Raw genomic sequence first — 53,576 nt, 5'->3', positions numbered from 1 at the left:
CGAACAGCCTCCCCAGCCCCCCAGCAGCAGCGGGCATCGAAAGCATGGCATGAAGGCTTGCTTGCTTTCGATTCCTAGACGTCAGGTCGCAGCGAAGCCTTAGAACCTTCGGCAGCCCTGCTGCTGGGACCCGTGCGCCTGCCGGTGCGGCCCGGGCCCCGACCCGCCCGAGGAACCCGGACAGGGCCCGGCCCCCGCCGTCTTCCCTAGCGAGCCGTGGCAGCGGCCCCGCCCCCGAAGCCGACGACGTCGTGCTGAGGATGCGCTCACGCCCGAGGACGATCTGCAGAAGTTGTTCACCGAGGCGTGTCTGCATGGGCTGAAGGCCAGGCTCTGCGACGACGTCGACGCTCTGGACACCTACTTCCCGCCCCACATGGCGGCGATGGCCCGGAAGGTGGCCGACGCCCTCGACGTGCCGCAGCCGGCTCCCGCGTGACGCAGCGGCCGCGGTTTCGCTGAGGACGGCGCCTACGGCATGCGGGCCCTGGTGGATGTGGTGGGCGCATCCCCAGGGCCCCGGCCGTGTGCGGGTCGGTTCAGGTCGGTGGTGCCGACGGCGGCGCGCGGCCGGTTACGGGCCCATCGCTTGAGGTCGCCCACCTTGTAGAGGAGCTCGGCGCCGCGCTTGCCCGCCGGACGCGGGAAGGTCGGGTCGTTCGCGCGGGTGTAGCGCAGGGCGGCGAGGGTGATCTCCGGCAGGTGGTGGTCGTGGGCCTCGCGCAACCCCACCACCTGGTCGTCGCACCAACCACGGCCGGCACTTGAGGGCAGGCGCGAGAGCTGGTGGCCGGCCGTCTCGGCCGGCCACCAGCGGTCCGGATGTGGGGACTCAGCAGTAGATTTCCACGTAGGTGGCGATGCTGAGTCCGTCCAACCGACGACCCTGCCGAGCTTCTACGTGGTCCCATTTGTCTGGCGAGCCGTAGAAGATCGTGAATGGGTTGCCGTGGGCCTGAGCGAACTTGAACTTGTCGTTGACGGGGTGGTATCCGCAGCCTTCGAAGACCCACACTTTATTGGCGTAGACGCCCTGCGCGAACGTAATGCAGGCTCTGCCGTAGGGGCAGTAGTCAGACATTATGTCTGCTGTGGCGGGGGTGGCACTGGCGAGTATCCCGGTGACAGTGAGAGTGACGGCGGCGGCAGTGCTTGCGATTGCCTTCTTGCTGATCCGTAGCATCCGGAATCCCTCCGTTGTGCACGGAACATGTCGACGGGCAGCCTAGGGGCGGACGTCGAGAGATTCCAGGGAATACAGGGAGTGTGGCCGAATCGTGGATCCCTTTCTCGCCAGATCGCTCCTGGCAACCCACCCGAACCCCCAGAGGTCACCTGGCTGACTTGAGAGCGGTGTGAGAGGTCCTTTACGACGCGAGGCGAACGATGGGGCTGGCTCATACCTGCAAGGCCAGGGCGGATTCATCTCCCCGGCCGACGCGACGTCTGTGTTCGGTGCCGGCGGTGGGGTGTCCCTCCTAGCCTGAATGTGCGGGGAGCGTCCGGTACACGGGCCGCGACATGCAGCGAGGGCCTCCCCGTCCCTTGACCAGTTCGTCGCCGGCCACCTCGATGACGGTGACGCCGACCTGCCGCAGGTCGCGCAGTACGGGTGTGGCCATGTTGTACCCGATCACGGTGCGCTCTCCCACGCACAGGTAGTTGCACGTCTGCTGGAGCCACGAGGCATCCTGGCTGGTCTCCACGATGGTCATCCCGAGTTCGCGCAGCGCCGCGAAGAGATCGACGCGGCGTTCTCCTCGTGCGTCGAGGTGGAGGGTGGACAGGACGCTGGGTGCATGTGTGACCACGACATCGTCGGCGACAGGCAGCAAGCCGCCGTCCAGGTTCATGCGCCAGGGAGCCAGCTCGATGGCGAAGATCTCATCGGCCAGGTCCGGGATCAGGGCCTTGCGCAGCTGGCGCACGGCGTCGAGGGTGGTGCGGCGGCCATAGCCCACGAGCAGGCAGCGGTTGCCCTCCCGGGAGAAGGGAACGACGTCTCCGCCCTCCAGATACGCGTCCTCTTGCCCTCCCCACTCCACGCGGCTCAGGCCCAGGGCCTCCAGGGCTGCCGAGAGGATAGGGACTTCGGCGCGACGCAGGGGCTTGGCCATGCGCGAGGGGAGATAGACGTCGGGAGACCAGGGAAGAGTGATCGCGGCGTCACGGGCGAACATCAGGTTCGGGTCGGTGTACGCCGCGGAGAAGCATTCCGCTTCCTCCACCAGGTCAGCGAGGTAGCGGTAGGCCACCCCCGCATCGGCGATGGCTTTGGTGAAAGCCCGGTGCTGAACGGCGAAGCGTTCGGTATCCGGCTGCTCCCGGAAGAGCATGCGCTCTTCCATTTCGGCAGCAGGGGTCTCCTGCAGGGCCTCCAGGGCGCCGAAGGGAACGGGGTCGTGTACGAGGATGACTTCCGGACGTCGCGAGTGCTCGGCGCTGCATTCCATCAGGTGGCTCCCGCCTACGCTTTCGCCTCAGCTTTCGGACCCGTCACCGGGATACGACACACCATGCACAGGCTGTCACCTCCTCATTCCGCCACCCGCGAGCCGGCCACGCCAGGCATACGCCTCCACACGGTTTCGGCCTACCAGATCACCGTACGCAGTCCCGGTACGGTCAGGCGGCCCGGCCCTCGACGAACGGGCCGTGCGACGCCACCTCCCAGCCGTGCCGGTCAGAACGTCGCCCGAAACGGCCTTCGAAAGAGCCGCTGACAGGCGAGGCCGTCCAACACGCTGGACCTGACAGAAAAGATGACGAGCGCGGGCAAGGACGCGGCAAGCCGCGGCACATCACGGCGGCCGGCGACCGCCCGACGCTGCAGCGCCTCGAAAGAGGGCGCCCCCGGACTCCCCCACCACCAGACCCCCCGTCCGCGACCAGGGCCCGAGGCAGCTGCTGCGTCACGGCGATCCGGTCGGTGGGGATCAGGGTGCCGTCAACGATGACGAAACCGCCCTCACCCAGGCCGGCCAGAGCCTCACGGAGACCCGGGGCCCACCAGGCCAGGACCTCGAGGGTCTCGTCGACGTAGCGCCAAGCCTTTGACGACCCGCGCGCCGCAGATCAGCGGGTATGGCACAGTCCTCCGGCTATCGCAGCTTCGAGCGGCCGGCCCCGGGGCGCGCCGGTCGCGTCGTTCGCCGTGCCCGGTCGGGGAGCGGGGCCGGCTCTCGGTCCATCCACTGCTCAGCCCGTGACCATGCGGCCCTGCTCAGCAGTGCACGTACCGCCTCCGGAAGCTCCTTGCACTGCTGTCGGCACCTGGGCTCACCGCAGTGCAGGGGCGAGGCCTGCAGACCCAGATCCGGGTAGTCCATGGATTTCGGTGGCAGATAGACGCACCCGCAACTCACGCAGGTGAACACCGGACGCATTCGCTCGGGTTGCTCCATAACCAAAGCCCCCTTCTTACGGCTCGTCACGTCTTCCCCGTGCCTCCGCAGTCAGTGCAGGCAGATATGAAACGGCGCGTGACGGCCACCTGCTCGCCATTCTCGTCGAGCTCAACCGAGTGCTGCTCCTTCCCGGTTAAGCCATCGCCCTGGCAAGCGTTGCACTGCTGTTCCTCCCCGCTGGACATCTCACCTCCTTGCCGGTACCTCCCGGAGAGCCGGAGCACCCATCCGAGCGTACGCGCCCACGCGCCCTACCGGGGCCCCTTCCCGGGGAGGCACAGCATCGATGGCTGAGCACGGCACGTCCAGACCGTTTCTCTGCTGATGAGTGCAGCCTGAGGAGCGGATCATCGCCCCGCCCGGCACCAGCACCCACCCCCCGGGCGGAGCGCCCCGCCCGGGGGGGCCTCCCCACCCCGACACACGGAGTGCAGCCAGCACAAAGTACGTGCCCGGGCCGGAGCGGCCCGGACACGGATTCGTTCTCAGAAGCCCATATCCATGCAGTCAATGCCGGTAATGGCTACGTCTGAGAGTCCCATGGCGCGGGATCCGCCATCCTGGAAACAGACCTCCTTGAATCCTTCGGCGATGACTTCCCGCATGTGCTGATCGCTTGCGCCGGAATCGCGTACGGCAACGAGGCAGTGGACGCAGGCCGGAGGTAGGGGGCAGGGGTCAGGTGCACGGTCAGCCTTGCGGAAGCAACCGTCATCGACGGCGCCAATTGACACTGCGCAACCCAACCGGGCACAGGTCTCGAACAGTGGCCAGCAGGGACCCTCCCCACGGGCGCGGGGAGCACACCAGGAAGCCGGCCCCAGCGTAGGCCGCCGCGGGACCATCCCCGCGGGCGCAGGGAGCACCGCGGCACGACGCGCTCTACGCGCTGGAGGTAGGGACCATCCCCGCAAGCGCGGGGAACACTTCAGCTCTCCGATCCGAAGGTCCACGGTCTCGGGACCATCCCACAGGGGCGGGGAGCAGGCGCTGCAGTACACGACCGTGGACGGCGCGACGGGACCATCCCCTGCAGAGAAACCCCGCCTCTACATCCGCCGGACCATCCCCGCATGCGCGGGGAGCACAACAAAGCCAGCAGCAAGACGGAGGGGGAGAAGGGATCATCCCCGCATGCGCGGGGAGCACGTGAGATCGGCGAACTCCGCCGTGCCATCCTGGGGATCATCCCCGCATGCGCGGGGAGCACGTGGCGGCGGGCGAACTCGGCGCAGATGGTGGGGGATCATCCCCGCATGCGCGGGGAGCACACTCGACGACCAGGGCTTTCACCAGAGCCCAGACCGGTTTTCACCCACTCGCAAAGACTCGGGCAAACCATATCCATCAGACCCTCGAAACAACTCAACCACAACCCCAACACCCCAGTCACACCAGCACATTGACCACACCCGCCGCCTAGAGCCTCGACACCAAGACTCGCATCCTGACAGAGCAGAAAAGGCCAAAGCCATGCGCCCACCCTTCGCAAAGCCGCCCCCGGCCACGGGAGCCAGCGAGGCGGTAGCCGTCTGAAAGACGCGTTCCTCCCTCGACGCACGGGCCCCAGCACGAGCTCCAGGCCAGCGCTGAGGCCCACGTCGTGGAATGCGACATGCAGCGTCGCACGCGGCTACGTGTAATGCGGGGCCCTGGTCAACGTGACGCCTCCGCCCTCCAGGCGCAGCACACCGTGGTCAGGCCTTGCGGCTCGTACGTGGCGCCAGGGATTCGCGCTTCCGTACGCAGCAGGAAGTCGGCGACTTCCTGCGCGCCGGGCCCGGCGTTCCAGACAAGGCGGTACGGGATCCGCGGTGTCGGTTCTTCCCATGCCGGCCGGATGCGGAGCGAGCTCCACAGGACCATGGCACGGACCATGAGGGCGCTGGGCAGCGGGGTGCACGGGGTGTGCGCCCAGCGGTGGGCGTGGGCGGCTTCCGCCTCGGTCAGGGACGGCTGTCTCCACAAGGGCTCGACATCGAGGTTGTTGTGCCATCGCGTCTCCGAGGCCAGGACGCGGCCGAAGTCGCGGCCGGCGCCCTTGACTCCGGGAGTCGACGAGGTCGATCCGGGCGCCGGTGGGCAGGTGCCGCAGCCGCAGCCGCCGGTTCCCCATTCCGGTCAGGCGCAGGCCGGGGATACCGGAGACGCGGCTGCCCTGGTGGAGCAGGGGCATCATGCGGGAGGCGACCCGGCAGGCGGTATTGGTGTGAACATCGAGACGGTCGGGCCGCGCGACGATCCAGTTCAGGTAGAGGCAGATACTGGCCATCGCGGAACAGCGCGTGGGGTTTTCGAAGGGGTGCGGCTGCTGCCCGTGGCCGTTCATCAGGCAGGTGGCGAGCAGGGCCTGGAACCGCTGCTGGCCGGCCGAGGTGTCGGGGTCCAGGGCGGGCAGCCCCTTGGGGCTGCGTGGCAAGTCGCCGGTGGGGATCCCCAGCAGCTCTTCGCAGGTACGACGGCGCGCTGCGTCGCGGGTGTGTGGCATCGCGGGTCCGTTCGGCACGCTGCCCGGGCAGCGGCCGGCTGAAGACGGGCCGCTCGGCACGAGAAAGGTCGTGGAAGAGGACCGGGCATCACACCCTCGAGGCACCGTGCACATCCGCCCGGGCGAACCGCAAGCCCCAGGACCGTCCCCGGCCCGCGCTCCGCACAATAGCCCTGATCAACCCGAAACAGACACATAACACGCGCCATTTTCATTGCCGATCACGAACCTGAGCCGTTCCCAGCCGGCCCCGGTGCGGTGACCCGTCGGCCAGGTGCGGTCGCCGGGGCGCTTTGTCGTTCGCCCATGGGCGGCGTGCCCGCCAGACGGCGTGGGGCGCTCGCGGAGGCGCGGCCCAGGTGGATCAGACGGCCCACATCACCGTGTTCGCTGCGGCGGCCTTTGCCCTCGCAGCCTTCTGACCGGCCGCCCACCGGCCGGCGTGTTGGCCGGTGGCCCTGCGTTGGTGATGTCTACCACTATTCAAACTGAATAGTGGTTACTTCGCCTATGGGTTCGAATTCCAAGAGCGGATGCGTCCCCCCTGATTTGGGCATAGGTGGCCCTGGCCATTTTTCCCCGAAGTCGCACGGGTGAAACGTCGACAGGTCAGCGCCCTCCGTGCCTCATTTCAGTCATCGACGGGTGTCTCATTTATCCCGAATTTCGATGTCGCCCTCCGTACCGCCGGCGACGGAGAACGCCACCAAACCCGCAGGTCAGAGGCCATTTCCCCCGTGACGTGAGGCCTCTTCGCCCCTAAGCTCTCGTGCTGGAGTCAAGCCCGGTCCCGCTGGAGGACCGGCCTCGCGAACCGAGTAAGTTCGAATTTCGTCATGGAGTGCTGATGGAGGATCAGAATGAGCGGCCGCATCTGCCTCGGCTGAGGAGAACCCAGTTCATCCGGCGGTGGGCCCCCACGGTGGCCGCAGCCGTTTCGGTGGTCGCAAACTTCATAACGATCTACGACAAGTGGCCCCGGTAGCAGCTGCCCGCCGAGGGCCAGGATCGAGGGAGCTGGACAACTTCCTCGGTCCTGGCCCTGAGAGTCGCAGGATTGAAGATCTCTACCCGCTGCCCTTAGGCTCTTCAGAAGCCGAGATCCAGGTAGTCGATACCGGTAATGGCTACCTCTGAGATTCCCATTGCGCGGGCTCCACCGTCCTGGAAATAGATCTCTTTGAACCCCTCAGCGATGATTTCCCTCATTTGCTGGTCGCTTGCGCCGGTATTGCGTGCATCGAAGAGGCGTTGGGCGTACGCCGGGGGGAGGTTCACGGTCAGGCGGCGGAAACGGCCGTCGTCGGTGCTGCCGATTGACGCTGTGCAGCCGAAGCGGGCGCGGGTCTCGACGGTGATGCCGGTGCGGGCGGCGGCCTGCTTGCGCCGGCGTCTGCGGACCTGGGGTTGCCAGCGGGAGCGTACGGCAGTGTCGATCTTCACGGCGACGTCCTCCGGCGGGTTCTTCCGGCTGCCGCGCCGGTAGCGGTTGACGGAGTCGGCGGTGACGCCGATCTCCTGGCCGATCTCCTTTGGGGTGAGGTACTTGAGCAGAAAGTTGACGCGGGCCTGGACGGTCTTGGCTGGCTCCCGGGTGAATGCTTCCTGGCCGGCCCGCTCGATGGCGTCCTCGATCTCCCCCACAGCTCTACTCCCCTTCGTCCATGACGGCGTCGCCGCCCTTAATGCGGCGGGCCGGGTTCAGGCCCTTCTCCATCAGGACCACCGCCCAGGCCATCTCCTGGACGCCTTCGAGCTCGGCCAGGCCCGGGGCGGGTCCGAGGCGGAAGCCGCCGGGCTGCGGCTTGTCGGAGGCGCTGGACGGCAGGAAGTCCAGCGGGCTCTTGCCGGGGCTGGGTAGACCACGCAGTCGGACAGCACGGCGAGCGGGTACAGGCCCGTCATCCGGGCCATGTCGGACAGCTTGCGGTGCATGCTGACCCGCGCCTTGGAGATGACGGCGGCGCAGATGTCCGGGCGCCAGGTCGGACGCTCCAGCGCCGGCCACCGCTCACCGTCCTTGTAGCGCCGTCCCTGCAGGCGCTCGCGCAGCTTGCCCACGCCGCCCTTAACGGTGGCCTTGACGGCCGCGCGGACGGCTGCCATGCCGGGGACGGTCTGCTCATGCTGCTCCACGGCCGCAAGGAACGCGCGGTCGCCCAGTTCCTTGCTGACGCCCAGGTCCGCGAGGGTGGCGACGTAGGCGTCCTTGAGCCGGTCGTGCCACGGGGTGAAGTATGCGCCGGTCTCGAAGCGTACGTACGCCTCGATGGGGTCGACGTTGCAGCCCAGCTCCTGGACGTAGGCGACGGTATACGTCCGGTACCAGGCCAGGCCCTGCGGACGCCGGCCGGACGGGGTGAACAGCGACGGCAGACGCGGGTCCATCTCGATGTGGGAGAGATCCACCAGCCAGGAGCCGGGGAGGGCCTTGTCGAACACCGGGTGCTGCAGATGCCCGGGTCCGGACAGGCCCACCTTCAGGCGGGCTGCAGCGGCCAGGAAACGCGGTGTTCAGGCCGAGGCCGACCGCGTACAGCAGCGCGCATTCCTCACCGCTGAGCAGGCCGACGTCACGCACCCACTGGTACGCCTCCTCATCGAGGAAGCCGCGCGTCCAGCCGCTGCCCACGACCACGGGGTGTTCGGGGGTGGCCTCCGGCGGCGCCGGGTCCACCGGCTCCGTCCCGAGGCTGCCGGGGTTGTGGCCGGAGATCCACTGACCTGTCGCGCGGCCCTGCACGGCCCGGGTCGGCGGGCGCAGCGCGGTCATGAGCTCCAGGCCCGAGACGGCCGTCGAGCCGCGGGGGGTGATGACGCGCCGGGCGTAGGTGCCCAGGACGCGGGCGATCTCGGCCGGCTCCATGTCCGCGACGCCCGGCCATGAGCGCTCGTCCAGGGCGTCCCAGGACAGCAGGGCGAACTGCACACACTGGCGCTGACCGGCCCGGGCGGGGCGGTGGATGCGCGCCCACGGGCCGAACCCGCGCTGAGTGAGCTTCCACTGCGCGCGGGTGATCTGCTCGACCACGGGGTGCTCGTCGTCCAGGCGCAGGGAGCGGCGCTGCTCGTGGCCCTCCAGGCGCTCCGGCAGGCCGGGCTTCACCGCGGCGGCCGCGGCGGTGAGCACGATCAGCGGGTCGGCGTCGCGGCCGTTGCGGTGCAGGCGCGGCGCGCCCAGCCCGGACTCCATCAGGGCCCACTCCACCAGCTCGGGGAGGGTGGAGGCCGGGCAGTCCAGGACGATGCCGTCGACGCCGTAGGCGGCACCGTCGCCGGAGGCGGCACCGTCGCCGTCCAGGACCGCAAGCGGGCCGTGCGGGGAGGGCGCGGCGCCCGGGTTCGCCACGGCGGGCTTACGAGCCGGGCGGCGTGACGCCGTCGCGGGCCGGGCCGCGGGGCGCTCCGCCTCCGCCGTGTCCGGCGCGGCGGACGCCTCCGGGGCGGCCTGCTCGGGCGCGGCCGGTTCTGTCACGGCCTCCGGGGTCGGCTGCGGAGCCGGCGGGACGGAAACGGCCTCGGGCGCGCGGGTGCGGGGGTGGTGCCGTGGGGCGGGTACTTCGCCGCCCAGCCGGCCAGCAGCCGCTGGTACGCCCCAGCCACGGCGGCTTCGGCTCCGAGCGGCCGCTCTCCCCGTTCTTGACCGTCTGCGTGGCCGACTTCAGCGCCTTAGCCAGACGGGCCTGCGTGCTGCCCGCAGCCTCGCGCAGCCGGGCCCGCTCCGCCGGGAAGGAAGCTGGGGTTCCTCCTCGAGCAGGGCATCAACAGACACGAACCGCTCTTCCTGAGTTGCCACACCCCCGCACAGCAGCACTCACCCCTACTTTTAACCCCCACATTTAACCTGGCAGGAGTTCTTGGCGGGTGGCGGCCCGGCGACTCCGGGGCTACGCCAGGCGCTCGCCCTGTCGGACGACGTCAGTACGTCGTGGGCGGCGACATGAGGTGTGTCAGCAGGCGGTGACGGCTCGGAAAGCATCCGTAGGCTGTACGCGACGTGGCCGGGCAGGACGTCGAGCAGTGCGTGGCTGTGGCGTCTGTTCGGGTTGGTTCCCAGGGGCCGCGCGGTTGTCTCCGTGGCGGGCGGGTCATAGGTAGACGAGAGCGTCCCCGCTCTTCCCGTCCGCACTGGATCACGGAGCAACCAACCATGCAGAATCCCATCTTCCGGAACAGACTCCCGCTCCACTACTTCACGACCACCGGCATCGGGCAATCCGATGACGGAGAGCAGGTACTGAACGTGGAGAACGCCTCCGGAGACGACGTCACCATCCCGGCCGGCGCGTCGTTCCAGGTCCGACTGCCCGCCGGGCTGCTGAAAAAGTGACCCGTCGCGCCCGACCGGTCCTGTCGCCAGCGGACGACAACGGCCTCCACCACTGACACTCTCGTATCGTCCGGCATGCCCGGTGCCGGGGTGCGCGGTTTCCTCCGCGGCTGCAGGCTGGTCGTATGCCGCGAGCCATGGGGAAAGGTGCCACCGGGTTCGGGGCCGGTGTCCGTGCCGGTGGATCTTGTGACCGCTGTCGAGGAGCACGACGTGCGGCTGCACCAGGTCCCACGCCCAGGACGGCGGGAGAATCCGTCAGGAGCGGACCTGCAAGGCCTGCGAGGCCTGCGGCGAGACCGTTCCGTGGGAGCACCTCGCCAAGGGCCTCGAACGGGACGGCACACAGGCAGTCATCACGGACGCCGAGCCGGAGCAGCTCCCGGTGCCCTCGAAGCGGCTCATCGACGTCCTCGCGTTCGCCGGCGCCGGCGAGACCGACCCACCGCAGCTCGACCGGCCCTACCTGCTCGCTCCCAGCAGGGCCGCGGCGACCAAGCCCTACGTGCTCCTGCGCGAGACCCTGAAGCAGACGGACCAGGTCGCGGTCACGAAGGTCGCGATCCGCTCGCGCGAGTTGCTGGCCCTGCTGCGCGTCCACGGCGATCTGCTGAGCCTGCATACGATGTACCGGCACGACGGGGCCCGGGCCCCCGAGGGGCTCGCTCCGCCCGCGTCGGTGTCCGTACGGCCGCAGGAGATCTGCAGGGCAGCCAGCCTGACGGAGCGCAGCCGAGGGGTGGTCAGTAAAGGATCGAGGGCAGGTACGCCCCGTCGGGTTCGTTGTAGAGGCCGGTGGTCATCAGGCTCATCAGCTGCACCACCCGGAGGCCGTTTGCAAGGCACCACTGCAACAGCAGGCTGTTGCTCGCGGGCACGAGGATTCCGGGGCCGCCGAAGGCGGGGGCCGAGGCGATCAGGGCCTGGAGGTCCGGGGTGGTCTCGGCCACGGCGTGCGCGAAGAACGCCAGATCCGTGGCATAACCGGTGACTCGCCCCTCGCGCTCCACGACCCGGGCCGTGCCTTGTTTGAGCGCGTCGGCGACCTCGCCGCCGCGGTCGGCTCCGTGGACCCGCCGGCACAACTCGTTGCAGGCGACGAGGTCCGCGTCCGTGGCCTCCCGGACGGGGTGCCCGGGCACCGCTCGCGACATCGCCGGCCCTTGCATGCAGGCCACCGTCTCCCGGAACGCGAATCCCAGGCTCGCGTACAGCGAGAACGACCTGGTGTGGTAACCGCTTTGCAGCAGCCGGATCCCCGGCGCGCCGCGTTCGGCGGCCCTGTCCATCACGTCCCGCATCAACCGGCGGCCCACGCCCCGGTTCTGTACGGCAGGATCGATGGTGATAGGCCCGATACCGACGACGGACGAGCGCTCGTCCAGGAAATTGCTCCCCACGATCCGTCCGTCGAGCTCGGCGACCACGCTGTAGAACCCTGGGTGGGTCAGCCCCGCCTCTATCAGCGCGATACCCACCTCGGGACTGGGTATGTCAGGCGGGAACGCGTGCTCCCGGGCGATCCTGGAGAACGCCTCGTAACAGATCCTGCCGCACTCCACGGCATCGTCCGCGGTCCCCGGACGCAGTACGAGATCCATGATCGCCATCCCCTTCCCGGCAGCACCCCCGCCCTTCCTGCTCCTTCCATCCTCCCTCCCCGGGCGGCCTGCCTCACGTTCACGGCTCGTCATCGAACAGATCCCTTGCGTGACAAGTAAAGTCATCGGGCGATCACACCGGAGCCTGCTCCCCGAGCCACGCCGTGCCGGCCCCGTCGACGACTTGGTGGCGGGGGGCCTGGGCTGTTCGGCGAGCTGGTGCTCGCATGCGGTGATCTGGTCGTGGCAGTGCCGCAGCAGCAGCCGGTCGGTGCTCTCGTGGCTGCCGGGCAGCCGGAGGCGGTGCTGCAGGTATGCGCAATCAAGGGTTCACTTGCGTTCGCCCGTCCAGCCTTCCCCTCGCCTGTTGCACCCCGATGGCCGGGACGCTCTTGGGCTTGAACGCTCCGCTTCACACCCCGCCGTTACCAGCGACGCATGGGAGCGCGGGGACGGGCCCTGGACACTGGCCCGAAGTTCAGCCGATCGATACCTCCTTCACGTGGCTGTCCTTACTTACATGGAGCGACTTCGTGTCGCACACCGAGATCTTTACTTGGCGGACGAGCGCCGTACTCGGCGGATCTTGCTTCGGTAACGCTGCGTTGTTGAGACTTAGCGCTCTCGTTGGCCCTTGAGCGTTGCTAGCCCGTGCCTACCTGTGACTGAGCTCGGTAGGTAGCCCTTGAGCATTCCGGTTGGTCCCTGTGCATGATGGGTGGCCCCGTACGAGCCGCTGGATCACCGCCGAGAGGCTTCCGGTGGGCCGCCGGGCCAGCCATGATCAAGTTCCGGGGATTCGACGGTTAGGGTGTGACGTGAAGGACTGGCGGACCGATCCGACGTTCGCGATGTGCCGGAAAGTGACGGACGGGGCGGACCTGGCCTCGTTCTCGGAGGGTCCGTTCGACGTGCGGACGGCGGTGGCCGGCATCTTGTCCAAGCCCCGACAGGGCTTGGACTTCGATGCCGTCCCGTGGGGTAACTTCCCCCATGGGCACGATGTCCGGGAGGCGGTTTCCCTCCTGCGCGCTGGCGGCGAACCGGTCATGGACGCGACGGGTGTGCTGTGGGGCCTGTGCGCCGACGACAGCCGGGCCGCCGTCGCCCTCGCCGTGCCGTTCCTCATTCCCCTCGCCACCAACGCCCACCACCCACACCGCACCGCCGCCCTCGCCGTCCTCTCCGGCCCCGCCCGTGCCAGGCACCACGGAGTCGCCTCTTGCGAGGAATTCCTCCTCCACCGCAACGATCCCCGGCGCCACGCCCCCGATACCCACGACGACTACGGCTACGAGGTGACCGGCTACCCGGCCGGTTGGTCGGTGGCCGCCGCCCGAGCCGCGATCACCACCGCCACCACCGCACTCCTGCCCCTTCTTGGAGACTCCGACCCCACCGTCCGCGTCGACGCCGCCTACGTCCTGGCGACCGCCGCCGACCCCGCCCACACCATCCGGGCTGCCTTGGCTAACGGATTCGCCACCGAAGGCGACGCCATGGTCCGCGCCGCCCTGCTCCTGGCCACCGCCGAGATCACTCGGGCCCACCCGCACCCGCCGACTGTCACGTGGCTGCGCGAACGGTGGCACGACCGGGCGGAGGCCCCCGAAGCCCGTCTGTCGGCGGCGGTCGGCTGGCTCTGCCTCACCGACCAATCCGCACCGGAGGAGCTCCGCCGGACCGTCGGCACCCTCGCCGACAACGAGCGCGCACACGCCATGGAGGCTCTGCCGTGGATGAGAGCCGCCTCGGGCACCAACGAACCAGGACTCCTGCGCTGCAGACGCTGCATGCTCCACCCAGAAGAACCTGACCCGGAAGAGGTCTTCTGGGACTCCTTGTTCTGAGCAACCGGTCTGTGGTTGTGCATCGGAGTTATCCAGTGGGGCCAACTGCGGTGCTGGGTCACACCACCCAACTCGGGCCCACACCGCCCCGGCCCATGAGGTTCCCGAGCCGGGCGTTAGCCTCAGCGGATGATTCCTGAGTCGCCACCGAAGGTCATCACGCGTCTCCGTGACGGGCGGATCCACGCCTACGTCGTGGGCGCCGGCGTCTACGGGACGCTGGAGCCAGCAGCGATTTTCCAGCCGAGGGATGGCGAGGAGGTCGTAGCGTCGGTGGTCCGGCAGGATCTGGAGCGGGTCGTGTACACGACGCTGAACGGAGTCGTCTGCTTCACGCGCGCCGGCGACCTCATGTGGGCCTCGGACTTCGAACCGCACTCCGACGTACGCCATGGCCACCGGCCTGGCTGTGCGCTGTCTCTGGACGGCCGTACGGTGTGGGTCTACCGGCCGGACGCGATGGCGGGACGCGGGGGCGGGGACCAGTGGGTCGTGCACGACGCCGACAGCGGTGTGGTTGTCGCCCGCCGGGAACTGGAGACGGTCGGGCACGGCGCCTTCCACCACCTGCATCCCGTGGACGGCAGCATCTACATCGATATCGGTGAGGGCCAGGACGGCTCCGTCATTCTCAGGGGCACGGGCGGGGCGGACAGCGAGCCGGAGTTCGTAACCTACCCGTGGCAGGACCGCTGCCTGATCGACCTGGCTCCGTCCGGGCGCCAGTTCATGACCGTGGACCACGGGCAGGCGGACGTCGCCTTCCATGCCCACCCCAACGGGGACGTGCTCTTCACCTTCCCTGTCGAAGCCTTCGGGTACGACCCGGAGGAGTCCTTCGTGGAATGGAGCGGCGGCTACCTGAGCGAGGACACGGCAATCGTCACCCTGGGCGGTGAGAGTCAGGACGAGGAGGAGTGGTTCCGTCACCACCTGGTCGACGTACGCACGGGCACCCTCAGCGGCGAGTTCACCGTTGAGGCGAGCAACCCGTACGAGGTGGTTCCCTTGGGCGACGGTTCCTGGCTCACCGGCGGCCCTGGTGGCGACCCCGTCCGTTGGTCCAGCGCTCCGCAGCTGTCGGCACCGCCGCATCCGGCCGCACCAACCTCTCCATATGAGAGGCAGCAACCGTGACGGCAGACCCCCGAGTGCCGCTGATTCCTCAGGCGCCTGAAGGCGTGAGCCGGCGAGCTCGCTACTTCGTCGCGGGACACGGGCTGCGTGTTCCACACCGCGACCTCAAGCTTTTCCGGGAGGCATGGCTCAAGCAAGGGATTCCGGATGCCGAGATCGACCGGGCTGTCGCCTCCCAAGAGCGCTGGGGCGGTCTCGCCCTGCCCCCGGCCCCCGAATACGAGGGCGGCCCGCGCGTTCTGGAAGCCGGTGCCCCCGAGGGCTCGGCCGCGAACGGGTGGCGGTTCCCGGCCGGCAGCTGTCGCGTCTCCATGGCCCACGGGTTCATGATCGGGCCAGGAGGGGAGTTCGGGATCGATGCTGACCACTGGACGCCCCTGCACGCCAGCACAGAGGGATGGGTGGAAGCTCTGGCACTGGCCAGCCCCCGATTCCCCCGCCGCCGCCCTACACGCCCACGGTGCCGACCGCCCCGGCCGAACCGGCGCCGCGTGGCAGGCTGCGCGGTGTCCTGCGACGCTGCCTGAGAGCCGGGCAGCGCAGAGCTGCCGCCTCATGGGAGGGGCGACGGCATCCAGGATGCCTGCCTCGTCCCTCCTGCCATCCCCGAGTGGACGCAAAGGGGGCGGTGCACAGGGGCAGCCACCTGCTGCCCCACCGGGACACGCCTTTCTCACCTCCTCAGCGGGCCTTGGGAAGCCCGTTCAGAGGCCAGTGCCTCGCATCGCGACCGGCCACCCACCCGCCACACCGGCCGGTCGGGATCATGCTCGGTGAGCCGCTGAAGGGCCGTGGTCGCCACGATCAGCTGCCCGTGCCGCACGCTCAGAACGACGGCCGCACGGTCGTGGAAGGCGGCCTCGCGGGTCCCCGGCGCAGCCCGGCGCGGCGCAGGGGCGAAGACGACCAGCACGGGCGGGAAATACCGGTCCTCGAAGTAGACGCCGTTGCGGGCGTCGTAGTGCTCCTCCCAGCGCCGGCGAGGGGGGCGTCGGCGTTGCCGCGGCCGGTCGGCGGGGCGATGCCGTAGGCGTCGCAGCGCTCCAGCCTGGCGAGCAGACGGGCACAGGACATGGTGCAGTGGAGCTCGACGAACGCGGTGCCGCCGTCAGCAAACAAGACCACAGCGTCGAATCAAGGCACCACCAGGGGCGGGGTGAACAACTTCAAGCTGCCAATCGCCCGCATCCGCCACACCGGAGCAGTAGAAGACGATGGTGGTCTCGACCAACGCGAGGACATGCTCGCGCAACCCGGCCCCGGCCGCCGCACAACGGCCGGTGCCGCGACCACCCGCTGGGAACAGTTCACCCAAGGCAGCAGCCTCAACCAGACCGGCCGGGGTGCAGTACCAACAGCTCTGCTGCACCCAGTGCCTCCGGCCCACCAGAGCAGGAGCCTCGGCCTGCAGGTTGCAGGGGCCTCAGCCTGGAGGTTACGCAGGGCACGCCGGAAATACTCGGCGCCCTCCTGGTGCAGGAGCAGGAGCAGGCGGAGCCGACGCGGGGTGACCCGACACAGCCTGCCAGAGCCAGCAAGACCCCGCCCCGGACCTCCGCCCCAGCCCTCACCACCACAGCCTTACGAGACCGGAACGCATCTCCAGGCACATCAGCACTAGAAGAACAGGACGACCATCCCCACAAGCGCAGGCAGCACCGGCGGCGTGGCGATGAGGCCGGAGCACAGAAGAGACCATCCCCGCGAGCACGGGGAACATGACCGGCCAGGCCCCCACGGGAGCCTGATCGCGGGACCATCCCCGCGGACACGGGGAGCATTCGGGGCCCGTCTCCGGGGTCACGTTCTTGTAGGGACCATCCCCGCGGGCGCGGGGGGTGCCCTTATGGGTTTGGTCAAGCCGGGACGGCTGGTCGTGACTCGTAGAAGGTGCCGTCTCTGAGCATCGCGAAGAGGACGTCGACGTGTCGTCTGGCGAGGCAGAGGATGGCTTGGACGTGGTGTTTTCCCTGGGCGATTTTCTTGTCGTAGTAGGTCCTGGAGGCGGGGTCGGCCAGGGAGGCGAACGCGGCGAGGAAGAACGCTCTCTTGAGCTGTTTGTTGCCTCGCCGGGCTGGATGCTCACCCCGGATCGAGGAGCCGGAACTCCTGGTCACGGGGGCGAGTCCGGCGTATGCGGCGAGGTGGGCGGCGGTGGGGAAGGTGGTGCCGCCGCCGACGTCGATCAGGATGCGGGCTCCGGTCCTGACCCCGATGCCGGGCATCGAGATCAGGACCTTGGAAAGAGGGTGGGCCTCCAGCAGGTCCTCGATCCGCTTCTCGATGAGTTTGCGCTGGTCGAGGACGGCCCGCAGGGAGCCGGCCAGGCTCGGGACGATCAGCGCGGCCGCGTCGGTGCCGGGGACGACGACGGTCTGTTCGTCGAGTGCGGTGAAGATGTCGGTGATCAGGCGTTCGGCCATGCGCGGGGCTTTCGGCCGGGCGAGGCTGATCAGTCGGCGGCGTCCGGCCTTCCTCAATTCGGCCGGGGATCCGAAGCGTTCGAGCATGGTCAGGACTGCCGGGTGGTCCAGTCGCGGGCCCAGGACCCGCTCCAGGGACGGGTGGATCTGGGTCAGCAGGCCACGGAGCCGGTTGCTGATGCGGGTGGCCTCGCCTGCGAGGTCGTCGTCGAAGCCGACGACCATCTCCAGCTCGGCGACGGTCTCGTCGGTCGGCGCGAGGTCGCGCAGGGTGTGGGGCATGGTGCGGGCGGCGTCCGCGATGATCGCCGCGTCGCGGGCGTCGGTCTTGGCCTCGCCGGGGTAGAGGTCGGCGATCCGCCGCATCGTCAGGCCGGGCAGGTAGGCGACCCGGCAGCCCGCGTCGCGGGCGACGGCCAGAGGCAGGGCCCCGATGGAAGCGGGCTGGTCGACTACGACGAGAACGGTGCCGTGTTTGGCCTGGAGCTTGGTGAACAGCTCGCGGAGCTTGGGTTCGCTGTTGGGCAGTCGTTTGTCGAACGCTTTCTTCCCGGCCGGAGTCAGGGCCGTGGCTTGGTGTTCACCCTTGCCGACGTCCAGGCCCACGAAGACGTTCACCTGGTCGAGCTCGGTCACGTGCATTCCTCCAGCGAGAGGTCCTGCCCACCCGGCCTCACCTGCGGCACCGATCTCCGGCATCCACGTTATGAAGAGCCTGCCGAAACTATGGCGGTCCTGCCCTTATCAGCGGTCTACCGATGCCCCGGGACCGGTGACACCCCCCGGATCATGTCGTCCAACAGGGGGGGAGAAGTCATGCCGGGCCCGGAGGCCGGGAGCCTCATTGCGGGGCCATGGAGAAGATAATGGGGGGCGGCGTGGTGGTCGGCTGGGTGGTGAGACCATCCCCGCGGGCGCGGGAGCACAGCGGCGGCTCGGTGTTGCTCCACCAGGTGGGGGAACCATCCCCGCGTGCGCGGGGAGCAGTGGTGGAGGGTGCGGTCTGGGTCGCGGGCCAGGGGACCATCCCCGCGTTCGCGGGGAGCAGGACCTTGCGATCTTAGATCCGGCATCTGTAAGGGGACCATCCCTGCGTGCGCGGGGAGCAGCCGGTACAGGGGCCGTCAGCCAAGCCGGCCGGGGGACCATCCCCGCGTGCGCGGGGAGCAGTCCAGGACGGACCGCACCTGCTGAGCCAAGGCGGGACCATCCCCGCCTGCGCGGGGAGCAGACTCGATGACCAGGGCTTTCAGCAGAGCCCAGACCGATTTTCACCCACTTGCAAAGACTCAGACAAACCGCACCGATCAGACTCTCGAAACGAGTCGCCTCAACCCGAACAACCCAGTCACACCAGCACGTTGACCACACCAGCCGCCTAGAGCCTCGACACCAAGGCTCGCATCCTGACACAGCCAGAACGGGCAAAGCCATGCGTCCGCCCTTCGCAAAGCCGTCTCCGGCCATGGGAGCCAGCGAGGCCGACCGGCCCTGGTGGACCTGCCGCGGGCACCAGGCGGATCGGAAAGCAGACATGGCCGCGGGCGCCAGGGGGACGAGAACCAGACCGATGCCATCGGCGAAGGCCTAGCGGCCGTCGCCTACGCGCTGCTGAAGGTCGCCACAGCGATCCGGGAAACCACCGAGGCCCGGCAGTAGTCAGCGCGTGCCCCCTCGGCGACAACCCGGGTTCCGACCTCGCGCGCGACGTCGTCGGCACCCTGGTCCACGGCGAAGCGTGGGCACCAATTCGACCGGGCCACGCGCCACGTCGGCCCAGCGCTGGGGAGGGCAGGATCTCACCCTGCTGGCATCGTCACGTCGTCTGACCGGGTGCTGTCAGCCGCCGCCCGGTCGTGCAGCTGGCGGGCCTCGGCGCGGGCGGCCTCCTCTGCGGTGACAGGGGCGCAGAAGGCTTGCGGAGATTTTTTGCCGCTCCGGTCTGCCTCCCAGGCCTAGGAGTGGGGGAACCTGCCCCCAAGGACCGGAGGAGCGACCTTGACCGTCACAACAGCCCCGCGGGAGGAGTTCTCGACGATGACCATCACAGCCGCGTGCGGTCTCCCGCCCATCGCCATTGAACTGGATGCCAGTCGGATGTTCCCGAGCATGGCCCAGCGATGCTGGGAGGGTTCGGAGCAGATGCCGGTGAACCCCTACCTGCAGGCGCTGTTCCGGATCCTTCTCCTCGGGGACTATCCGGAGGGACACGAGGACGGGGTGCACGCCCTTGTCTGCCGTGGCAGGCGATGGCTGGAGCTGGACACGAACGAGGTGGATGGCTCGATCACGTGGGCAGCCGGCGAGTACCGATGCGTCGATCTGCCAAAGCGGGAGGTTCTGCTCCTGGCCCTCGGCGCTCGGAACGCCGCGATTGAGGGCCGGGACACCGTCGTCGACGATTTCGCACGCAACGTACTTGGCATCGCACAGCCTGAGCAGAGCCGCGACGGGGTAATCGACGCTCTGCTCGGCGACTGGGTCCACCAACTGGGGCGCTACCTGACCGACCCCGAGCTGCTGAGGATCCTCAACGAGTACACCGCGGTCGAACGCCGACGATGGCAACCGCTGTGGGAACGGAAGGTGAAGGGCAAGCGGATCGGGCTGACCGGTGCCACCATTGGCGACGGCCTCACCGCAGAAGGCGTCCTCCCCGACCGCCGCACACCCGAGGGCCTGGCTCTCCACTATCAATTCGGTGACGAGCGGGTCCGCAGGGTGCTCCGCTGGCTCCACCCCGATGAGGCAGCGGTCGCCGCCCGCTGGGCACAGGATGCCGGAACCTGGGCCGAGTCTGCCCGCGGCGTCGGTCTGCCCGCGTCCTACGGCGAGCGGGTGCGCAAGAAGCTCCACCGCCTGGCTGCCGAGCAGAAACGCCGTTCCATCCAGCGCTCTGCCGCCCCCGCGGGCACGCTGCTGCAGCAGACAGAGCAGGAAGGACGCGCGTCATGAGCGCGACCTCTCTGCTCCTGATCCTGCTGCTGGTCGTCGTCACGCTGCTCGTCGGCGGCAGCGTCCTGTTCCTGCTCCATCACCACCCCAGTTGGTCAGCTCCGGTCGCCGGGGCACTCGCTGCGATGATGCTCATGATCACCGCCGTCACCGTGCTGGTGAACGTGACCCGAAGCTGACCGCACCGGGTGGCACACCGTCGTGTGCGCCACCCGGCTCACCAACCCCACCGCCCCGGACCACAGCATGCCTTACGCCAGCCCGGGCGCCGCGCACGTCGAGCCGGAGGGGGGGTCCTTGCCCTGGCGAGAGTTCCGACCGACGCCTCCGTGGACACTGGTTCTCACTCTCAACGCGTGGGGTCGTCAGCCCGGAGTGGGTGAGGTGCCTCGAAACGGCCCCATGGGGGTCTTCGTGCCTCTAGTCTGCGGGGGTGGTCGAGCATGCAGTATGCGCCGGGTGGGTCTTGACGGAAGCGGACCTGCGGCAGGCGCAAGAGGCGTACAGGCTGGGCGAAGTCCGCGCGGTGCAGTACCTGGCTGACGGGCTGATGAACCGGAATTGGCGTCTGCGCACGGATCGCGGCGAGTTTGTACTGAAGTGCGTCGTCGACGTCACGCCGTCGCTCGCTCGCCGGAACCTGGGTGTGGTGTCCAAGCTCGGGGCGCGGGGGGTTCGGGTCTGCCCTGCTGTGCGGACGGCGGAGGGCGACGTGCTCGCCGAGATCGCCGGGCACAGCTACGCGTTGTTCCCGTGGGTGGACGGTGCCCATATTCGGGGTGTCGATCTGACCACCGAGCAGGCCCGTGCTCTGGGGTGCGAGCTCGGTCGCATCCACGTGGCGTTGGCCGGACTGGTCCCGGCCGTGTTGCCGTACGTACCGGATACGATCACCGTCTCCGTCCCGCGGGCTGAGCAGGCCGTGGTGGAGGCCGACCGCTTCCTGACGCTCGCCTCGGAGGATTCATCGGCCTTTGCGGGGCATGTGACGGAGTTCCTGGAGCAGCGGAAGACCCTGCTGGGTAAGTACGCCGGGCAGCGGCCGACCAGCGATGTCCCGGCCGGCCGCCACGGCTGGACCCACGGGGACTTCCAGCACCTCAACGTCCTGTGGCGCGATGGCGCGGTGCGAGCGGTGTTGGACTGGGACCGGATCCGTGTGCGGCCGTTGGGTGAAGAGGTGACCCGGTCGGCCACCCTCCTGTTCGGCCGGGAGGAGGGTGACCTGGACCTGGGTCTGCTGTCGTCCTTCGTGCGCGGGTACCGGTCGGTGGTGGAGGTCGGTGACGGCGAGCTCGCCGATGCGGCGCACCGGTTGTGGTGGAAGCGGATGTGCGACTACTGGCACCTGGAGTTCCACTACGACCGCGGTGATCACTCCTGCGACCACTTGTTCCTCTCGGCCTCCAGGTTCCTCGACTGGTGGACGGATCACCTGGACGAGGTGCAGGAGGCTTTCGCCGCCTAGAAGGAGACCAGCGTGCGGGCGCCGTGGCGGGCCTGAGCCCGCTGCAGGGCCTCGTCGATCTGCTTCAGGGGAAGCACCGAGGTGACCAAGGGCTCGGCGCGCAGGTGCTGGGTCTGCAACAGCCTGGTGTAGCGGGGAATGTCGGCGAGGGTGCGCACGGACCCCATGACGGTGCCCGCCAGCGTCCGGCCGTGGCGGAGCAGGCGGCCGGGAACGGGGATGTCGGCGCCGGGCGGCATCATGCCGACGATGGTGGCGTGGCCTTGGGGGGCGAGGGCGCGGAAGGCCGTGCTTGCGGTGTGGGGCAGGCCGACTGCTTCGATGCTGCGGTCGACGCCGCCGCCGGACAGCTCGGTGATCTTCTCCGCCAGGTCGTCGCCCGCGTCGGCGCGGAGGGTATTGGTGGCACCGAGTTCGGTGGCGAGGGCCAGGCGGTGGTCTTCGAGGTCGGCGGCGATGATCTGGGTGGCTCCGGCGATGCGGGCGGCCTGGACGGCGCTGAGGCCGACTCCGCCGGTGCCGATGATGGCGACGCGGGAGCCGGGCTCGGGCCGGCTGACGTTGAAGACGGCGGCCAGGCCGGTGGTGAGGCAGCAGGACAGGAGCGCGCCGGCTTCGAAGGAGACGTCGTCGGGCAGGGGGATCAGGGCGCGGGCGTCGAGGAGCATGAGCTCGGCGAACGCGGAGACGCCCAGGTACTGGCGGAAGGGCGCGCCGTCGAGGGTAAGGCGATGGTGCTGGTACTGCTTTGTGGTGGTGTCGGTGCAGTAGACCATGGCGCCGCTGAGGCAGGCCGGGCAGTGGCCGCAGAAGGTCTGGTCGCAGACGATGACGCGGTCGCCGGGGGCGATGCCGGTGACGTTCTCGCCGATGGCTTCGACGATGCCGCTGGCTTCGTGGCCGAGCACGGTGGGGAGCGGGTAGGGGACGGTGCCGGTGACGAAGTGCCGGTCCGTGCCGCAGATTCCGGCGGCCATGGTGCGGACGAGGACTTCCCCGGGACGGGGGTCGGCGAGTTCGATCTCTTGCAGGCGCAGGGGCTGGCCGGGGTGGTGGAGGACGGCGGCCTGGCAGCGATAGCTCACGAGGGTGTCTTCCCTTCCGGGCGCTAGCGGGTGTGGTGGGCGAGGAGGTCGCTGAGCACGGTGGCGACCTGGTGCATGTAGTCGGCGGCTCGGCGTGTGGGGATCTTGATGATGAGCATCTGGCGCCGGGCGGCGGTGTAGTGGGGGAACGCCTCGGCGTCCGGCGGCCGGTAGTCGGTGGCCGCGATGTGGGGCCAGAGGCGTTCGAGGTGCTGGCGGTCCTGGAGCAGCGGGCTGTGCAGCCAGTCCTCGTACAGGGGCCGCAGCGGTACTCCGGCGGTGGTGGCGGCGTGGGCGAGGGCCTGAGGGGCGCGCACGCGGTGGGTGATGGTCACAGGGGTGCCGTACCAGCCCCGGCGGCTTCCGTCGGCCAGGGTCGGCCAGGTGACGGGGGCCTGGAGCTCGTGGAGTGCCTCCCGCAGGACGGTGAGGTTGTCCTCGGCGGCCTGGGACCGGGCGGCGAGAGTGCGCAGCTGCTCGCGGGCGATGACGGCGGACAGCGGTGGCATGCGGAACTTGTACGCCCCGCCCGTGCCGACGAGGGGCCGGAGGTGATCGAGGGTGAGTTCGACCTGGAGGCGGTGAGGGTGGTGGCCCAGGACGAGGGCGTGTTCGTAGACGGCGCGGTCGGAGGTGGTCAGGATGCCGCCTTCGCCGCCGGAGACGGTCTTGGAGTCCTGGAGGCTGAAGCAGCCGGCCGCGCCCCAGGAGCCGACGGGGCGGTGGCGGTAGAGGGCGCCATGGGCATGAGAGCAGTCCTCGACCAGCGGCAGGGGCGCGGCCGTGGTGAGGGCGTCCATGCGGGCCGGGACGCCGAAGGCGTGGGCGACCAGCGCGGCCGAGCAGGCGGGCGCGAGCGCGGCCAGGGCGTGGGGGTCGAGGTTGGGGGTGTCGGGCTCGATGTCGCAGAAGACGGGGAAGCTGCCGGCGTGGAAGGTGGCGGTGATGGCGGAGATCCACGTCATCGGCGTGGTGGCGATGCCGGCGGCCGGGGAGGCTCCGATGGCGTGGAGGGCTGCGTGCAGGGCTGCAGTCCCGGAGTTGAAAGACAGGGCGTAGCGGGTACCGGCCAGGGCCGCGAAGGCGTCTTCGAGTTCGGTGACTGCGGGGCCGCGGCCGGTGTCGGAGAGGCGGCCGGTGCGCAGCTGCTCGATGACCGGCTGTTCAGCGGTGCGGTAGCGGCCGGACTCTTTGGGGAACGGCAGGGTGACCGTGCGGGCGGGGTCAGTCATGGCGGCCCGCCCGGCTGACGGGGACGGGGTGCTTCGCGGCGTCCTGGGGGTTGCGGTGCAGGTGGCCGGGGCGGGCGCCGGGCGGCAGGTCGGCGGAGAGGTAGAAGACGCGCATCTCTTCGGTGACGGTGAGGATGTCGTGGTCCTGGCCGGGGGCGGTGTAGAGGATGTCCCCGGCGGTGACCTGGTGCTCGGTCTCGCCGACGAGGACGGTGCCGGATCCGGCGGCGATGAACCAGAATTCGCCGATGTCGTGGTGGTGGCGGTCGAAGGTGGCGGTGCCGTCGTCGCGGATGACGAACATCCCGGCGGCCGAGGCCGGGCAGCCCGTGGGCCGGTTGTCGGGGGTGAGCTTGTGCCGGGCGCCTGCGCGGATCAGGGTCATGGCGTCCTCCCTGGTTGTGGAGTCGTGCGGGGCGTGATGCGTGGGACGAGCCGTGGTCGACCGGCGGCGAGATCGGAGAGGTCGGCGTCGATCTGACGGGCCCGCAGGTGCGCGGCCGTGTGGTCGGCGCGGCGCGCGTGGTAGGCGAGGAGGAACAGGGCGATCCTCAGCCGGTAGACGGTGATGGCGAGGAGGGTGCCGGGTCCGGGTAGCGTGGGGAAGTAGCCGTCGGCGAGGGCCTCGGTCAGGGCCGGGGGCTCGGTGAGGGACCATCCGGCGATGTCGGCCAGCGGATCACCGCCGCGCACGCTCTCCAGGTCCACGATGCCGGTGACGGTCACCCCGTCGCTCAGCACATGGCGTGCGGCCCAGTCCCCGTGCAGCAATCGCGGCCCCACCCCATCCAGTTCCGGGAGGTGAGCACGCAGGGCCCCGGTCATGTGGGTGGCCAGTTCAGCGGCCGGGCCGGGAGGGTCGGCGGGGGTGCGCAGCAGCCAGTCGGCGAGCGTGCGGTGGGTCGCGGTGCCGACCGGAGTGAGACGGCCGAAGCCGTCGACGGGCACCGCATGAACCTTGCGCAGCAGTTGCCCGGCCCGCTGTGCGAGGGCGGCCGCCGCCGGCTCCGGCATCTGGGAGAGGGGTACGCCGGGGCAGCGGGTCTCGACGGCCATGTCCGGGCCGTGCCACACCATCGTCGGGACGGGGAGGCCGTGGTGGTGGAGCTGGCGGGCTGCCCAGGCGGCGACCTGGTAGCGCGGGTGCCGTCCTGTTACGGGCACCTTGACGATGAGCGGCTGGCCGTCGGAGCCCGGGGCGGTGAAGACGTGGTTGTCCGCGCCGCCTTCCATGGCGCGCGGCAGACACTTCGGTGCGGTGATCCCGGCGGCGGCCAGCCGCCGGGCGAGGGCCGGGGGGTCCGGCGAGCTGGAGCTCGGCGACGGCGGGGTGATCACGGCCGGGCTCCGGTTGCGAGCACCGTGATGGCTGTTCGCGGCGGAGGCGAGAGCGGCGTCCAGCAGGGCGATCGAGCCCAGATTGTGCGCGGCGTCGACGTCGGGGTGGGCCTGCCCGTCGTGCAGCGCGTCGATCATCTTGGCGATGACCACCTGGTAGCCGGGCGGTGCCGCGCCGAGCTCCCGGACGACCGCGTCCGAGGCCGAGGCGGTCAGGGAGGCGGTGGTCAGGTGGTGCTCGCCGTCCCACCAGGTGGCGCCGTCAGCTCCCGTGGCTGTCCAGCGTCCGCCGGCCGGGGTGCGCAGGGCCGGGCCCGTGGTGTAGCCGCCGCGGTAGGAGAAGACACTGCCGTCGTCGAAGGTGACGGTGCAGTGGGCCAGGGAGCAATGCGCTCCCAGAGCCGCAAGGGGCATCTCGGTGCAGTGCACGCCGGCGGGAGGGGCGGTGATCAGCTGCCGTATCTGGTCGAAGGTGTGGACGGCCAGATCGCTGGTGACCGGCCACGGCTGGCGGGCGCGGAAACCCGGCTGGTGCAGGGCCACCCACGTCTCGGCCGTGACCACCCACGGCCCCTTGCTGCTGTGCACGGCGTCGCGGAAGGCGAGGAAGCGTGGATCCAGTGCCCGGTTCTGCATCACCATCAGCCGCCGGTCGGTGCGCTCGGCCAGGGCCACGAGGGTGACCGCGTCCGCGTAGGACAGGGCGAGGGGTTTCTCTATCAGGACGTGCAGGCCAGCCATCAACGCCTCGCGTGCGAGTGCGGCGTGCTGGCCGGGCGGCGTCAGGATGGCGACCGCGTCCGCGCCGAGCTCCGGGAGACGGGCGGTATCGGCGTGGATCAGATGTGGGCCCGCGAGCCCGTAGCGGTCGGCGAGTTGCCCGGCGGCCCGGGTGTCGGGGTCGATCAAGGCCGTGATGGTGATACGCGTATCAGCGGCAAGGACACGGACCCAGCGGGAGGCGATGGCCCCGCAGCCCACGATGGCGATCTTCACCTTGTCCTCCTCGGTTATCGCGCGGCGCCGTCGCCGCGCGCCTGGGTGATGTGGCGCAGCGCCGCTGAGGCCAGCTCCCGGGTGGTCGTGCGGGAGGAGTCCAGGTGGATGCAGCGCGGGGTGAGCGCCTGGTGGCGGAAGTACGCCTCGAAGTGCGCGGTGAATTCGGGCGCGTAGAAGACCGGCGGCATGCCGGGGCGCCGCGCGGCCCGCCCGGCGAGGATCCCGGGGTCGGCGTGCAGCACGATGGTGAGGTCCGGCAGCAGCGGCGCCGAGTCGCGTACGAGCTGCCGGGCCTGGTCCATGACCGTGCGGCCGTGGAGTTGGGCGATGGCGTAGGTGTGGGCCAGCAACGTGTCGACGGTGCGGTCCAGCAGCACGTCCCGGCCCGCTGCGTCGGCGTCCTCGGCGGCCTTGCGCCGCCGGTCTTCCACCCCGAGCAGCACGGCCAGGCCCTCCAGCTGCTCGCGCGCGGTCGCGGCCACCGGGTCCGGCAGCAGGGCGGGATCGGGCGCGGCGTGGTAGTAGCAGGGCACCACCAGCGGGTTGGTGCCTGCGGCCGCGACCTCGGCGATCACGGAGGTCTTGCCGGTACAGCTGACCCCTTCATAGCCGGTGATCACAGCGCCTCCCGGGTCATCGGGGCCGGGCGGCGGTCGGCTTTCGGGGACAGCTCTTCGGCGCGGGGACGAAGGCGGTCGAGGACGGCCAGGGCCGGGCCGATGCTGCTGAGCCCGTAGGCGGCCAGCAACAGCAGCGCCTCGCGGACCTGCTCGCCCGCCGTCGGCCGCCGTCCGTCGGCGGCGGCCAGCTGGCGCACGGGGGTGACCACGCCCAGCCACAGCGCCACACCGGCCGCCGCGCGTACCGGGCCGGCGGTGCGGCGGTGGACGGCCAGCAACAGGCACACCACGGTCGCGGGGGTCCGGGTGAGCCAGGCAGCGCCCCGGTACCAGCCGACGAGCAGCGCGCTTGCCCGCATGGGGGCGGTGCCGCGGCCGCTGGATCGGGCCGCGGCGTGGCAGGCTGCGTAGTCGAGGTAGTTGGCGAACCAGCGCTGGCCCTGCGCGACGAGGGCCGCGATGTCCTCCGGCCCCGGCGCCACGGCCAGGGCCGGTACACAGCAGACGGGAATCCGGCAGACGGTCAGCTGATAGCCGAAGGGCAGGTCGTCGAGCACCGTGTAGGTCGGCAGACCCCCGAGCCGGGTGAAGGTATCGCGGCGCACCCACAGGCCATGGCCGACCGTCTGTGCCAGCCCGCCCCCACCGACGGCCGCCCGGAGCGCGCCGTGCCGGTGGCGGACAGCGCGGGCGTGGCGGTCGAAGGCGGGGATTTCACGGCGCAGCGTCCACAGCGTCTGCAACCGTGCCGCTCCGTGGCACACCGCCCGCTCCCACCCCCGGCTGCTGGTGCCCTGGGTGGTGAACCGGGCCGACTGCTGTACGACGGGCGGCATCTGTCCGTACTCGGCGTGGTGGCGGGCGATACTCGTCACGGTGTGCTGGAGCAGGGCCGGGGTGGGCCGGGAGTCGATGTCGTAGACGGCGATGTACGCCTCGCCCGGCCCGGGTGGCAGCGTGGCCACGGCGTGGTTGACCTGCGCCGCCTCGCGGCCCACGCCGTCGTAGTGCACGTGCCGGACCGGCAGACCCTGATAGGCGGGCTGGGCCAGGGCGTCGGCGACGACCTGTTCGGTGAGCGGGAAGGGGGCCAGAGCGTCCGCCACCTCGTCCCGCGACAGGCGCCGACCGACGGCGGTGTCGTGCAGGCGGGCGACGGCGGCGTCTTCTGCCGGTGTCAGCTGCGGTGGCCGGCGCAGGCCGGAGGCGAGCTGGTCGATGAGCAGCCCGCGCTCGTGGCGCTCGCGGGCGGTGGTCACCACGGTCAGCGTGGAGCCGGGCAGGCCCGGCAGCAGCCGCGCGTACCAGGCCAGGGCATCGGCGATGTGCTCCTGCTCGCGCAGCACGGGGACGACGAAGTGCACCACGACCGCAGGCGGCTCGGCTGCCCGTGGGGCCGTGTCCTCGCGGTGGAGAGAGCGGAGCGTGGACTTGAGCCGGTGCGCGCCCTGGGCGTGCCGGGCGGCCACCGCCACGGCGAGCGCGCCCGTGACGAGGCTGGCCGGCCGGGCGGTCACCGGGGGTCTCCCGTGGTGGCGGGCAGGTGCTGCTGGTAGAGGTCCGCCAGTGCACCCGCGGGATACCCCGGTTTCCAGGGCTTGTGGGGGCCGGCGAAGTGGAGGACCGCCGCACGGCTCTCGTCGTCGAGCAGCGTCGCCAGGGGCATAACCTCCTCAGCGTGATGGACGAACCCGGGCTGGCTGGCGAGCGGGGAGAGGACGAAGGTGTTCCACTGCCGGTCCAGGCGCAGCCAGGTGTCCTCGGCCGCCCAGTTCAGGGCGTCCTGGTCCCAGAACCGCGCATGGCCGGGGTGCTCGGCCAGGAAGCGGCGGGCGCGCTCGAACAGCCCGCGCTCGCGGCACACGGTCAGGTCGATGAGCATGACGCCGCTGTTGAAATACTCCCGTCCGGCCACAAGGCCCAGCCGGTCCCAGCCGGGCAGGGCGATCCCGCGGCCGAGCACCGGGTTCTGCGGGTCGCGGACCGCCCCTAGCGGCGCGCCGCCCAGCTGGTGGCGCAGCAGGGGACGCAGGCTGCGCAGGACGAGGGTGTCGGCGTCGAGGTAGAGCACGACCCGTTCGTCCCCGATCACTTCGGCGATCGACAGCCGGAGGTAGACCGCCTCGGACACCCAGCCGGAGACCGGCCCGCGCACCGGTGCGGCCGGCACGGCGCGCAGCTGGGTGCTCAGGCCGATCTGCCGGGCGTGGCGCAGGATCTCCGCGCGGGCGTCCTCGGGGAGCTGGTCGTGCAGGACGATCAGGCGCAGGTCGCCATGGTCGTACGCGTGGGTGGTGACCAGCGAGCTCATCAGCGCGCGCAGCGGCACCACGTAGGAGGCGTCCACGCCGCACACGATCGGCGGCAGCGCACAGGGCCGGGTCATCGCACTCCCCCTGCCAGCGAGGGCGCCGTGTCGGTGGCGGTCGATGCTGCGATGGTGCGGGCCAGGCCGTCCCGGAGCCCCACCTGCGGGGTCCAGTGCAGTTCCCGGGCGCGGCGGATGTCCGGGCAGCGGCGGCGCGGGTCGTCGGTGGGCAGCGGGCCGAAGGCGATTTCCGATGCCGAGCGGCACAGGTGGCGGATCAGCTCGGCGAGTTTGAGCACGCTGATCTCCTGGGGATTGCCGATGTTCACCGGCTCTTGCAGGCCGCTCGCCGCGACGGACAGCAGGCCCTCGACAGTGTCGTCGACGTAGCACAGGGAACGGGTCTGGGAGCCGTCACCGGCCACCGTGAGCGCGGTTCCGGCACGCGCCTGGTGGATGAAGCTCGGCACCGCCCGGCCATCGGTTGCGCGCATCCGCGGTCCGTAGGTGTTGAAGATCCTCACGATGCCTGTGCTGATCGCTGCCTCACGGCCGAAGGCGACCGTCAGCGCCTCGGCGTAGCGCTTGGCCTCGTCGTACACGCTGCGCGGCCCGACCGGGTTGACGTGCCCCCAGTAGTCCTCGCGCTGCGGGTGCTGCTCGGGGTCGCCGTAGACCTCGGAGGTCGAGGCCAGCAGGAACCGGGCCTGGGTGCGGGCGGCGGCCTGAAGCCAGTTCATGGTGCCCAGGGCGCCGGTCCTCAAGGTCGCCACCGGGTGGCGCAGGTAGTCGGCCGGGGAGGCGGGCGAGGCCAGGTGGAAGACGTAGTCGAGATCCCCGGACAGCTCCAGGGGCGCGGTCACGTCGTGCGGCACCAGCCGGAAGGCCGGACTGGACCGTAAGGCCGGGAGATTCTCGGGGCGGCCGGTGGAGAAGTCGTCGATGCCCACCACCGTGGCGCCGAGGGCCACCAGGCGCTCGCACAGGTGGGAGCCGATGAAGCCGGCCGCGCCCGTCACCGCCACCCGGCGGCCGGTGAACGCCTCCCCGGGCCCCGGCAGGGGCTCGGCGGCCGTACCTGCTGTGGTGCTGGGCATGTCAGCTCATCTCCTTCAGCAAGGGGTGAGGGTGCGTCGAGGGGTGGAAGGTGTGCACCCACAGGTCGGCGATGGCGCAGCGGATGCCGTGGGGGACTTCGCACAGGCCCGGCGCGTGCGCCGTGGTGGCGAGCCGGCCCAGGGCGACGAGGATCTCCGCCTGTACCAGGTGGATCGCGGGCCCGAGGGCCGAGCCGTGCAGGAAGTTGGGCGCATGGCCGTCGTTGAGCAGGTGGAAGTGCCGTCCGCCGCGCTCGTAGCGCGAGATGTGGCGGGCGATCGGCCGGTGGGTGAAGAGGTCGTTGATGCCGCTGAGGTCGAGCTCGTCGTCGGCCGAGGTCGCCGTCGCCACGAAGGCGCCGTCCGACAGGCCGGCCAGGTCGCTGGCGGCCAGGCAGCGGCTGCCCGTGGCGCAGAAGACCAGATCAGCGCCGGGCAGGACGCTCTGCGGGCGGTCTGCGGCAGAGAAGCCGGCGCTGAGCGCGTGAGCCAGGCGCACCGGGTCGCGCTCGACGACGGTCACCGGCAGCCCGCGGGCGCGCACGGTACGGGCGATGCTGGAGCCGACCTTGCCGTAACCGATGACACACGCTCGGCGGCCAGGCAGCACCTCTCCCAGCTCGCGCACCAGGGCCTCGGCGGAGAAGACGATGCTCTCCCCCACCAGCCGGTCCTCGGCCTCCTTCAGGGGGCTGCGGGCCACGCTGTAGACCGGGCACGGCAGTTTGTCGTGGGCCGCGTAGCGGCGCAGCCCGTTCTCGGTGTCCTCAACGACGCCCAGGACCTGCCCGGAGAACGCCTCGCACGCGGTCTTGAGGCCGGGCGAGAAGTAGCCGCCCACGTCCAGCAGGACCACGGGCAGCCCGGCCGCCCGGCGCTCCAGGTAGTCCACCAGACCCTGCTCGCCGGCCAGGTCCTCGCGGGTCATCGTGTCCACCGGCGCGAAGGCCCGGGCCTGCTCGAAGACCGTGCGGTGGACGGACCGCGGCTTCGGGATGACGGCGGCGAGCGAGGAGACGCGACGTAACGCGTCTAAGAAGGGCGGCTGGCTCGGCAGGAGGTGAGCCACCAGGACGGAGGTCACCGCGGCCGCCGGCGGAGCGGTGAGTAGGACCTCGTTGAAGAAGCGGTCGGCAGGGCGCATCAGCTCTCCCTCGACAGAGTGTCAGCCGTACCGGCAACCGGAGCTGCTGTCCGGCAGCGAAGCGTCATGAGCCCTGCGCCGAGGCGGACGCCAGCCCGCGCGTCCCACCCACCCGCACGCCCGTACGTCCCGGGTCGTCAGTCGACATTGCGCGTTCCTCCATGTCGTCTTGCGGCCTGCGCAGGGGCCCTGTTCGTTGGGCTGGCCTGCGGGACTGCACGCTTTGGCCGTGCGGGGAGTGTGAGCCGGTCCAGGTGGGCGTAGGCAGGAGGCGTGTGAGCGGCGCTTTTGCCCAGCGCCAGGCAGGCGGGGCGGGGGGAGCGAAGGGGGGCGGACCACCGGGGGCGCTACCAGGCTGGGCTGCAGTGCCCTACTGTCGCCGGTGAGGGTTCCAGCGCAGACATTCCTGCGGAGGCCGCCATGCCGTCCGGTGTTCCCCAGCCCGAGCCGCAGCCAGGCGAGAGCGCGTTCACTTACTGGTTCCGCATCTGTGACTTCACCAAGAAGGGCCTGGCTGCCGCTGTCACCCGGGAAGCAGGGCGGGCCGGCTACCCGCAGGTGCGTCCCGATGGTTCGCGGGTGCGGCGCTGGCTGGGCGGCGAGAGGCCGCGCCCGCCCGTGCCCGAGCTGATCGCGGCCGTCTTCTCCGCGAAGGTCGGCCGCCGACTGACGGCAGCCGACCTCGGGCTGACCGAAGCGGACTCCGATGACCTCACTCGCTTCCGTGGGCCCGCCGAACTCCTTACCGATCTGGGCCACATGACCTCCGCCGCGCTCCTCAACAGCACCCAGCCCAGCCCCGAGCCCGATCCACGCGCCGGGGATCAGGCGCGTCCAGCGATCCCGTACGAGCCCGAACGGCTCCTGCCGGCGCTGGACACCTGGGCCTATGCCCCCTCCCACGCCCTCCCCGGAGCCGACCGGGATGGGTCCCGGCTCGGCGTCGGCGACGCTGCGCGGATCGCCGACTACACCCGCACCTTTCGTCTGCTGGACAACCGTCACGGCGGCGGCAGCACCCTGCACTCGGCCACCGGGCAGCTGGCCTGGGCCACGGGCCTCATCCGCGACGGCCGCTACACCGAAGCCACCGGGCGGCTCCTCTTCCGCGAGCTCGCCGACCTCGCCGGCTGCGTCGGCTGGATGTCCCACGACGTCGCCCAGTGGCCCGCGGCCATCCGCTACCTCACCATGGCCGTCCACGCCGCACGCGAAAGCGGGGACCGCAACCTCACCGCCCACCTGCTGCAGTGCCTCGCCCGGATCTGGGGCTACCTCGGCCGGCCCGACCTCGCCTCCGACTGCATCGCCCTGGCCCTGTACGGCACCCGGAACGACGCCCACCCCGTCCTGCGTGCCGGCCTCTACGCCCTGGCCGCCCGCTTCGCCTCGCTCCAGGGCGAGGTTCCCGAGGCCCTGCGCAGCGTCCGCCACGCCCAGGAGATCTTCCACGAGCACTCCGTCGAGGACCGGCCCGAGTACATCGCCTACCTCGACCACGCGGAGCTGAGCTCCACCCTCGGCGAGGTCCTGCTCTTCCTCTCCCGCACCAGCGGCCGGCCCCAGCACGCCACGAGCGCTCTGGAACTGCTGAGCACCGCCGCCGCGGAACGCGACTCCGCCCGCGCACGCTCCAGCGCCTTCGACGCCATCGCCGCCGCCCGCGCCCTCCTGGTCGTCGACGACCTCGAAGCCGCCTGCGCCACCGGGCTGCGCGCCATCCGCATCGGCTCGCACGTCGAATCCGCCCGCGTCCGGCGCCGCTTCCTCGACCTCGCCCGCGAAGCCCAACCCCATGAGTCCGAGCCGGCCGTACGAGACCTCCGGGAACAGCTGCTGACTGTCACCCGCCCCTGACCTGCCAGGGAGCCTCACTGACCCGCCTGGGCGCAGGGCACTGCACCTCGCCGAAGCCGGACAGATCTCGGTGAGCCGGTCGAGTCTCTCGTACAGCGCCCGTGCGCAGCGGGCACGGACCTGGTCGCCGTCAGTGGCGGATTGGCACCGTTCTCGGCCGATCAGCAAAACGACCAGGGCGTCTCGTAACGGGGAGTCGGCGATGCCGTCGTGGCCATTCACCATGTCGTCAGCACCACTCGGTGCGCGTCCACTGGTTCGGTGACCAGTTGCAGGAGCGTCCGGCAGCTCCGAGCGAGGTCCGCCGCGCAGAGCGCCGCATTCAGCGGGTAGAGGCGCGGGTCCGGACGGTGGTAGGCGAGGCGCCGGCGCAGGGAGTCGAGGCCCATCGTGACCCGACCGCCACGGTCCTTGTATCTGGCCTCGCCGACCGGCAGCAGCGCCTTGGCGTCGTCGACCAGGGCGGTGATGACCTTGGTGATCTCGGCGGAGTCGATGGTGCCGCCGTCGACCACGGGGCGCAGTCCGGCGGCGATCCGCTGCTCGATCGCGTCGACGCTTACCGTGACCGGCCCCTCGGGACTGTCTACGCGGATGCGGCGGTCCGCGGGCGTCGTGGAGGCTGTGGAGGTGGGAGAGGTGGTCATCAGCGCGGGTTCCTCTGTGTCGGCATGGCGGCTGCGAGAGGGAGGCGGCGGACCGCCGGCCACTCCCAGGAATGGCGGTCCGCCGCGCATGTGAGAGTCAACCGCCGGTTTCCGGCCGCAGGGTCAGGAAGAAGCCGTGTCTCCTTACCGATGACGATCAGGAAGTTTTGACCTTCTCGTGACATCGACGACCTACTCGTTCCTCGCTACGTTCGACACGTGGGAGAGAACGCCATCCTCCGGAAACGCATGGCCAAACTCGGCCTGACCAGGACCGAGTTAGCGCGCGAAATAAACCTGGCGCTCAAGCGCCTCACCGGCAAGCCCGGCACCTACTCCGAGCGCACCATCCACGACCTGCTCACCCGCACGCGGACGCCACGGTCCAGAACCACGCTCGCGCTGGAGACGGTCTTCGACTGCCCCCTAGCTGACCTCGGCTTCGCGCCACCGGCCCAGTACCACCAGCAGTACGCGGAGGACCCCGTGAAGCGCCGCGCCTTCTTCATCGCCGCCCCCATAGCCGCCGCAGCAACCGCCGGCTTCTCCCCGCCGCGCCCCACGAGTGGCCCGTACCGGATCGGCGCCGCCGACATCGAGCGCCTGGAGCAGCTGCACGACCAGGCCATCGACACCGACGACCAGGCCGGCGGCACCGAGACCACCGAGCGCCGCTGCGCCGCCCTTGCCGAGGAGGCCCTGGAGATGCAGCAGCGGGGCCGCGCCAGCGGCCGGGTGCGCTCCCGGCTCTACGCGCTGGCCGCGTCTCTGACCGACTCGGCGATGTGGGCGGCCATCGACGGCCGCCGCACCGATGCCGCCCAGGCCCACCTCCACCACGCCGTCACCCTGGCCTCGCTTTCCGGCGACCAGGCCGTGCAGATCCGCGTGTGGGGGCACGCCGCCGCCCTGTACCGGCAGATGGGCCGCTACACCGACTCCACCGCCGCGGCCCAGGCCGCCCGCACCGTCTCGCTCTGCCGCACCGACCCGTTCTACGCCTCGATGACTCGGGCGCGGCTGTCCCTCCACCAAGCCCACACCGGCAGCCGCACCGATGTCCTGCGCAGCCTCGACCAGGCCCGCAAAGACCTCGCCCGCGCCGACGCGGGCGAGCGCCGGCCCCGCTGGACCCGTTTCTACGACGACGGCGCCGAGATCGAACTCCTCGCCCTCCAAGCGCACACGGAGATGGGCCACTGGCAGGATGCCGAGGCCCGCGCACACCACGCGCTCGCGCTCCTGCGCCCCAGCATGGTCCGCAATAGGGCCCTGACTACGGCCTACCTGGCGGACGCACAGCTGCAGCAGGGCGAGGTGGGACTCGCGGTCGCCACGGCGAAGTCGGTGCCGGCTACCGCCGTGCGCGGGAGGGTCGAGCACCTGCTGGGCACTTTCACCACCCGCCTCATCGCCACTGCCCCGTCCAGCTCCCACACCCAGGAGTGGGCCGCCTACCGGAAGGACGCCCTCTGTGCCTGAGCCCATCGAGTTCCGCCGCAGCCGCGACGTTGATGAAGTCCGCCAGACGATCCTCGACCTCCACGTCGAGGTCCGCGGGGACTTCGGGCTCCTCGACCGCCCGTTCAATTCGGTCGAGCGGTTCGACGAGCGGCTGCTCGCCTACGCCCAGCGCCCCGGCTGGGAAACCGTCGTCGCCCGTACGCCCGGCGGGGAACTCGTGGGCTTTTGCTTCGGCACCCCGCTCGGCGCCGACACCCGCTGGTGGGCCTCCATGATCAACCCGCTCCCCGACGGCTACACCACCGAGACCGGCACCAGGACCCTCGCCTTCCAGGAGATCTGCGTCCGCAAGCCCTGGCGGGGCCATGGCGTCGCGCGGCGACTGCACGACAAACTGCTCGCCGGGCACCCCGAGGAGCGCGTCACGCTGCTGGTGAACCCGGCGGCCGGCGACGGCAAGCTGAAGGCCGTCTACGAGAGCTGGGGCTACGAGGAGATCGGCAGGCAGCAGCCGTTCGAAGACTCACCCCAGTTCGCCGTGATGATGCGCCCGCTCCGGCACAGCTGACGCCGCGGAGACGGCACGAGGGGGCTACGGACATGGTGCGCACCGAGCGGAGGACCGAACGTGATGCGGGTGTCATCGGACGGCGCGTCTTCGCCGCGAGCACCGGCGCGGCGCTGACCACATCCGTCTGGAAGGTACGCGGCTCCCCCGCCCCCGACCTGGCCACCTCCCATACGACCGGGCGCGAAACTGCGCCGGTTCTGCACCTGCTCGCGTGTCGCATACGCGACCGCCCCTCGGCCGCATGTCACTGGCGCAGCCGCGCTGCCCGTGTGGCTTGAGGGACCATCCCCGCGTGCGCGGGGAGCACCTCTCCTGCCCGCCGCCGGCACCCGCCGTCCTGGCACCATCCCCGCAGGCGCGGGGAGCATGGATATGACACCAGACAATGTAGGTTCATCCCCGCGCTAGCGGGGATCAGAGCGAACACCGAGAAGATCCAGCCGTCACAGAACCCAGAGCACCCACGGTCTCTCCCACAACAAGCGCGGGAGAGACCATGCCAGCACCCGTCGCCACGCCCGGGTGACCGATGCGTGAAACGGCCTTCAGCCGGCTTTTCAACTGGTGTGCCAGGCTGCCGCCCAGGGAGCCGGGTGCGGAGCAGCCCGCCGTGCCTTTCAGCGGCGGGCTGCCTCGTGCAGGTGCCGGCGCAGGTGTGCGCGCAGTTGCGGCAGAGGAGAGCTCGCGCCGAGCCGCCGCAGGAAGTCGGCGACGTCCCAGGTGATCAGGCCACCCTGGCGGGAGAGGTACAGGCCCACCTGGTCAATGCCGAACTGGTCGTCGTAGTCCAGCAGGAGGTATCCGGCGAGCTGGTAGATCTCCTCGCGGCCCAGGCGGCGGGGGTCCTTGGTGGCTTTGCAGTCCAGCAGGAGGCCGCCGAGGATGTAGTCGGCGTCGGCGCCGCCGATGTCGCCGCTGCCAGCGAAGACCGGACCGCACACGCGGGCCTTTTGTGGTAGGGCCCGGAAGGCGGCGAACGGAGCGTCGGCGAGCCGCTTCTGCTGGTCGATGTCGGTCACGACGTACTCGGGGACCGCCGCGGTGAGGTCGGCCAGGGTCGTGGCGGGGGTGGCGGAGCTGAGCATGTTGAAGCGGCGAATCTCACCGGTGCGGGCGATGTCCTCGAAGAAGCCGGCAACGAAGCACAGTCGGATGAGCGCGTTCTCGTCCAGGCTGCCGGGGTCGGCGAGGTAGGTGTCGACGGTGGCCAGCAGCTCCCGGCCCGCCGTGTGCAGGGCCTTGCGGGACCCGCGAGCCGGTGCGCCGCGCAGCGGTCCGGTGTCGTCAAGGAGCATGACGCCGGCGACGACGGCCAGTCCGAGCCGCCCGCCGAGGCTGAGGCGGAGGCGGTAGTCGATGGCGTGCCCGAGGGCTGACCAGTTCGGGTACTGCACGTCGATCGGCTGCACCGGGTGCGCCAGGCGGGCGGTGCGCGTCTGGTAGTCGCGGACCAGGTTCTCGCTGTGGGGCAGGTGGGCGGTCATGAACTGCGAGATCGGTGAGGAGTCGTACTTCAGCTGCCCGGTCAGGCTGAGCTCGATCAGCGGCCGCCCAGCCACCGTGCCGTCCCGGCCGGCGTCGGCCATGGTCTTTTCGTACTCGTCGATCCAGGCGATGCCCTCGGTGTCCAGCAGGTGGCGGGCGCGGGTGACCGCGACGTAGATCAGGCGGGCCTCGCTCGCGTTCAGTGCGCGCTGCAGACCGTGGTCGTCCACCGACGGGGCCATGAAGCCCTTGCCGATACGTACCGACGGCCACTCCCGTCCCTTGGCCTTGTGCGCGGTGGAGACGGTGACCTGCGCCTTCTCCTCCGGGGACAGACGGTCCACCGCGGCGATGATCTGATCGGGGCCGTAAGTGTCGACCAGCTGCACGATCGCTTTGAGGTCCTGGCCGGCCTTGTCCTGCTCGGCGTACTCCTGCACCTCGCCCCAGGAGGAGAACAAGAACAATTCCGGATGGCTGGTGCGCTGTCCCGCCTTGAGCTCGAGCGCGGCCTTGGCGATGCGCTGCAGCGCGCTGCCCCCGCCGGTCAGCGCCACCGGGGTGCCGAGCTCCAGGTACGACAGGACCTCGCTCATCGCGTCCACGTTGCCCCGGCACAGCACCGCCTCGGGCTGCGTCACCTCGCTGACCCGGGAGCTGGGGCCGTGGCCGGTCAGCTGCATCTCCGACTCGGCGTGCCCCAGCCAGCGGTTGGCCACCTCGGCGATGGCCGGGCCGAAGCGGAAGGACTGGGTCAGGCGCAGCTGTTCGGCGGGGAAGCCGGTCATCACATCGCGCGCGTTGCGCCAGCCGTAGATCTGCTGGGCCGGGTCCCCCACGCACACCCGTTGCGCGTCCTGGGCGAGAAAGACTTCCTCCAGGACGGGGTTGGTGTCCTGGGCCTCGTCCAGCAGAACGAAGTCCGCCCCCAGCTGCGGGGAGGTCATCGCCCACAGCTTCATGTAGTGGTCGTGCTCGAACCGCAGCCGGCCCGCGGGCGAGCAGATGTCCTCCCACGCACGATGCGCGTAGGGCAGCAGGGTGCGGGCGAGGTAGTCCTGGCCGGGGCCGTCGAGGCCGTTGACCGGCTCCATGTGGCGAGCCATGACCTGCCGGTCGGTGGTGTAGCAGAACTTGCGAACCATGCCCATCACCAGGCGCGCGGCGTGAGTGACCCTGATCTGGCGTGAGTTGACGTCAAGGTCGCGGGTGATGTCGAGCAGGCGGGCGGTGTGCTTGGCGGGGATCCTCGCCGAGGCGTCCAGGCGCTCCCGGTAGTGGTGGCCGACGGCTCGGAAGGCCAGGGAGTGCGCGGTACGGCACTCCACGTTGGACCCGAACCGCCCGCGGGCGTCGTCGGCGATCGCCCGGTTGAACGCCACATACAGCCCGCGTTTGCGGGTCGCGGCACCCATCAGGATCAGCGTGGACGTCTTGCCCGTCCCCGCCCCGGCTACTAGGGCCAGGTCCCGGCCGGAGGCGAACACCTCACGGGCAGCCTGCTGCTCCTTCGTCGGCTCCATGGCCATGAATTCCTCTCTGGGAAGCGCGGCTTCATGTACCGCAGCCCCAGAGGCTGGGCCAGCTGACGACCAACCGTCAATACAGTCATACGTTCGGTAGCGAGTTCCGGCCGACTTCAGGACGGGCTGTACAAGGCAGCGCCGCGGGCCTGTGCGCTGCCGGTTTTCCCTCCCCGTCCTCCCTTGGGCGGTGCACCCGGTCGCGGTGATCAGGCCAGCGAACTTCCTGATTTCGGAGGGAGTTGCCAGACCCGGTATCTATCCTGCCGCGGGCAAGGGAGCCACTGGGCACCGCGCTGATGCCCGGCGGCCTATGCGATCACATGGGAGGTGTGGGATGCCGACGTGTACCCGCCGGGCCAAGTCGACCCGGTGCTTATGCCGACGCGAGGCCGCCGAGTGGCCTCGTTACGACGATCTCCCCGCCCCCGTGGTGGCGTGCGCCAGCCACCTCACGCCGGCGGAATGGGCTGCCTGCCAGGAAGCCCGCGCCCGGGCGAACGCCGAGCACGCCGCCCGCTGGACAGCCGAGGTGGCCGCACGCGAAGAGCAGGGCGAACAGGCACAGCCGACGGCGACCGTTGCGCACCATGTCCCACGGCCGTGCACTGGCCAGTGCGTCTCCCAGGAGCGCGCCTGGGGCCGCGACGCCGACAGCGCCTCCAGCCTGTGCGCGACCTGCGACGGCTACGTGTGCGTAGCCTGCGGCCATGCCGAAGTCGACAACATTCTCGAGCTCTGCGGCCGGTGCGCGGCGTTCGAATCGGGGACCGACCAGGAGCCGGACGCGGTCTGGGACGACGAGATCGACACCGGACCCGAGCCGCGCATGCGGCTGACCGCGATGGTGAACCAGCTCGTCGCGGCCACCGGCGCCACACACCGCGACGTCAACGCCCGCATCAACCGGACCATCGGGGTACACACCCGGGTCGGAGCCGACGAGCAGGTGATCCGCCGCGCCGCACGGGCCGCCCGCGACTGGCTCGACCAGCTCCTCTCAAACCTCCAGCTGGACACCATCGCTGCACCAGACGTGCCCGATCCCGGCGCAAGGACAGTGACCGCGGAGCACGTCGAGCCCTCTGCGCGGGCCGAAGGCGCTGCGCTCTCGGGCGGCCTGGTACTACGGTCAGCGCCCATGGACACCCCAGCACCACGCCCTGCCGACGACGCCGTGGGCGAGCACGCCGAACTGACCGTGATCGTCCGCCTGACCGGCCAAAGCGCCAGGCACCTGCGCCGCGCGGCCGAGATCCAGCAGCGGCCCGTCGAGCAGGTCGCGGCCGAGTGCATCAGCGACGAGATGCACCGGGACCTGCACGACACGCTGTACAGCAGCAGCGACACGTACGCGGCCTCCCTCGACGGCCTCGCCGAGCGCCTCGCACTCATCGTCCGCGAACTGGGCGCCCTGCCCTCCCGTGCCGCCGCACACGTGATCGCCCAGGCCGCCGCCGTTCTCGCTGACGGAGATCGGGATGGGAGAGGCCGAGACACCGGGTGCGGATCTGGGGTTGGATTTCCCCAGGGAATCCGTTGATGCCGTCCGCGTCGCCACTTCGTTCTGGAGCAGTGTGAACCGCCGCGACTTCCTGACCGGATCGAGCTTCGCGCTCTCCGCGTTCACCACCCCCGTCACCCGCTGGCTCGTCACCCCCGCCGACGACACCGCCCACCACCGCGGCGGGACGCAGGTCGGCCGCCTGGACCTGGACGAACTCCGGGACGCGGCCGACGAGGCCCGCCGCTGGGACTCCAAATACGGGGGCGGGAACTGGCGGGCGAACTCTGTCACCACCTGCCTGGAACAACAGGCCGTCCCGCTGTTGCAGGGCTCGTTCTCCGACGAGGTCGGCCGCGAGCTGTTCTCCGTCACCTCCGAGCTCTCCCGCCTCGCCGGCTGGACCGCGTTCGACGTCGGGCAGCACGAGGTCGCCCAAAGGCACTTCATCCAGGCCCTCCGCCTCGCCCGCGCGGGCGGGGACGTCCAGCTCGGCTGCTATGTCCTGACGACCATGGCCATGCAGGCCCTCATGCGGGGGTTCGCCGAGGAAGCCATCGACATGGCCCAGGGCGCCTTCGAACGCGCCAAACAACACGCGGTGCCCCGCATGCTGGCCTTCACCAAGCTCATCGAAGCCCGCGCTCACGCACGAACCGGCGACGAGCGAGCCGCCTCGCGGGCCCTTGCCGCCTCCGAAAACCTCCTCGAGCGAACCCGCCAGGACAGCGGCGACGAACCGGGGTGGATCGACTTCTATCATCACGCGAGGCTCTCCGCCGACGCCGCCGAAGTCTTCCGCGACCTGAAGGACCCCCAGGCCGCCCTGGCCTGGAACCAGCAGGCGGTCGCCATGCAGCCCGGAGTCTTCACCCGATCCGTGGGCATGCGGCTGGCCATCGTAGGAACGGCCCATCTCCAGGCCCGCGACCTCGACCATGGCCTTGAGCTGGGCAACCGCTCCGTCGACATCCTCGCCCGCGTGAAATCGGCCCGCGCCCTGGACTACGTCCGCGAGTTCAACGCCGCCCTCACCCCCTGGCGGCGCGAACCGGCCGTCCGCGAGTTCCTCCACCGGACCCGCAAGGACCTCGGGATCGCCGCCTGACGATCTTCCAGCGTCATGTCCTGGGCGGACGGAACGGGACGACGTTCTCCAGGGCCGGGACAGGTTCCGGCGACGGGTCCGCCCCCTGGGTGAGGACAGCACTAGTAGGGCTTGGTCAAGTTGATATGAGGACGGGCGTGTTGCGGTGACAGGTAGGGCAAGGGCCGGTCCAGGTGGCGAGAAGGGTCTGCAGTTCACGGACGATCCGGTAGGGGGTCAGGCCGGCGCCGTTTCTTTTGATGCGCGGGCCAGGCGTTGAAGGGTGCAGAAGGCGTGGGCCGCGGAGACGAGGGTGACGTGGTGGTGCCATCCCTGCCAGGTCCGGCCCTCGAAGTGCGCGAGCCCCAGGGCTTGTTCCATCTCGCGGTAGTCGTGCTCGATCCTCTGACGGACGGGTGAATGTCCCTCGCGTACGCGGGTGCGAATCTAACCGAATAGATCCACCTTGCCTATTTTCACAGCGGCTTGACAGCATTTTCGGGTGCTCTGTCACGGCCTTGTTCACCCGCTCCGGGTCGCCCCACGAGAAGGGAAGATCTCCATGGCATGACGCACCGAGCACGACGAGGGCCAGGCCGCTAAGCGGTTGAAGATCCCGGTCACGACGTGGCGCTGGGCTCGGCACGCCGGTGTGATCCCGGAGCCGGACGTGTCGCCTGTGGACTGGTCGCGGGCGGTGGTGGAGGCGCTGGACATCGAAACGGGCCGGGCATCGATGCCGCGCGAGCCGATCAGCCCGTACGAGGCGGCGAACTGCCTGGCCTCGGCGTTGGGCACCCCGAACGAGGAAGACCGGGCGCCGGTGGTGTCCACGTACGCGGTCGAACGACTCATCGCGCTCGGCCTGCTGCTCGACCTGGGCAACGACCACAGATGCCCCAAGCTCAACCCTGACCAGGTCGACGAGATCGCCCCCGGCCGGACCTCCCGGAGGCCCTAGCCCGCGAAGCCCCACTCGGCCCCGAGCAGGCCGCCGCCCGGCTCGGCGTGCGCAGAGTCGGCGACGAGTGGATGTGGATGCGGCGGCTCGGGTGGGTCAAGCCCGTCTCTTACTCGCGCGTTCGATTCGCCACCTCCGAGGCCGGCGCGGTCACCGTGCCCCGCTTCTCCACCGGCAACGTCGACGCCCTTCCTCAGCAGCACTCCGAAGTCGACGGGACACAGCTGCGCGCGGTGGGGAAAGGCAGCCGGCGCTCCCCGCTCGCCGCGCCGGCTGCCGCCACCCCGGACGGGCGTGGCGCAGTCCTAGGAATCGTGAAACCCGCGATGAGCGCTGCCTGCGGTCGGCAGGATGAGCGTATGGGTCATGGGGAAATGGGTCCGGGTCGGATGCGTCCGATCGTGGTCAGATATCCGGAGGGTCCGGTGGAGGCGGTCGTGGAGGCCGACGCACTCGCCGCCGCGCGGGATGTGAACACGGTGCTGGTGCGGGGGCCGCTGTTCGGGGTAGCCGCACAGGACGCCGGCGAGGCGCCGCGGTGGCGGGTAGTGGTCGCGGTGGAGGCCGGCTGTCCGCAGCAGGCGCGGGACGGCCTCAACTCGCTGCTGTGGTTCCGGGCGAAGGACGAGGCGCAGAACGCGGCGGAGCGGCGTGCGCTGCTGGCGGCGGTGGCCGGCTGGAGAGGGAACGTGTTGATGAGCTCACCGTGCTCGGGACCCCCTACCGGGTGGTGCGTGCCGAGGAGTACACCGGGCTGGGGCCAGACGGCATCGAGCAGCCCCGGCCGACCGACCCCGAGCCCGCCGTCCCCGACTGGGACCGTGGGAAGCGGGATGCGCGGATCGATGACGGTCTGCTCCTGGACCCCGAAGCACCGGTCACGCCCCTCCAGGCCGCGGAACGGCTGGCGCTGCGCGACCTGAAATACGCCGGGGACCGGTTCCCCGAGGACGTACGCAATGACTCCCGGAAGGCGCTTGCGACCCATCCGGATGTGATGCTGCTGCCTCCCGTCTTCAGGGTCGTGGAAAAGGACGGTCCCGGGTGGAAGATCGGCAGCGGTGCGCACGCCACTGCCCACAACGCCCGCAAGTCGCTGGACTTCACCCTGACCTGGTTCGAGCCCCGCCGGCGGGGCCTGATTCCCTGGGACACCGACGACAGGGCGGCCGACGCCCGCGCGGTGGCCGCGGAAGGAACCGATCCCGCGGCCGGGGAGCTGGCCGAGTACGCTCAGGCTGCCGACCGGCTGCGGACCGAACGCGCGAACCGGATCGAGGCCGGGGGCACCGTCTACCAGATCTGCCGCGCCCGCCGACTGCTGCGCTGGGGCCCCGACGGGCCCGAAGGACCACGCCCCTCCGACACCAACAGCCACCCACCCGCGCCGCTTCACCCCCACCTCGATGAAGACGGAAACGTTCACTACGACGACAAGAGCGACGAAGCCTGAAAGGCGTCGTAGCGCTCCAGCCTGGCGAACAGGCGGGCGTAGGACATGGTGCGGTCGAGCTCGACGGACTCGCCGTTCGCCCGGCGCCGAAGCACAGTGTGCAGCACGCGCCGTTGGTGCACCATGCTCGTTGCAGCTCCAGCAGGCTGTGCGCTCGTTGCCCCGCGCGACGACACCCCGCCGACTGAGTGCTGAGCAGGGCGTTGATCAGCAAGGTGCCGGTGGTTCGCAACATTCAGGTCAACACGATACGCACATTCGTCGGAGGTGGGAGATAAGTCGTGTCAGATAGGTGTCCAGATTGCGGGGAGTTACTTCCCAGACCTACACCATTCGGCACACGAGTTCAGTGCTGGAGGTGCGAAGTTGAGGAAACCGCAGAAAGCGCGCAAATTCCCGTCTCACCCCAATTCTCTTTGTTCCTTGCCCGACGCGAAGAAGATCATTACGAACAGCGGCTCGCTGAAGCAGAATCTACCTACCGCCAGCACATCTCGCGCCTAGTTGCGTTTCTCGCCGCTGCAGGCGTGCTTCTGCTTGTGTTAGCGGTGCTGTGCGTCAACCGGCTACTGAACAGCTGGCACGAGCATGACCGGCTGGTACCAGCCGATGCGCCATCGGTCGTAGGCGCAATCGTGGGCATATCCGGAGCTGTGGCTACGCTGGTTGGGACGCTTGCGATCGCCTTCGCCAGGGTGATCTCGGCGCGAGGCAAAGCAGATGCCGATCGGATGCGGGCGGAGGCCGACCTGGAACGCGCTCGTGCAGAAACCCAGCGTTCGAGGGCGGAGGTTATACGGGCTCGCAAGGGACTCGCTCCTGGTGTACAGCCAATCGGAAATGGCACCTCAGGATCGGATCCGACCAACCCGGGGGATGCACCAGAAACCCCTGGGACCTAACCCCTCTGCCGGAGATTCGCGAGGGACAACCTGTCCTTCGACACCGTCGCGCGGCCCTCGCTGTCCAGGAGCTCGACCGTCGCGTCGACGGTCCGGAGGAAGGCAGAGAACGCGGCATCGTCGAGGCCGGCACGCAGGGCCGCCGCAGGCCCAGCCGGTACCAGGGCCTCTCAGCCGGTCCGACGCTTCCGTCCGCTGCTTGCCCCATTTCGCCGCGGCCTTCCTGGCGGCCGTCTTCTCCGCCGGTGCCCTCTTCGCCCCAGCCTCCCGGCCGCCGGCCCTGCGATCCCCATTCCGGCCGCCGCGGACCAGACACCGGGTTGCGCCAGCCCAGGCCCGGCTCCACACACCGTCCGGGCCCCGGACACCCGAGACCGGGCGAAGTACGTTTTTCACACAGAGCGCCAGAAAAGCGACCCAGCGCAGAACGGACCCCCTGACTGTCGTTCACGGACGGGCCGGTTGATCGGGCCGGGGGCGACGTGAGAGGCCGTCAGCGGGCCGCACCGGTCAGGTCGTGGGTCACGGCGGCACGCACCTTCCCGGCCGCTGCATGGTCTCCCCCGCTCGGCCCCGGCAGCCAGGACCCGCCGCACCGGCTTGCCTACGACCCAATCGCCGACCGGGTCCGGTGAGGCATCCGAGATCGCGCTGCGCTATCAGGGCGACCGCGGGCCCGGTTCCTCGCGAGGCGCTGCACAACGCTCCGGCCGCCGACACACTGCCAGCTGCCCCCAGCTACTCAGAGGGTGGCGAGGAAGTCCCCGACAACGGCGGCGAAAAGGTCCGACGCTGTCATGCACACGAGGTGGCCGGGCTTCCAGCTCGACCACGACGATTCCGGGACGACGACCGGCCATGGCAGCGGCCTGCTCGGCAGGGATGACGCCCCCGGAACCGCGGATCAGCAGGGCCGGGCAGTCGATGGCCGTCCAGCCCGCCCAGCAGTCACCGCGGACCTGGCCCTCGGAACGGTACATATCCTGCGGATGGAAGGGCACTCGCCAGATGCCGCCGGCGTTCTCGCACAGACGGCCCGCAAAGAACGGCACGGCCCGGCCGAGCCCGTCAACCAGCACCTGGCCAGTAGGGGCCGCACAGGGCAGGTCCAGGAAGAAGCCGAAACAGGTTGACACCGTCCAGGCCGAGCCAGATCGGACCCTCGGCGCTGACCAACGCACCGACACGCCGGGGGTGACGGGCAGCGAACTGATAGGCGTTGATGGCGCAGATTCAGTGAGCTCTTTCAGTGTGGCCACTGACCGGGTGAGGATGGTGGTGTCCGCAACGCACGAGGCTTCCGTGCCGTTGGGGAAGGTGTTCGAAGTCTCAACCCACAGGCACAGGAGCCGCGTTGGTTCCGTATTCTGCCGCACTCGACCTGCCGCACGCCCTGGTCGAGTGGGTCACGATGCTCATCGTCACCCGGGAGGGTGACCGCCGCTGCAAGCTCCCGCCGCACCAGCGTGCCCTGGCCGGGCTGGTGTACCTGCGTCGGCACGACACGCTCGCGCAGATCGCAGCCGGCTTCGGTATTTCGGTGGGCACCGCTCACGCCTACACGGCCGCGGTGATCGGCCTGCTCGCCGACCGCGCCCCGGGCCTGCTGCGCGCCCTGCGTGAAACCGATCCCGAATACGTGCTGCTGGACGGCATCCTCGCAGAGTGCGACCGGGTCGGTGACAGCCGCGCCGACTACTCCCACAAACATCGTCGGCACGGAGTGAACGTGCAGGTGGTGGCCGATCCCGCTGGACGGCTGCTGTGGATCTCGCCCGCCCTACCGGGCCGTGCCCATGACCTGACGGCCGCCCGTGCCCACCGGATCATCCGGATCTGCGAACGGCAGGGTGTCCCGGTCCTCGCCGATCGGGCCTACATGGGAGCCGGCCCGTGGGTGACGACACCCCTCAGACGCCCGCCGGGCCGTGAGCTCACCCCAACCCGGCAGACCGTCAACCGCGCGCTGTCTGCGGCACGGGCACCGGTCGAGCGCGGCGTCGCACGCTTAAAGTCCTGGCGCATCTTCCGCCGACCCCGGTGCAGCCCGAATCGAATGACGTCAATCGCCGCTGCCGTCCTCACGCTGGAGCGGCAACGCTGAAAACGCTCAGTCGCTCGAACCGGTCATCAGAAATCAGCTGTGCCCGGTCAGGCTGCCGCCAACCTGCCGCCAGATCCCGCTCAGCATGCTCGGCCGCCGCCCGGCCAGCAAGCTCAGGAGGGGCCCTGATGAGGCACCCTCGGTCTGGGCCGCGTGGGCAGGGATCGCACCGTCGGGTCTGGAGTAGCGAGCTGCTGACGCAGCTGCCGGATCTCCATCTGTGCCTGGTGCAAGGCGCCGACCAGGTTTTCGACGTCGGCCCGCAGTTGTTTGACTTCCTTGGTGTCCTCGGCCCGCAGTTCCTTGAGTTTGGTCACCTGCCGTCGCAGCCGTTTCTCGCTGTCGGGAGCGGCTCCCCGGGCACGGACCTTGTCATAGAAGAGGTTCTTCAGGTCGAGGTGGCGCTGGGTGAGCACGTTGCACGGCACCTCGGAACCATCCCCGCCGACGCGGGGAGCACATGATGTCGGCCGGTGCGCCGAACTCGGGGACGGGACCATCCCCGCGGGCGCGGGGAACACGGACGACGCAGTACCGGTTCGTGGAGCGAATGAGGACCATCCCCTCAGGCGCGAGGAGCACTCCAGAGCACTGCCGCCGGCCGAGTCGGCCGAGGGATCATCCCCGCGTGCGCGGGGAGCACGAACTCCGGGTCGCCGCCGCGGAAGGCGGCCAGGGACCATCCCCGCGTGCGCGGGGAGCACTGTACACGTCGATGCACGCGCTGGTGAGCGGCGGGACCATCCCCGCGTGCGCGGGGAGCACACCCCTATGCCTTGGGTCCGCTTCGACGACCGGGGACCATCCCCGCGTGCGCGGGGAGCACACTCGACGACCAGGGCTTTCAGCAGAGCCCAGACCGGATTTCACCCACTCGCAAAGACTCAGACAAAACGCATCTATCAGACCCTCGAAACGACCCACCCACAACCCCAACAACCCACTCACACCAGCGCATTGACCACACCAGCCACCCAGAGCCTCGACACCAAGACTCGCATCCTGACACAGCCAGAACGGGCAAAGCCACGCGCCCGCCCTTCACAGAGCCCCAGCGGAGAGCCCCCACAAGCACGCACACACCACAGCGCGGCAACCTTGAGGCTGGCATTCTCGGGGCCTCCCCCGCCACGGGAAGCACGCAAGGCCGACCGGCATGGTGGATCTGCCGCGGGCATCATCCCCACAGACGCAGAAGAGCACAGGGGCCGGATGCCACCCGGCGGTCGCGGGTGGGAACCACCCCCCAGGCGCAGGAACAGCAGTCCAGCCACGACGAGCACGGCGACAACGGAGAGACATCCCCTGCAGGCGCGGGGAACATAACCCTTGTTGCCAAAGGCTCTTTAGGCTCTCGCGACCTGCGCACTCGGGAAGCAGAGCCGCTTCATCGTGGCCCAAAAGCGGGCCTCAGTCCATCCCCGCGGGCGCGGGGAGCAGCCTATGCCCGACAGTGATCTACGAGTGGTCGAGGGACCATCCCCGCGTACGCGGGGAGCACGGTCTCGGACTCCCAGTACTGCGAGCCGTCGGCGGGTCCATCCCCACGTACGCGGGGAGCACGTGCACGGTGTCGTCGAGAACGCGTTCGCCCGGGGTCCATCCCCGCGTACGCGGGGAGCACACTCGACGACCAGGGCTTTCAGCAGAGCCCAGACCAGTTTTTACCCACTTGCAAAGACTCAGACAAACCGCATCCATCAGAACTCTCGAAACGACTCACCCACAACCTAACAAATCACTCACACCATGACATTGAGCAAACCAGCCATCCAGAGCCCAGAACCAAGGCTCGCATCCTGACACAACCAGAAAGGGCAAAGCCACGCGCCCGCCCGGCGGGGATGGCTGAGCCGCTCGGACCGGCTTGGTGCGACGCGCACGGGCGGGCCGGTTTCCGCTGAACCCAGCGGAAACCGGCCCGCCCCGCATGTGTCCGACTTCGAACACATGTCACGCAGGGTGCTGAATCGATTACCCTCGATAGTTTGCCTTCCTAGTGTGCTCACACCAGGCCGGAGCAGGCCGTCCCGTGCTGTGACGGCCTGCCATGAGGGTTACGGAGGACAAGATATGCGCACACGGAGGACGGCGGCCGCCGCAGCGGCAGTGGCGTTCCTGGCGCTCGCCGGCGGCACCACCCCCGCCGCGGCGAGAGGAGCGGCCCCCGACCCGTCCGCTCCGCCCGCCGTGCCCGCCGGACAGGCGCCCGCCGAGGGCAGCGCCGAATCCGGGAAGTCCGGCTCGGACGCCCACGCCTCGGCGGTGATCCGGTGTACGGGCCAGGTGCAGCGCCCTCACAACTCCACCCACGTGCCAGGCACCATCAACGTCGTCGTGACGGTCTCCTGCACGGCGCCGGTGCCCGAGATCACCACCCGGGCGGCCCTGTACAAGAACGGACACCTCGTCAACCAGTCGACTCTAAGGACCCAGCGGAACACCGCTAGCGGCCAGAACAACGCGGCCGTGCGGTGCAGCCCCGGAAACTATCGAGGCTGGATGTACTTCAAGGTCGTCTTCCCACCCGGTTACCGGCCGCCGACCGGCTCCGGCAATGGCCTGGGCCAGGAGGTGGCCCTCGGCTGCTGACCCGCGGCTGCCACAAGGACGGCACCGTGTTGCACGGGGGCGCCGCCGGGGAAGGATCGCGGCGTGCGCCCCACCCTCACCCGAATCCTGCGCTCGCGCGTGAGGCAACTCGACGCGGCAGCGCAACCGACCACCGGCACCGACGCCGGGCTGCGCCACTTCACGTCCGTCATGACGGGGTGGACGGAGCCCGAGATGACGGCCCTGGCCGGCGGCCCGGCCGTCCTCGACCCCGCCGAGGCGGAGGAGGCGGACCGGATGGCCGACAGCTGCTTGCTCCTGGGCCGGCTCGCCCGTGACGAGGAACGCCTCGTCCGGGGGCCTCTGGACCGGAACCGGCAGCAGTGGATCGGCGTCGGCCCGCACGAACTGAGGCCGGACCGGCGGCCCGCCCTCGACCGCGACTTTTTCCGCACCCCCTCCGCACAACGTGTCACCCCCAGCACGAAACCATTCGGCCTGGGGCTCTACACCTCCACAGCGCGCCGCGGGGGTCCGGGCATGTGGCGAATGTACCTCGACCTCGGGTCGAGCCTGCACCCCCGGCCCTGGCAGACGTGGCAGCTTCCCGTGACCGACCCCGCGGCCGAGGTCCTCGAGATCGACGGCGCGGTCGGCTGGGTGACCTTCCTCGAGCGCTACCCGCTTGTCCACGACGGCAGCGTCCACCCCGACTGGGCAAAGGTGGCCCGCGACTACGCCGGGGTGCACATGACGCTGCGCGCGATCGTCGCGGCCCAGGGGTTCCGCTTCGCCCTGGCGAACGGTCCGGCCGCGGCCTCGTTCTGGGACGTCGAGTCGGTTCTGTGGCTGCGCTGGTGCTTCGGCGAGCCGCGCTTGGTGGAGGTCACGCCACCGCACAGCTGACGACCGTCATGCCGGCCGGCCGTGGGGCCGGTGACATCCCCGGACTGCGCGCCGTCCCGCGGGCCGAGCCTATGCCGCTGTACGCCTGGTCGCTGCTGTGGCGCTCCGCAAAACGCGCACCAGGTCAGAGGCTTCGAGGGTGTTCTCTAGTCGGTTTGGAGCCTTCCGAAGGACACGACGGAGAACCACTTTTTGCCGCCGGGGTACAGGAGGCCGACGCCAGCGCGGGTGAAGGAACAGTTGGAGATGGTCGCCTTGTGCGGTGGGCTGTTCCACCACCAGTTGATGTTGTCCGACACGTATTGCTGTTGGTTCTTCTCGGCGAGGTCGTAGTAGGCGATTTCGCCGACGGCTGCGGATGGTGCGAAGCCGGCGTCTTGGATGCGTGAGGGGGCTGTGCTGCCGTCCGAGCCTGGGTGGGGCCACGGCTTGCCGCGTACTGCCGGGTGGTCGCGGAGGTCTACGGCGTACCTTTCGGCGGCAGCGCGCAGCTTTTCGTCGCCTTTGACCTTGGGACATCCAACGGCGACCCGTTTTTCGTTGACCGCATCGAGAACTGATTGGGAGGAGCCGGGGGCGCCTGGGTCACAGGAACCCGCGGAGGTGAGGAAGGTGGCGACCATGACCAGTGCGGCCGTGCAGGCGGTTCTGCGGTGCATTCGGTCTCCCAAGCCAGTCCGTTGTAGCCCCCGTACACGTTGCTCAATCGGGCGGGGTGCCGCCAGAGGGTGGGGCCGGTTGGGCGCGCACATCCACCCGGAGGTCGCACGCCGTCCCGTAGGAACTGCGCAGCGCGGCCTCCTGCGCGTTGGATGTGATCAGTGACCAGCGGGCCAGGAGTCCGGCTGGTCAGCGTGGTGCCCTGGGGGCACGTGCACGGCCCCGCACACTCGCTGGTTTGAGCGACCTGGTGCTGCTCTGCGGCCCGTTATAGGTCCTCGTTCACGTCACCCGGACGGCGCACTCCAGTCCAGAGTAGGCATGGTTTCTGTGCGGTACTGGTGTCGATTACCCGAAAACGACCGGGAGGATGCCATGGCCCGCAAGAAAACAAATCGCACAGGGGAGAAGAAGCAGAAGCTCACCCAAGAGGAATTGGCCGAAGTGCGGCGGCGGGGCCCCTAGGCCGGAAACGAGGCCTACAATGCGCGGCAAGAAGCCCAGGACCGGGCACGGAAGACGGGCAAATAGCGGCTGTCGGTGTCTCGACCGCCGACGTCTGCCGGGGGATCCAGCGGCTGGGGCCGCTTCGCGCGCTCGAGCCCGTCAGGCCGGCCGAGAGTGCGGTCGAGCAGCTGGGGATCGTAGACGTTCAGCACTCCGAAACGTTGATCACGTGGGCGGCGATCACGCTGATGACCCGCCGTCTGACCCGCATCAGCCCGCGGGCCCCCTGGAGCAGGAAGGAGACCGCGGGCTGAGCGAGCGAAACTTCAGGTTCCAAACCGCACACGGGCTTGGTCGGCTTTGCGGGCCCCGGTTCTCGCCGGTGGCTCAGGTGAGGTCGTTGGTGGCCAGGTAGAGGTGGTGGTAGCCGCCACCGCCTCCGTCGAAGTTGTAGTAGTTGCCTCCCATGTCGCGCAGGCGGATCAGGGCGGCCCGGGTGAAGCCGATGGACCGCTCGTGCACCAGGTCGTCGTCGTTGGTGAGCCATCCCAGGATGGCGTTGAGCAGGCCCGCGCCGATGGCGAGCCAGGCGGCCCAGCCGGCGGACTTCTGCGCCTGGTCGTCGCCGGCCTCGTTGAGGTTGCCGGAGGTGTCGGCGGCCCATTCGGCGAAGTCCTCCAGGGCGCCGCGCAGGCTGTTGTAGAAGCCGCCGCTGCTGTCGTCGGCTTCCCAGCACTGGAACTCGGTCGTCAGGTACTGGTCGACGGTTCCGACGAACACGTACGTCTGGTTGTTGTTGTAGTCGTAGTCGAAGGTGTGCCAGTCCCCGGTGGAGGTGGCCCCGTACTCGCGGGTCGTGAAGGACTTCTTCGCGATGGTGTCGCTGCCCGCGCCCACCGCCCAGTAGATCTCGTCCCGGCCTACTTCCCCGGACTCCCTCACGCACTTGAACTTCATCATCCGCAGCCGCACGTTCAGCAGACCCTGGGGGTCGGCGGCCTGAGGCGGGGCGGTGAGGATGGTGGTGCCGCGGCCGTACTCGGCCATGGCCGCGGTGTACTCCTCGGTGTCGACGGGGCCGTCCTTGGTGAGTCGGCTGACGTCGATGATGCGGACGTTGGGCTGGGCGTTGATCTCCTGGGTCAGCGCGGGCAGGGCGGCGTCCAGGTCGGCTCGGCCGTACCCCTTCTCCAGGGGCAGGCTGGTGATCGCCTCGGGGAGCATGGCAATGGGGCCGCCGGCGCAGGCTTCGCGGTAGACCTTCCCGAAGCCGGGCAGTTCCTCGGCGGGCAGGAGCTTGCTCACACGGTCGATCAGGCGCTGTTCGAGGTCGGTGAGAGGCAGGCCCTCACCGAAGCGGGCGGCGGCGTGCAGCAGCACCCCGACCAGGATGTTCCCCGGACGGTTCATCCGCAGCCTGTGGTCCGCACGGGACTGGACTCGGGTTCCAGACAGAGTGGCGCTCAGTCGTTCCAGGCGTTCATCGGCAGTGATGGGTGACCCCGACACGGGGACCACATCCTTTCCGGATGCGTGCATACGCATGAAAGGCGCATATCACGTGTGTATGACGATAGTCATACGGAGCCTCCCCGTCCCGGTACTCCGCCAGGAGAACCGTCCCAGTGCTCCTACACACCGGGGCGCGCACGCCGGTCCCCACTCGCCTGCCGCGATGTACGAGGCAGACGTTGTGGATGGCGCCTGCGCCCATGGGCTTACCGAGACCCGCTGGGATCGGAAACACGTGCATACAGGCCCTGCATGCCGTGGTTGCCACCCGCCAGGTACACAGTGCGGGACCGGCACGGCGGATCCCGGCCCCGCACCGGGAAATTCCCGGTCGGCTCTGTCCAGACGCCCGTGGTGAACAGGCGGGAGCAGACGGCACCACGCCGGGGAGCGCACTGCGGGCATGCGAGCTACCTGGCGAGAAGGTGTGGCGGTGCTGGCCCGCTATCGGGCCAGCC

The 53,576-nt window shown here is 69.9% G+C and carries 37 protein-coding genes and 6 pseudogenes; 19 read left to right on the top strand and 24 right to left on the bottom strand.

Annotated elements, in window-relative coordinates; translation table 11 throughout:
• Positions 1-292: 292 nt before the first annotated feature.
• Positions 293-439 carry a hypothetical protein gene (locus tag ACSNOH_RS09780; protein WP_436720852.1) on the top strand — a complete coding sequence of 49 codons (147 nt, stop codon included), beginning with the start codon at positions 293-295 and terminating at the stop codon, positions 437-439.
• Positions 440-471: 32 nt separating this feature from the next.
• Here the strand turns inward: ACSNOH_RS09780 and ACSNOH_RS09775 are convergent, their stop codons facing one another.
• The 6 genes and pseudogenes from ACSNOH_RS09775 to tap all read right to left on the bottom strand — a co-directional run bounded on the left by ACSNOH_RS09775 (position 472) and on the right by tap (position 9,691).
• Positions 472-726, bottom strand: coding sequence for a hypothetical protein (locus ACSNOH_RS09775; RefSeq protein WP_436720851.1), 255 nt, complete (start codon positions 724-726; stop codon positions 472-474).
• A 106-nt stretch (positions 727-832) separates the two neighbouring features.
• Positions 833-1,183 carry a hypothetical protein gene (locus ACSNOH_RS09770; RefSeq protein ID WP_436720850.1) on the bottom strand — a complete coding sequence of 117 codons (351 nt, stop codon included), beginning with the start codon at positions 1,181-1,183 and terminating at the stop codon, positions 833-835.
• 295 nt (positions 1,184-1,478) lie between these two features.
• Positions 1,479-2,453: a dimethylarginine dimethylaminohydrolase family protein gene (locus tag ACSNOH_RS09765; RefSeq protein WP_436720849.1), complete on the bottom strand. Its 975-nt coding sequence runs from the start codon at positions 2,451-2,453 to the stop codon at positions 1,479-1,481.
• A gap of 454 nt (positions 2,454-2,907) precedes the next feature.
• Positions 2,908-3,051: pseudogene (locus tag ACSNOH_RS09760) on the bottom strand (IS5/IS1182 family transposase); the annotation flags it as partial.
• A gap of 3,933 nt (positions 3,052-6,984) precedes the next feature.
• Complete coding sequence (gene tpg, locus ACSNOH_RS09755; protein ID WP_436720848.1) at positions 6,985-7,539, bottom strand: telomere-protecting terminal protein Tpg; 555 nt, start codon at positions 7,537-7,539, stop codon at positions 6,985-6,987.
• Positions 7,540-7,543: 4 nt separating this feature from the next.
• Positions 7,544-9,691 (bottom strand): annotated as a pseudogene (tap, locus tag ACSNOH_RS09750) (telomere-associated protein Tap).
• A gap of 354 nt (positions 9,692-10,045) precedes the next feature.
• On the opposite strand from tap, the gene ACSNOH_RS09745 reads away from it, so the two are divergent.
• A complete protein-coding gene (locus ACSNOH_RS09745) occupies positions 10,046-10,225 on the top strand; it encodes a hypothetical protein (RefSeq protein WP_436720847.1) in 180 nt (59 codons plus the stop codon).
• Positions 10,226-10,421: 196 nt separating this feature from the next.
• Positions 10,422-10,868 (top strand): annotated as a pseudogene (locus ACSNOH_RS09740) (Ku protein); the annotation flags it as partial.
• 100 nt (positions 10,869-10,968) lie between these two features.
• On the opposite strand, the gene ACSNOH_RS09735 reads toward ACSNOH_RS09740, so the two are convergent.
• The gene (locus ACSNOH_RS09735) at positions 10,969-11,826 is read right to left on the bottom strand and encodes a GNAT family N-acetyltransferase (RefSeq protein ID WP_436720846.1); all 858 of its coding nucleotides are present in this window, start codon (positions 11,824-11,826) and stop codon (positions 10,969-10,971) included.
• Between the two features lie 1,049 nt (positions 11,827-12,875).
• Between ACSNOH_RS09735 and ACSNOH_RS09730 the strand changes: the two genes are divergently transcribed.
• The gene (locus tag ACSNOH_RS09730) at positions 12,876-13,676 is read left to right on the top strand and encodes a hypothetical protein (RefSeq protein WP_436720845.1); all 801 of its coding nucleotides are present in this window, start codon (positions 12,876-12,878) and stop codon (positions 13,674-13,676) included.
• A gap of 129 nt (positions 13,677-13,805) precedes the next feature.
• On the top strand, positions 13,806-14,813 hold the full coding sequence (locus tag ACSNOH_RS09725; protein ID WP_436720844.1) for a hypothetical protein: 1,008 nt from the start codon (positions 13,806-13,808) through the stop codon (positions 14,811-14,813).
• A 1,856-nt stretch (positions 14,814-16,669) separates the two neighbouring features.
• Here the strand turns inward: ACSNOH_RS09725 and ACSNOH_RS09720 are convergent.
• Positions 16,670-17,872, bottom strand: coding sequence for an IS110 family transposase (locus tag ACSNOH_RS09720; RefSeq protein WP_436720843.1), 1,203 nt, complete (start codon positions 17,870-17,872; stop codon positions 16,670-16,672).
• Positions 17,873-19,273: 1,401 nt separating this feature from the next.
• On the opposite strand from ACSNOH_RS09720, the gene ACSNOH_RS09715 reads away from it, so the two are divergent.
• The 3 genes from ACSNOH_RS09715 (at position 19,274) to ACSNOH_RS09705 (ending at position 21,659) form a co-directional block, all read left to right on the top strand.
• Entirely contained in the window at positions 19,274-20,191 is a 918-nt protein-coding gene (locus ACSNOH_RS09715) for a hypothetical protein (RefSeq protein ID WP_436720842.1), read from the top strand.
• Positions 20,188-20,370 carry a hypothetical protein gene (locus tag ACSNOH_RS09710; protein ID WP_436720841.1) on the top strand — a complete coding sequence of 61 codons (183 nt, stop codon included), beginning with the start codon at positions 20,188-20,190 and terminating at the stop codon, positions 20,368-20,370. Before ACSNOH_RS09715 ends, ACSNOH_RS09710 begins: the two co-directional genes overlap by 4 nt.
• Before the next feature lie 254 nt (positions 20,371-20,624).
• Complete coding sequence (locus ACSNOH_RS09705; RefSeq protein ID WP_436720840.1) at positions 20,625-21,659, top strand: phosphotransferase; 1,035 nt, start codon at positions 20,625-20,627, stop codon at positions 21,657-21,659.
• Here the strand turns inward: ACSNOH_RS09705 and ACSNOH_RS09700 are convergent.
• From ACSNOH_RS09700 to ACSNOH_RS09660, 9 genes are read right to left on the bottom strand one after another with little or no spacing between them, the layout of a single operon-like run.
• Positions 21,656-22,744, bottom strand: a complete 1,089-nt coding sequence (locus ACSNOH_RS09700; protein ID WP_436720839.1) for a zinc-binding dehydrogenase — start codon at positions 22,742-22,744, stop codon at positions 21,656-21,658. The two genes, ACSNOH_RS09705 and ACSNOH_RS09700, sit on opposite strands and share 4 nt — an antisense overlap.
• Positions 22,745-22,767: 23 nt before the next feature.
• Entirely contained in the window at positions 22,768-23,976 is a 1,209-nt protein-coding gene (locus ACSNOH_RS09695) for a DegT/DnrJ/EryC1/StrS family aminotransferase (protein WP_436720838.1), read from the bottom strand.
• Positions 23,969-24,361: an AraC family ligand binding domain-containing protein gene (locus tag ACSNOH_RS09690; protein ID WP_436720837.1), complete on the bottom strand. Its 393-nt coding sequence runs from the start codon at positions 24,359-24,361 to the stop codon at positions 23,969-23,971. The genes ACSNOH_RS09695 and ACSNOH_RS09690 overlap by 8 nt, the downstream gene beginning before the upstream one ends.
• Positions 24,358-26,310, bottom strand: a complete 1,953-nt coding sequence (locus ACSNOH_RS09685) for a phosphotransferase (RefSeq protein ID WP_436720836.1) — start codon at positions 26,308-26,310, stop codon at positions 24,358-24,360. Before ACSNOH_RS09685 ends, ACSNOH_RS09690 begins: the two co-directional genes overlap by 4 nt.
• A 14-nt stretch (positions 26,311-26,324) precedes the next feature.
• Positions 26,325-26,933, bottom strand: a complete 609-nt coding sequence (locus ACSNOH_RS09680) for a hypothetical protein (RefSeq protein WP_436720835.1) — start codon at positions 26,931-26,933, stop codon at positions 26,325-26,327.
• Positions 26,930-28,450: a hypothetical protein gene (locus ACSNOH_RS09675; RefSeq protein ID WP_436720834.1), complete on the bottom strand. Its 1,521-nt coding sequence runs from the start codon at positions 28,448-28,450 to the stop codon at positions 26,930-26,932. Before ACSNOH_RS09675 ends, ACSNOH_RS09680 begins: the two co-directional genes overlap by 4 nt.
• Complete coding sequence (locus ACSNOH_RS09670) at positions 28,447-29,319, bottom strand: glycosyltransferase family 8 protein (protein WP_436720833.1); 873 nt, start codon at positions 29,317-29,319, stop codon at positions 28,447-28,449. Before ACSNOH_RS09670 ends, ACSNOH_RS09675 begins: the two co-directional genes overlap by 4 nt.
• Positions 29,316-30,338 (bottom strand): NAD-dependent epimerase/dehydratase family protein, encoded by a 1,023-nt coding sequence (locus ACSNOH_RS09665; RefSeq protein WP_436720832.1) that lies wholly within the window; start codon positions 30,336-30,338, stop codon positions 29,316-29,318. Before ACSNOH_RS09665 ends, ACSNOH_RS09670 begins: the two co-directional genes overlap by 4 nt.
• A gap of 1 nt (position 30,339) precedes the next feature.
• Positions 30,340-31,482, bottom strand: a complete 1,143-nt coding sequence (locus tag ACSNOH_RS09660) for an NAD-binding protein (RefSeq protein WP_436720831.1) — start codon at positions 31,480-31,482, stop codon at positions 30,340-30,342.
• Between the two features lie 420 nt (positions 31,483-31,902).
• On the opposite strand from ACSNOH_RS09660, the gene ACSNOH_RS09655 reads away from it, so the two are divergent.
• Complete coding sequence (locus ACSNOH_RS09655; protein ID WP_436720830.1) at positions 31,903-33,339, top strand: transcriptional regulator; 1,437 nt, start codon at positions 31,903-31,905, stop codon at positions 33,337-33,339.
• Between the two features lie 218 nt (positions 33,340-33,557).
• On the opposite strand, the gene ACSNOH_RS09650 is transcribed toward ACSNOH_RS09655, so the two are convergent.
• Positions 33,558-33,986: a hypothetical protein gene (locus tag ACSNOH_RS09650; protein ID WP_436720829.1), complete on the bottom strand. Its 429-nt coding sequence runs from the start codon at positions 33,984-33,986 to the stop codon at positions 33,558-33,560.
• A gap of 219 nt (positions 33,987-34,205) precedes the next feature.
• On the opposite strand from ACSNOH_RS09650, the gene ACSNOH_RS09645 reads away from it, so the two are divergent.
• On the top strand, positions 34,206-35,468 hold the full coding sequence (locus ACSNOH_RS09645) for a hypothetical protein (protein ID WP_436720828.1): 1,263 nt from the start codon (positions 34,206-34,208) through the stop codon (positions 35,466-35,468).
• Positions 35,461-36,018, top strand: a complete 558-nt coding sequence (locus ACSNOH_RS09640) for a GNAT family N-acetyltransferase (protein ID WP_436720827.1) — start codon at positions 35,461-35,463, stop codon at positions 36,016-36,018. The genes ACSNOH_RS09645 and ACSNOH_RS09640 overlap by 8 nt, the downstream gene beginning before the upstream one ends.
• A gap of 620 nt (positions 36,019-36,638) precedes the next feature.
• Here ACSNOH_RS09640 and ACSNOH_RS09635 read toward each other — a convergent pair.
• Positions 36,639-39,029: a UvrD-helicase domain-containing protein gene (locus ACSNOH_RS09635; protein WP_436720826.1), complete on the bottom strand. Its 2,391-nt coding sequence runs from the start codon at positions 39,027-39,029 to the stop codon at positions 36,639-36,641.
• A 430-nt stretch (positions 39,030-39,459) separates the two neighbouring features.
• Between ACSNOH_RS09635 and ACSNOH_RS09630 the strand changes: the two genes are divergently transcribed.
• Together ACSNOH_RS09630 and ACSNOH_RS09625 are read left to right on the top strand one after the other, a co-directional pair.
• Entirely contained in the window at positions 39,460-40,572 is a 1,113-nt protein-coding gene (locus ACSNOH_RS09630) for a hypothetical protein (RefSeq protein ID WP_436720825.1), read from the top strand.
• Positions 40,573-40,606: 34 nt separating this feature from the next.
• Positions 40,607-41,641, top strand: a complete 1,035-nt coding sequence (locus ACSNOH_RS09625; protein WP_436720824.1) for a sporulation protein — start codon at positions 40,607-40,609, stop codon at positions 41,639-41,641.
• Between the two features lie 216 nt (positions 41,642-41,857).
• Here ACSNOH_RS09625 and ACSNOH_RS09620 read toward each other — a convergent pair.
• Positions 41,858-42,034 (bottom strand): annotated as a pseudogene (locus tag ACSNOH_RS09620) (IS701 family transposase); the annotation flags it as partial.
• Positions 42,035-42,290: 256 nt separating this feature from the next.
• Between ACSNOH_RS09620 and ACSNOH_RS09615 the strand changes: the two are divergent.
• Both ACSNOH_RS09615 and ACSNOH_RS09610 read left to right on the top strand, forming a co-directional pair.
• A complete protein-coding gene (locus ACSNOH_RS09615; RefSeq protein WP_436720823.1) occupies positions 42,291-42,581 on the top strand; it encodes a hypothetical protein in 291 nt (96 codons plus the stop codon).
• Between the two features lie 71 nt (positions 42,582-42,652).
• A pseudogene (locus ACSNOH_RS09610) lies at positions 42,653-44,034 on the top strand (DUF5954 family protein).
• Here ACSNOH_RS09610 and ACSNOH_RS09605 read toward each other — a convergent pair.
• Positions 44,007-44,141: a hypothetical protein gene (locus tag ACSNOH_RS09605; RefSeq protein ID WP_436720822.1), complete on the bottom strand. Its 135-nt coding sequence runs from the start codon at positions 44,139-44,141 to the stop codon at positions 44,007-44,009. The pseudogene ACSNOH_RS09610 and the gene ACSNOH_RS09605 overlap by 28 nt on opposite strands.
• A 2,149-nt stretch (positions 44,142-46,290) precedes the next feature.
• Here ACSNOH_RS09605 and ACSNOH_RS09600 point away from each other — a divergent pair.
• On the top strand, positions 46,291-47,040 hold the full coding sequence (locus ACSNOH_RS09600) for a transposase (protein ID WP_436720821.1): 750 nt from the start codon (positions 46,291-46,293) through the stop codon (positions 47,038-47,040).
• A 113-nt stretch (positions 47,041-47,153) separates the two neighbouring features.
• On the opposite strand, the gene ACSNOH_RS09595 is transcribed toward ACSNOH_RS09600, so the two are convergent.
• Entirely contained in the window at positions 47,154-47,456 is a 303-nt protein-coding gene (locus ACSNOH_RS09595) for a hypothetical protein (RefSeq protein WP_436720820.1), read from the bottom strand.
• Positions 47,457-49,113: 1,657 nt separating this feature from the next.
• On the opposite strand from ACSNOH_RS09595, the gene ACSNOH_RS09590 reads away from it, so the two are divergent.
• Positions 49,114-49,632, top strand: coding sequence for a hypothetical protein (locus tag ACSNOH_RS09590; protein WP_436720819.1), 519 nt, complete (start codon positions 49,114-49,116; stop codon positions 49,630-49,632).
• Between the two features lie 63 nt (positions 49,633-49,695).
• Complete coding sequence (locus tag ACSNOH_RS09585) at positions 49,696-50,499, top strand: hypothetical protein (protein WP_436720818.1); 804 nt, start codon at positions 49,696-49,698, stop codon at positions 50,497-50,499.
• 146 nt (positions 50,500-50,645) lie between these two features.
• On the opposite strand, the gene ACSNOH_RS09580 is transcribed toward ACSNOH_RS09585, so the two are convergent.
• Positions 50,646-51,158 (bottom strand): CAP domain-containing protein, encoded by a 513-nt coding sequence (locus ACSNOH_RS09580; RefSeq protein WP_436720817.1) that lies wholly within the window; start codon positions 51,156-51,158, stop codon positions 50,646-50,648.
• A gap of 651 nt (positions 51,159-51,809) precedes the next feature.
• Between ACSNOH_RS09580 and ACSNOH_RS09575 the strand changes: the two are divergent.
• A pseudogene (locus tag ACSNOH_RS09575) lies at positions 51,810-51,914 on the top strand (IS5-like element IS4811 family transposase); the annotation flags it as partial.
• Between the two features lie 79 nt (positions 51,915-51,993).
• On the opposite strand, the gene ACSNOH_RS09570 reads toward ACSNOH_RS09575, so the two are convergent.
• Positions 51,994-53,016, bottom strand: coding sequence for a hypothetical protein (locus ACSNOH_RS09570; protein ID WP_436720816.1), 1,023 nt, complete (start codon positions 53,014-53,016; stop codon positions 51,994-51,996).
• Positions 53,017-53,576: the final 560 nt, after the last annotated feature.

The sequence above is a fragment of the Streptomyces sp. URMC 127 genome (assembly GCF_051386535.1).
Classification (GTDB): Bacteria; Actinomycetota; Actinomycetes; order Streptomycetales; family Streptomycetaceae; genus Streptomyces.
The sequence above is the reverse complement of the archived record's forward strand: the minus strand, read 5'-3'. Positions and strand labels throughout refer to the sequence as shown.

What these genes read in the sequence shown, in the direction of transcription:
- ACSNOH_RS09660 (WP_436720831.1), bottom strand. Translation starts at nt 31,482, where the DNA reads ATGCGCCCTGCCGACCGCTTCTTCAACGAGGTCCTACTCACCGCTCCG.
- ACSNOH_RS09725 (WP_436720844.1), top strand. Translation starts at nt 13,806, where the DNA reads ATGATTCCTGAGTCGCCACCGAAGGTCATCACGCGTCTCCGTGACGGG.
- ACSNOH_RS09730 (WP_436720845.1), top strand. Translation starts at nt 12,876, where the DNA reads ATGGACGCGACGGGTGTGCTGTGGGGCCTGTGCGCCGACGACAGCCGG.
- ACSNOH_RS09670 (WP_436720833.1), bottom strand. Translation starts at nt 29,319, where the DNA reads ATGACCCGGCCCTGTGCGCTGCCGCCGATCGTGTGCGGCGTGGACGCC.
- ACSNOH_RS09710 (WP_436720841.1), top strand. Translation starts at nt 20,188, where the DNA reads ATGAGCGCGACCTCTCTGCTCCTGATCCTGCTGCTGGTCGTCGTCACG.
- ACSNOH_RS09580 (WP_436720817.1), bottom strand. Translation starts at nt 51,158, where the DNA reads ATGCACCGCAGAACCGCCTGCACGGCCGCACTGGTCATGGTCGCCACC.
- ACSNOH_RS09745 (WP_436720847.1), top strand. Translation starts at nt 10,046, where the DNA reads ATGCAGAATCCCATCTTCCGGAACAGACTCCCGCTCCACTACTTCACG.
- ACSNOH_RS09690 (WP_436720837.1), bottom strand. Translation starts at nt 24,361, where the DNA reads ATGACCCTGATCCGCGCAGGCGCCCGGCACAAGCTCACCCCCGACAAC.
- ACSNOH_RS09665 (WP_436720832.1), bottom strand. Translation starts at nt 30,338, where the DNA reads ATGCCCAGCACCACAGCAGGTACGGCCGCCGAGCCCCTGCCGGGGCCC.
- ACSNOH_RS09650 (WP_436720829.1), bottom strand. Translation starts at nt 33,986, where the DNA reads ATGACCACCTCTCCCACCTCCACAGCCTCCACGACGCCCGCGGACCGC.
- ACSNOH_RS09570 (WP_436720816.1), bottom strand. Translation starts at nt 53,016, where the DNA reads ATGAACCGTCCGGGGAACATCCTGGTCGGGGTGCTGCTGCACGCCGCC.
- ACSNOH_RS09590 (WP_436720819.1), top strand. Translation starts at nt 49,114, where the DNA reads ATGCGCACACGGAGGACGGCGGCCGCCGCAGCGGCAGTGGCGTTCCTG.
- ACSNOH_RS09770 (WP_436720850.1), bottom strand. Translation starts at nt 1,183, where the DNA reads ATGCTACGGATCAGCAAGAAGGCAATCGCAAGCACTGCCGCCGCCGTC.
- ACSNOH_RS09765 (WP_436720849.1), bottom strand. Translation starts at nt 2,453, where the DNA reads ATGGAATGCAGCGCCGAGCACTCGCGACGTCCGGAAGTCATCCTCGTA.
- ACSNOH_RS09715 (WP_436720842.1), top strand. Translation starts at nt 19,274, where the DNA reads ATGACCATCACAGCCGCGTGCGGTCTCCCGCCCATCGCCATTGAACTG.
- ACSNOH_RS09635 (WP_436720826.1), bottom strand. Translation starts at nt 39,029, where the DNA reads ATGGAGCCGACGAAGGAGCAGCAGGCTGCCCGTGAGGTGTTCGCCTCC.
- ACSNOH_RS09735 (WP_436720846.1), bottom strand. Translation starts at nt 11,826, where the DNA reads ATGGATCTCGTACTGCGTCCGGGGACCGCGGACGATGCCGTGGAGTGC.
- ACSNOH_RS09655 (WP_436720830.1), top strand. Translation starts at nt 31,903, where the DNA reads ATGCCGTCCGGTGTTCCCCAGCCCGAGCCGCAGCCAGGCGAGAGCGCG.
- ACSNOH_RS09695 (WP_436720838.1), bottom strand. Translation starts at nt 23,976, where the DNA reads ATGACTGACCCCGCCCGCACGGTCACCCTGCCGTTCCCCAAAGAGTCC.